Genomic DNA, 54,506 nt, shown 5'->3' with positions numbered 1-54,506 from the left:
CAGCGTCAGTCCACCGCCGACCCACAGCAGCCGCCGCGCGCCCCACGAGCGGAACATCATCATGATCAGGCCGCAGTAGGCGTAGTGCAGCAGGATGTCGCCGTACCACAGCAGGGCGCCGTGAAGCAGGCCGAACACGCCCAGCCACAGCAGCCGCCGCGTTAGCACGGGGCCGCGCGCCTCGTCATGCTTCTCGCCCCCGACGAGGAAGATCGAGACCCCGAACAGCATAGTGAACAGGGTGCGGAACTTGTCGGCGAAGAAGACGTCGGTGACCCACCGCCCGATCTGGTCGGCCCGGGACATGTCGACGGGCGGCGCGGCCTCCGAGATCAGCACCTCCGCCGGCCAGCCGAACGAGACGGCGTTGACGACGAGAATCCCCAGGATCGCCCAGCCGCGGAGCATGTCGAGGTTGTGGATCCGGTCCTTCGGCCGGACCGGGCCCAGCGCCGCGTCAGCGGGCCGGGCGGCGGGCGCGAGTTCGATGGCGGCCATGATGTCTCCCCCCGTTCTGGCGTGCGGCAGGTTGGCGGCCGAACGCGGACGGGCCAAGTGAATTCGCCGTCAGGCTCGGCTCACTCGCCGGCCGGATCGCGCATCACCCCCAGCCGGTTGCGGACTTCCGGTTGCGGCGCGAAGGCGATGAAGGCGACGCACAGGCCGGCCCACAGGGCGTAGGCGACGCCGATCAGCACCGCGAACGGCAGGCCGCCGACGCCGTAGATGAGCAGCGAGGTCTCGCTGCCGCCGAGACCCTCGCCGAGACTGGCGGCGCTGAGCCACTGCTGGACGGCGTGCACGAGGGCGAGCATCGCGCCCAGCGCCGCCGCCAGCAGGCCGCCATAGAACATGAAGCGCCACACGACGCCCAGCCGGGTGGACGGCCGTCCGTTCCGCTCGCGCTCGCGCGCCAGCAACCACAGGCCGACGGGGGTCCCCACGGCGCCGACGATCAGCACCGTCAGGCGCCAGTCCATCTCCAGTCCGGGCAGCCAGTTCTTCGGCGGCCAGATCAGCAGGGTCAGCACCATGGGCGGCCACAGGGCGCCGGCGATCGCCGCCAGCACGAGGCGCTGCGGCTCGCGCCGCCAGACCACGCGTTGCTGGCCGGGGAAGTCCTCCGGCGTCTCGAGACGGCGGATCATCGCGTCGGCGCCGGCGTGTCGCCGGAATAGTCATAGAAGCCGCGGCCAGACTTGCGGCCCAGCCAGCCGGCCTCGACGTACTTCACCAGCAGCGGACAGGGCCGGTACTTGCTGTCGGCGAGGCCCTCGTAGAGCACGTTCATGATCGCCAGCACCACGTCCAGACCCATGAAGTCGGCCAGCTCCAGCGGCCCCATCGGGTGGTTCGCGCCCAGCTTCAGCGCCTTGTCGATCGAGGCCACGTTCCCGACGCCCTCGTACAGGGTGTAGATCGCCTCGTTGATCATCGGCACCAGGATGCGGTTGACGATGAAGGCGGGGAAGTCCTCGGCGTTGGTCGTGGTCTTGCCCAGCGACTCGGCGAACGCCACCGCCGTCTCATAGGTCTGCGCCGAGGTGGCGATGCCGCGCACGATCTCGACCAGCTTCATCACCGGGGCCGGCTTCATGAAGTGCAGGCCGATGAAGCGGTCGGGCCGGTCGGTGGCCGAGGCCAGCCGGGTGATCGAGATCGAGGAGGTGTTCGACGCCAGCAGGGTGTCCGGGCCCAGCAGGGGCGTCAATTCGGTCAGGATCGATTTCTTGACCGCCTCGTCCTCGACCGCCGCCTCGATGATCAGGTCGGCCCGGGCGGCCTCGGCCAGCGACGCGGCCGGACGAATGCGGGCCAGCGCGGCGTCCGCGGTCGCCTGCGGGAGCAGGTCCCGGCTCACCTGCCGGGCCAGGCTGGCGGCGATCGCGGCCAGCGCCTGCTGGGGGCGCTCGGCGGCGGCGTCGTACAGGAGGACGTCGTAGCCGCCGGTCGCCACGGTCTGGGCGATGCCGGCGCCCATCTGGCCCGCGCCGACGATGGCGACTGTCTTGATCGTGGTCATGAAGTCCGGATGTCTGCCGGGCCCCGGGGCCCCGTCGGCGGCACCTTAGGACGGCCGCCCGAGCCGTGCAAAGCCGGGACCGCCGCTCTTGCACCGGATGCGCGGCCGCCGTGGCGCCGCGGACGCGGCTAGCCGAGAACCGAGATCAGGAAGGGCGCGCTGGTGCGCATGAAGAGGATCTTCAGGAACTGGATCACCAGGATGGCGACGATGGGGGAGATGTCGATGCCGCCCAGGGTCGGGATGACGCGCCGGAAGGGGGCCAGAATCGGTCCGGTGACCGCGTCGAGGAAGGTCGCCACCTGGCTGACGAAGCGGTTGCGGTGGTTAATGACGTCAAAGGCGAACAGCCAGCTGAGAATGGCGGCGGCGATGATCGCCCACACCATCAGGTCGAGAATGACGCCGACCAGCCAGACGAGGGCGTAACCCATGCGCAGTGCTCCGTAGTTTCGCCGCTTCTAGCGCGGCCGGCCCCGCTCTCCAAGGATTCGCCGCGCGGCGTGACATTTGCCGTGCCAGCCCGTTGACAGGACCGATCCCCCGCCCCTATGTCGCGCCCTCGCCTGAACCCGGAAACGGGGCCGTAGCTCAGTTGGTAGAGCGCGTCGTTCGCAATGACGAGGTCAGGGGTTCGACTCCCCTCGGCTCCACCATCCCGCCTCGCGCTGACGCGCCTCGCCGGATGATGGAAGGGCAGCCCTGAAGCGCTATTGCGAGGCCGGCGGGACGTGGCCTGCGGGCGGTTGTTCGACCGTGCGAAGCAGGGCCAGGTCGTAGCCCAGCGCGCGGGCGCGGTTCATGATCGTCTCGCGCACCGTCGGCGCGGGCGTGGGGGAGCGGCTGAGCAGCCAGAGGTAGCGGCCCGACGGTTCGCCGACGATCGACCACGAGTAGTCGTCGGCGCGGTCCAGCACCCAGTAGTCGCCGAGGAAGAAGGGGCCGAAGAAGGAAACCTTCAGCTTCGCGCCGTCGCCGCCCTCGATCACCCGGGCGCGGCCGTTCGCGACCTTCAGCTCGCCGCCGGGGCTGCCCTGGCGACAGGCGTTGCGCACCCCGACCAGGCCGTCGTCCCGCAAGGTGTATTCGGCGGTCACGCCCTCGCAGCCGCGCTCGAAGCCGTTCTCATAGCGGGCGATCTCGTACCACAGCCCGGCGTAGCGGTTCAGGTCGACCGGCCTGGCCGGCTGGGGCACGGCTGCGTTGCCGACCGGGCCGCGCTGCAGGGTGGCGCAGCCGGCGACCGCCAGGGCGGCTCCGGCGAGAAGAAGGGCGGGCATCAGGCGGGATGGGGACATGGCCGCGGAACGGAGGCGCAGCCGGCCGGTTCCCGCCGGCGAGGCGGCTATTGGTCCTCGTCGAAGCGCCGGTTGACAAGGTCAGCCAGCGCCTCGACCGCCGCCGGGGCGTCGGGACCCTCGGCCTCGATATGGACGTCGCAGCCGTTGCCGGCGCCGAGCATCAGCAGGCCCATGATCGACAGGGCGTTGACCGTCACGCCGTCGCGGGTCACCCGGATCTCGCTCTCGAAGGTCGAGGCCAGCTTGACGAACTTGGCCGAGGCGCGGGCGTGCAGGCCGCGCTGGTTGCAGATGCCGACCACTGCGGTCGCCTTCTCCACGGCGTCGTCGCTCATTTCTCGCCCTGCAGCACCCAGCTGGCGACGGAGATGTATTTGCGACCGGCGTCCTGGGCGTGGGCCACGCACGCCTCCAGCGGCTCGCGGCCGCGCACGCTGGCCAGCTTGATCAGCATCGGCAGGTTCAGGCCGGCGATGACCTCGGCGCGGGTCTCCTCCATCACCGAGATGGCGAGATTCGAGGGCGTCCCGCCGAACATGTCGGTGAGCAGGATGACGCCGTCCCCGTCGTCCACGGCGCGGGCGGCGTCGACGATGTCGCGGCGGCGCCGCTCCATGTCGTCCTCCGGCCCGATGCAGATCGCGGCGACGCCGCGCTGCGGGCCCACCACGTGCTCCATGGCCGAGAGGAATTCCGAGGCCAGTCCCCCGTGGGTGACGATCACCAGCCCGATCATGAAGGCTTCACCAAGACTCGCGCCCCCGCGTCCGGTCGCCCGTGAGCAGACCGCAAGCCGCGCGGAATAGCCCAAACCGTCGCCGGGTTAAAGCCGGGCCAGCGCGACCGCGACCTTTTCGACCGCCGAGGCCTCGCGCGGGTCCAGCTGGAGCAGGGGAACGGCGACGCCTTCCACGGCGCGCATGACTGGCTCGGGCATGCGTTCGACAGGGCCGTGAACCAGCTGGACCGTCAACACCACCCTGGCCAGTCCAAGGGCGGCGACCGGCGTCACGCCGAGGCCGCGGACCTCCATGCGCCCGGCGATGGTGTCGGGACACCGGGCGTAGAGCGCGCCGCCCGAGGCGAACAGATGCACATAGTCGTCGCCGACCAGCCGCCAGCCCCGGCCGATCAGGCGCAGCGCCAGGTCGCTCTTGCCGGCGCCGGGCTGTCCGGCCAGCAGGGCCGCGCGCCACCCTGCGCCGCCGGCCCGGGTGGCGACCGCCGTGGCGTGGAACGGCTGGGTCGCCGCGATCACGGCCGTCGACCCGCCGGAACCGCGGGCAGCGCGACCTCCAGCCGGGCGCCGGTCACGCGTCCGTCGGCGTCGGTGCGGTTGGCGGCCCAGACCCGTCCGCCGTGGGCCTCCACGATCTGGCGGACGATCGACAGGCCGAGCCCCGAATTGGTCCCGAAGGCGGTCCCGCGCGGCCGCGAGGTGTAGAAGCGCTCGAACACCGTCTCCAGGTTCTCGGACGGGATGCCGGGGCCGTCGTCGTCGATCCGCACCCGCACGGGGCGGGTTCCGTCGAGATCGTCCCGGGCCAGCGTCACCCGGACGACCCCGTCCGGCGGGCTGAACGAGCGGGCGTTGTCGATCAGGTTGCGGAACACCTGGCCCAGCGGTCCATCGCGACCGACCACGACCGCATGACCGCCCTCGGGCGGGTCGAACACGACCCGCGCCTCGCCCGGCTTGCGGCCAGCCTCGTAGACCCCGACGATCTCGCCCAGCAGCACCGTCAGGTCGATCGGGCGGGGGCGGTCCCGGTTCAGCTCCGCGTCCAGTCGCGAGGCGTTGGAGATGTCGGTGATCAGCCGGTCCAGCCGCCGCACGTCCTGCTGCAGCAGGGCGGTCAGTTTCTCGCGCTGGGCGTCGGTCTTGACCAGCGGCAGGGTCTCGAGCGCCGAACGGATCGAGGTCAGCGGGTTCTTGATCTCGTGCGACACGTCGGCGGCGAAGGCCTCGATGGCGTCCATGCGGTCGGACAGCGCCGCCGTCATCGTCTCCAGCGATCGCGCCAGGTCGCCGATCTCGTCCTTGCGGCTCTCCAGATCGGGCAGGGAGATGGCGCGGGCCCGCTGCAGGCGCACCTCGTCGGCCGCCGTCGACAGCCGCATCACCGGTCGGGCCACGAACATGTGCATCAGCAGCGACCCCAGCAGGTTCACGCCGAGGGCGACGAGGGCGAACGGCATCAGCGCGCGGCGCTGGGCGTCGAGGGTTTCGTTCACGTCGCCCGCCTCGAGCGTGAGCACGCCGAGCACCTGCTCGACATGGCGGACCGGTATGGACACCGAGACCACCTGGTCGCCCGTTTCGGACATGCGGATGCCCGCCTGGGGCTGGCCGCCAAGGGCGCCGTCGACCTCGGCGGCCAGTTCGGCGCGAGCCTGCTGCAGCGTCCGGGTCTGACGGCCTTCCTCGTCGGGGTCGATCGTCGGCGCGGGCGAACCGGCGGGGAGGGCCGGAGGCAGAGGTCCGCCGGGAATGGCCTCGGTCACTTCGTAGCTGTCGGCCAGCGGGATGCCGTCGACGTCGAACAGGCGCGCGCGCTGGCCTTCCGGGATGAAATTGTCGCGTAGCCAGCGGCTGGCCTCGATCGGATCCAGGGACACTGGTTCGCCGCGGGTGACGCCGATCTGCGGCTCACCCAGCACCCGCACCAGCAGCTCGCCCTGGGCCGTCAGCGTCTCCTGACGCGCCTCGATCAGGCCGCGGCTCCATTCGTTCAGCAGCAGGGCGCCGATGAACAGGATCAGCAGGCTGACGAGATTGAGGGCGAGGATCAGCCCGCCAAGGCGCGATCCGCCGAACCGCCGGGGACGGCGGGGGCGTGCGACCTCGGACGGAGCGTCCGGCTCAGCTCTCGCGGTAGCGGTAGCCGACGCCATACAGGGTCTCGATGGCGTCGAACTCGGGATCGACAACCCGGAACTTCTTGCGCATGCGCTTGACGTGGCTGTCGATGGTGCGGTCGTCGACATAGACCTGGTCGTCGTAGGCGGCGTCCATCAGGTTGTCGCGGCTCTTCACGAAGCCGGGCCGCTGGGCGAGGGCCTGGAGCAGCAGGAACTCCGTGACCGTCAGCTTCACCGGCTTGCCGTCCCAGGTGCACTCGTGCCGGGCGGGGTCCATGGTCAGCTTGCCGCGCTTGATGGCCTTGTTCGAATTCTCGCCGGACGGCTCCGCCTCGCCGCCGTCGGCGCCGGTGCGACGCAGCAGGGCCTTGACCCGTTCGATGAGCAGGCGCTGGCTGAATGGCTTGTGGATGTAGTCGTCGGCGCCGAGGTTGAAGCCGAGGATTTCGTCGATCTCCTCGTCCTTCGAGGTCAGCATGATCACCGGCAGGCTCGAGCTCTGACGCAGGCGGCGCAGCACCTCCATGCCGTCCATGCGCGGCATCTTCACGTCGAGGATGGCCAGGTCGGGCGGCGAGGCTTCGAGCGCTTCGAGCCCCGACGCGCCGTCGTGATAGGCGGTGATCTTGTGGCCATGGCTCTCCAGCGCCAGCGAGACGGAGGCGACGATGTTCTCGTCGTCGTCGACCAGGGTGATGTTGGCCAAGGGGATCTCCTTGCAGGCTCGTCGTCCGCACAGCAACGCGCGGCAAGCGTAACCGTTCTATGCGATCGCGGTGAGAATACGGCGCAAAACATGGGCCGCCGTCGCGGGATTGGCAATGAAACGCGACCTTAAAGTCCCGCCTGCAGAATGGGCGCTCCAACCAGTCTGAGCGTCCCATGGCCGGCCCCGTCCACTACGAAGTCTACGTCCGCAAGACCGCGCCGGCGCCCTGGAGCCTCCAGATGGCGACGGAGGATCGCGCGCATGCGATCCAGAGCGCGGAGGAGTTGCTGGCTGACAACCGGGCGGCGGCGGTGCGGGTCACCAAGGAGACGCTCGACCCCGAGACCATGGAGTTCAACAGCGTGACCGTGCTGACCCGCGGCGCGCCCGAGGTCGCGCGCAAGCGGGTCGTCGCGGACGACCAGTCCGGCCCACGCTGCGGAAGTCCCGAGGATCTCTACGCCGCGACCGCGCGCGAGACGATCGGCCGGGTGCTGGAGGACTGGCTGAAGCGCCAGGGGGTGACCGCCTTCGAACTGCTGCACCGGCCCGACCTTGCGGAACTGCTCGACGCGGCCGGCATCGAGCTGCAGCATGCGGTGCAGAAGGTGGCCGTGCCCGAGAGCCAGGCCGTCGGCCAGCCCGTCCACGACCTTGTCCGCCACTACCAGCGGCTGGCGGACGCCACCATTGGACGGCTGGTATCCGCGGGCCGGAAGAACCGCTTCCCCGACCTCGCCCACCATTCCCTCGCCGACCTCGCCCATCGACTGGACGGGCAGCCGGAACGGGCCTTCATCATGGGCGGGGTGATCGCCGGCGCGCTGAAGGGCGTCCGCGGCGGGCGGGCCCGGCTCGAGCGCCTGATGGATCTCGCCGAGCGGGCGCCGATGGAGGGCCCGCCCCGGGCGCTCGTGCTGGTGGCCATCGAGCAGTTGCTTTGCGAGATGCTCGCCGCCCGCACCAGCCTGGCCGAGGTGCTGGGCCCGTCGCTGGACCAGGGAGCCTCGCTGGCCGCCGTCGTGCGCATGGTCGCCCCGCGCGAGGTCGACATGCTGGTGCGCCAGGATCCCAAGATGGCCCTGCAGGTGCCGGTGGTCGACGGACCGGCCGCCCGTCTCGGGGCCCGTCTGGAGGCGGGCGAGTTCCCGCTGCTCTCGGCCGCCCTGGCCCGCATGGTTCTCCGTGAGCTGATGAGCCCCCGGCGGCTGCGCCCGAACGACGCCGCCGGGGAGATCTACATCCTGCGTGCGCTGGCCATGTCGCTGACCGCCACCGCCGGCCGGCTGCTGACGCTGGAGGAGGTGCAGTCGGCGTTCAACGAGCGTTCGAAATCCCTGGTCACCGCCGACTTCGTCGCCGCCTACGTCAAGTCCTGCACCACCGTGCTGTGCGAGGCGGAGTCCCTGACCCGCCTGTGCGAGAACGTCACCGGCCTGGCGAACAAACGGTCGGCCGCTCGCTGGCTTTCGGCCTGCGTCGGCTCACTGCGGTTCGAGACCGAGATGCGCGGCCAGGGCGCCACGCAGACGGCCGCCCAGAAGCTGGGCGTGCTGGCCGGGCTGCAGCGTTCCATCCGCGCCTGCGGCCTGACCGAGCGGGACGAGGCCGAGATCGTGACGGCGATCGGGACCGTCGGCGGCGCGGTCGAGGCCGACGCCCGGATCGTGGCGATGCTGGCCCGCTCGCCCGCCCCGCTGACGCAGAAGCTCTCCGTCCTCTTGCGTCTCGCCGCGGGAGAGACGGCCCCGCTGGGTCCTGCGGCAGACCGGGCCAAGGCGGAGGCGGTGAAGCTGTTCCGCGCGCCGGAATCCCGCGCCGCGCTTTCCGCCGCGCCGGAGGCGCTCGCCCCCCTGCGCAGCCTGATGCAGGCGGCCGGCCTGGCCGCCTGAGCGGCCTCAGTCGAAGATGTCGAAGATGTCCATCCGCTTCTTCTTCTTGTAGCGGTAGTCGTCGTCGCGCCGGCGATCGTCCCGGTAACGGTCGTCGCGATACCCCTGCTGGCCCCAAGGTTGCGGCGCCGGCTGCTGCGGCGGATACGCCTGCGGCGCGGGCTGGGCTTGCGGCGCGACCTGGGGCGCGGCGGCGCGCCCTTCGGCGGTGGCCGCCTCCATCAGCTTCTCCAGTTCGCCGCGATCCAGCCAGACCCCGCGACAGGTCGGGCACATGTCGAACTGCACCCCGCCGCGTTCGAGGGTCTGCATGGCGGCGTTGTCGTTCGGGCACATCAGCAGCGGCATCGGCGTCTCCTTCTATCGTCCGGAAACAGCTACGGGCGACGAAGGCTCCGGCCAAGCCGGCGCGGCGATCCGCCGCTGTCAGTCCTGCGCGGGCGGCGCCGGCATCAGGTCGCCGTAGGGCGCGGCGTCCTCAAGCGCCCGCATGAAGGCCGGACGCGCCATCAGCCGCGCGTGCCAGGCTCGCAATCTCGGCCGGTCTCCGAACGGAACCAGGCGTCGGGCGTAGGTGGTCAGCGGCGCGCCGGCGCAATCCGCCAGCGTGAAGGTCTCCCCGGCAGCCCAGACGCGTCCGTCCGAAAGCCGCTCCTCCAGCCAGTCCCAGGCGCGCGCCAGCACCTGTGCGTCCTGCTCCGCCCCGAACGGATCGCGGCTCCCGGCTGGCCGGAACCTCTCCTGCACGATCCGGTTCATCGGGCCGCCGACGTAGTGGTCGATCACCCGGTCCACCAGCCGCGCCTCCAGCGCCGCCTCCGGATCGGCGGGAATGAGCCGCCCGCCGCCCGCGTGGCGATCCATCCATTCGATGACCACGCTGGACTCGTAGAAGGCCCGGCCCTCCGCATCGACCAGCGCCGGCATCTTGCCGAACGGCGACACCGCCCGGAACTCGGCCATCAGCGCCTCGTCTGTATGATCCACCACCCGCAGCTCGAACGGCAGGCCCAGCTCGTAGGCCGCCGTCGCCGCCTTCTGCCCGTATCCGGAATAGGGGTGGTGCCAGAGGGTGAAGCTCATCCGATGTCCTTTCGCCCGATGGGGATGGCGCCGCCGGGCGCCCGCACCTTGCCGGTCATCGATGCGTCTCCAGTTCCCGGGCGAGATTCTCCAGCATCTCGGCGCAGCCTTCCTTGCGCAGGGGAATGTGGTCGCCGCCATCGTCGCCGTAATAGACGCCCTGTTCAGTGTAGATCAGCCGCGTGCCGTCGCCGTCGGGGAACAACTCGACGGTGGCCAGGGACGCCGACTCCCGCCGCAGATCGTCGCCCAGTTCGCGACCCATGACGTAAGCGAGGATGATCCGGCTGTTCTCGGCAAGGTCGAGGAAGACCGTCTCGTTGAACCCGACCGGCGTTTCGGGGCCGCCGAAGCGATAGCGCCCGCCGCCATGCGCGCCGATGCGCAGGTCGTGCCGCCAGTCGAGGATCGTCGCGCCGGGGGACTCGACGAACCACCGGCGGAAGGCGTCCGGATCGGACCAGGCGCGGAAGACGCGCGCGGGCGAGGCCTCGTAGCGGCGCTCGAGGGTGAACATGCCGTGGGCGAGCGGATCGGTCATTCGCGGGGCTCCGTTTCGGGTTTGGTCTGCTCGAGGAACAGGCCGAGGCGGTCGAGGCTGCGCTCGACCGACCGGCGACGGTCGTTCAGCCAGCGCTCGGCCGCGGTGAGGGCCTCCGGCTCGACCCGGCAGGTGCGCACCCGCCCGACCTTCTCGCTGACGACCAGGCCTGCGCCCTCCAGCACCTTCAGGTGCTGCATCACCGCCGACATCGACATCGGCAGCGGCCCGGCCAGCTCGCTGACCGAGGCGGGACCGCGCGCCAGCCGCTCGACCATGGCCCGCCGGGTGGGGTCCGACAGGGCCTGAAAGGCGAGATCGAGCGGCTGTTGCTGAAGCATTCACTTAAGTATCGTGGCGACGGTGTTGGCGCAACCCCTCGTTAATCGACGCGGCGCACGCTTCCGGAACTCGTGTTGGGGAGACGCGCGATGTCGACCATCCAGACCGGCGGCTTCCGGCGCCAGCGCGACCATTTCGAGCCGCAGGACGCCGATCCGCAGGAGCAGCGTCGGCTGCGCGGCCTGCTCGAACAGATCGACTACGCCGCCTTCGTCGCCAACCGCGAGGTCATCGGCCAGTTGTTGCCGAAGGTCGACGCGGCCGCCTTCCAGCGGCTGGCGGTGCTAACCGCCACCGCCCGCGGCAAATGGGTGGCCGAGAGCCTGCGCCAGTCCGAGTCGGGAGCGCCGTCCACGGTCGACCAGATCGCCCGGCTGACCGCGGCGCGGGCCGCCTACGAGGAGCTGGCCGAGGCCTACGAGGGCCTGCGCCGCATGGTCGAGCGCGGCTACCTGAGCCTGCGCTGACCTACTGCTGATCCAGCGGCTGCGGCCGGGTGGTGATCGGCGCGTCCGGGTCGACCGGCGGTTGCTCGGCGGCGGTGGGCGGCGGCCCGGCGGGAGCGGCCGGCTCGGTCGGAACGACCACGACCAGAGGCTGCGGCTCGATCGCCGGGGCCGGCGGCGGCGCGACCACGGCGGCGGCCGGCCGGTTGTTCGCGGCCGTCGACGGGGCCGACGGTTCGCTCGACCGGGGCCGCGACGGCGCCGGCTGCGGCGCGGCGCGAGCCGGCGGCGCCGCAGCCGGAGCGACCTCGGCCGAAGTCGGGGGGGCGGAAAGCGGCGTGGCGTCGATCGACGGTTCGAAAGTCTCCGGGGCAGGCGCGGGTGCGACGCCAGTCGCCGTGGCCGACGCCGCCTCCGGCTCGGCCGGAACGCCCCGGCTCAACCACCAGGCGCCCAGTCCCGCCCCCGCGATCACGGCGGCGGCGGCGCCGGCATAGAGCGGCAGACGGCCCGGCGGCCGCGAACGCCGAGGCGCGGCGGGGTCCGCGACGGCGGCGGGCCTTGGCGCGACGGCGGCTGGCTCGGGCGCGCGACGCAAGGCGGTCGCGGGCGCGACGTCGGCGGCGGGCAGCGGCCGCACGGTCAGGTCGGGCTGGCGCGCCGGCTGCGGGGTCTCCGCCGCGGTCGGGCGGACCTCAGGCGCGTCCGTCAGAGGCGCGACCGGACCGGCGGCCGGTGGGGCCTTCGGCGCGGGCGCGGCGGGGGCCGGTCGCGCGGGGGCGGCGCGCGGGATCATGGATCCGCTCAGGATCGAGGCCCCCGGCCGCGCCGGCGGGGCGGCCGGTCGGGCCGCTGGCAGCGGCGCGCGCGGGACGTTCGGGGGCGTCGGCGAGGGAGCGTCCGGCGGCTCCGGCAGCGGGGCGAGGCGCTCGCCCTTCGGCAGCGGACCGGCGCGGAACACGGTCGCGGGCGGGCGGCCCCATTCGACCGGGCGACGGAAGGGCTGCGGGGTCCCGTTGACCCGCGGTTCGCTGGTGTCGGCCATGGCTACTCCGGCGCCGGCGGGCGGCGCGACTCGAACGCAAACAGGCGGCCAGGGTGGCGACCGATCTGGCCGCTTTCGTGACGCCTCAGTTCTTCAGCCGGTAGCCCGTGCGGAAGATCCAGCCGACCACCGCCAGGCACAGCAGGAAGAAGCCGAGCGTCGCCGAGGCGCTGACCGCCAGGCTGACGTCCGAGCTTTCGTAGAAGGCCCAGCGGAAGCCGGAGATCAGATAGACCACCGGGTTGAACAGGGTCACGGTCCGCCACGGCTCGGGCAGCATGTCGATCGAATAGAAGGCGCCGCCGAGGAAGGTCAGCGGCGTCACCACCAGCATCGGCATGAACTGCAGCTGCTCGAAATTCTGCGCCCAGATGCCGATGATGAAGCCGAACAGGCTGAAGGTGGTCGAGATCAGGATCAGGAAGCCCAGCATCCAGACCGGGTGCAGGATCTGCAGCGGCACGAAGAAGGACGCCGTGGCCAGGATGATCAGGCCCAGCACCGCCGACTTGGTCGCCGCGGCCCCGACATAGGCGATGACGATCTCCAGCGGCGACACCGGCGCCGACAGAAGCTCGTAGATGGTGCCCGTGAACTTCGGGAAGTAGATCCCGAACGAGGCGTTGAAGATCGACTGGGTGAACAGGCTGAGCATGATCAGCCCGGGCACGATGAAGGCCCCGTACGCGACGCCGTCGATCTCGGTCATGCGGCTGCCGATGGCCGAGCCGAAGACCACGAAATACAGCGCCGTGGTGATCACCGGGGTGACCACTGACTGCCACAGGGTGCGCAACGCCCGCGCCATCTCGAAACGATAGATCGCCCAGACGCCGTAGCCGTTGAAGCTCATCACGCCGCCTCCGCCTGCGAGCCGTGGACCAGGCCCACGAATATGTCCTCCAGCGAGCTCTGCCGCGTGGACAGGTCCTTGAAGCCGATGCCGAGGTCGCTCAGCCGGCGCAGCAGCGAGGGCACGCCGGTCCTGTCGGCGTTGGAATCGAACACGTAGTCCAGCGCCTCTCCGCCGTCCCTGAGCTCCAGCGACCATTCACCCAGTTCCGGCGGCAAGGCCGCAAGCGGCTCCTGCAGGTGCAGGGTCAGGGTCTTCTTGCCCAGCTTCTTCATCAGCTCGGCCTTGTCCTCGACGAGGATCAACTCCCCCTTCAGGATCACCCCCACCCGGTCGGCCATCTCCTCGGCCTCCTCGATGTAATGGGTGGTCAGGATGATGGTGACGCCGCGCTCGCGCAGCCGCCGGACCATGGCCCACATGTCCTTGCGCAGCTCGACGTCGACGCCGGCGGTCGGCTCGTCGAGGAACAGGATGTCCGGCTCGTGGCTCAGCGCCTTGGCGATCAGCACCCGGCGCTTCATGCCGCCCGACAGCGTCATGATCTTCGCGTCCTTCTTGTCCCACAGGCTGAGGTCGCGCAGCACCTGCTCGACATAGGCGGCGTTCGGCGGCCGACCGAACAGGCCGCGGCTGAAGTTGACCGTGGCCCACACCGTCTCGAAGGCGTCGGTGGTCAGCTCCTGCGGCACCAGGCCGATCTTCATCCGCGCGCGGCGGTAGTCGGCCTGGATGTCGTGGCCGTCCGCGACCACCCGCCCGCTGGTGGGCGTGACGATGCCGCAGACGATGGAGATCAGCGTCGTCTTGCCGGCGCCGTTCGGTCCCAGCAGGGCGAAGATCTCGCCCTTCCGGATCGTCAGATCGACGGGTTTGAGGGCCTGCAGGCCCGATTTGTAGGTCTTGGTCAGACCTTCGATGGTGATGACCGGCTGCATCGACGCCCTCCGAGGTCCACGCCAGATATGCGTCGTCCTGCCGCACCTCAAGGGCCCGACCCGGCTAGCGGAGCCATATCCTCCCTGGCGTGTTTCGTTGGCCGTGCCCGTGAGTCTCGCCCGTCTCATCCCCCGACTCCCCGGACAAGCGGGCCGCACCCGCCGTCGTGCGGCCCGCGAAGCGCTCGAGTGGGTGGCCCGCATCGGCTACGGTGCGCGGGGGTTCGTCTACCTGTCCGCCGGAATCCTGACCCTGCTCGCGGTTCTGGACCGGATGGATGGCGCGGCCGGCGCCCGTGAGGCCCTGGCGTGGCTCTCGCAGCAGCCGTTCGGCAGGGCCTGGCTGCTCCTCGCCGGCTGCGGCCTGCTGGCCTTCGTCCTGTGGCGCGGCCTGCAGTCGATCTTCGACGCCGACCACGAAGGCAAGGACTGGCACGGAGTGAACACGCGACTGAGCCAGGCCTTCAGCGGGCTCGGCTACGCCTTCCTCGCCTTCAGCGCCTTTCGCCTGCTTCTGCATCCGCCGGCGGATCCGATGGCCGAACAGGCGATGAGCGGGCGCGAACGGGCCGAACAGCTACTTTCCCTCCCGCTCGGCAACTGGCTGCTGGTCGGCGTCGGCCTGTGCATCGCCGGGGTCGGCGTCGCCAACGTAGTCAAGGCCTGGCGGGACGATTTCACCGAATACCTCGCCTGCTCGGCCAAGCTGTGCCGGCGGGTCGCGCCCCTCGCACGCGCCGGCTACATGGCGCGGGGCTTGGCATGGCTGCCGCTGGCCGCGCTCGTGGTCCTTGCGGGCCTGCATGCCCGACCGGCCGACGTGACCAGCTTCGGCGCCGCGCTGGACGCCGTCGAACGCCAGCCGGCCGGGGCGTGGTTCCTCGTTCCCGCGGCGCTCGGCTTCATGGCCTTCGGAGCCTTCTCGTTCGTGGAGGCGCGCTTCCGCCGCATTCGCCCTCCGCCCGAGGTGCTGCCCTCCTGAACAAGAGGAGCCCCGGCGTCTCCACCGGGGCTCCGGAATCGTCAGTCGTCGAAATCTAGTCCAGCGGGGCGACGACGATGCGCGGCGGGGGCGCTTCGCTCGCGGCCGGGGCGGTATTCAGCGTCACCGTGGTTTCGCTGGCCTCGACAGCGGCCTCCGCCGGGACGGCCACGGGCTCCGCCGCCCGCTCGACCGGGGTCGGGGCCGGAGCGGCGCGTCGAACCGGCGCGGCGCGACGCACGGGCGTCGCTGCAGGCGCGACGTTGCGCGGCAGGGGCGCTGCCTCGACCGGGGCGGGGGCCGGCGCCGACTCGGCGGCGGTCAGGGCGGCCGGGGCTGCAGCGGGCATCACCGGGGCGGTCGCGGCGGGCTCGGCCAGGGCCGGCGTCTCGCGCCCGCCGTCCATCAGCATCATGGCGGCGGCTCCGCCCAGGACCAGCACGCCGACCGGCGCCAGGATCATCCAGCTGCGGACCCCGCTCTTGCGCGCCTTCCGGCTGCGTCCGCGGGCATAGACAGGGACATAGGCCTCCTCTGCGCGCGGCGCGGTCGCCTCTGTATAGGTGCGGGCGGTTTCGTCAGTATAGGTCAGGGACATTCTGCTTTCCTCCAGATATTCGGAGCAGCAGAACCGGTTGGAGCGATCACGGTTCCGCGAAGATCTGCAAAGCCCTCAAGAAACACTTTGCTGACACAGATGAGGCTCAAATCGTGCAGCTTCAGGCGTTTGGCTGTTCTTTTTCCGGCGATCTGCGGGGGACTCAAGGGCCAAAGATTACGTTGCGTCACCGCCGCATCGGCGCCACGCCTCTCGGCAAAGCGCCTCCGAAACGTCCCCGGATTCGCCGGGCGGTTGACCGGCGGGACACGCTTGTTCATCACCGGAGACGGCGGCGTTCAGACACGGAGTGACGTGGACATGGGTCTGGTGGCGAACATCCGGCGCGACCTGCGCTTCGTGAGGGGACTGCGCCGCCTGCTGAACCGCATCAAGCCGATCGATCTCGACAGTCCCGTTCTCGTCTGTGACGACTGGGAAGAGGCGGTCGACCGGTTTCCGGACCACGTCGCCATCGAGGACGACCGGCGGGCGACCAGCTATCGCGAACTTGACGCCATGGCCAACCGGTTTGGCCACTGGGCCCAGGGCCGACGCCTCAAACGGGGCGACACAGTCGCCCTGGTGATGCTGAACCGCGCCGAATACATCGCCGCCTGGATGGGACTGGCGAAGGTCGGGGTCGGCGCGGCCCTGATCAACACCAACCTGACCGGTCACGCCCTCGCCCATTGCCTGGCGATCTCCAACGCCTCCCAGGTGATCACCGACGAGGACTGCTGGCGCAAGGTCGAGGAGGCCCGATCGCTGGTCGGGCGAAACCTGATGCTCTGGGTGCTCGGTCTGGCCGACGCCGATGAGGCGGACGAGCGCCGCAGTCTCGACAAGCCGGTGCGCAGCGGCTCCTCGGTGCGGCCCGCCCGCTCGGTGCGCGCCGGGCTGACCAACCGCGACACGGCGCTGTACATCTACACTTCGGGCACCACCGGCCTGCCCAAGGCGGCCAAGGTTACCCACGCCCGGGCGCGGACCTACATGCGCGCCTTCGCCGGCGCGACCGCCGCGACCGAGAAGGACGTCACCTACAACGTCCTGCCGCTCTACCATTCCACCGGCGGGCTCGTCGGCATCGGCCCGGCCCTGCTCAACGGCGGACGGCTGATCCTGCGCAAGCGCTTCTCGGCGACCAACTTCTGGCCCGATGTGAAGACGACTGGCGCCACCCTGTTCGTCTACATCGGCGAGTTGTGCCGCTATCTGGTCAACTGTCCGGAGCACGCCGACGAGCGCGCCCACAAGCTGCGGCTGGCCTTCGGCAACGGCCTGCGACCCGACGTCTGGACCGATTTCCGGAAGCGCTTCGCCATTCCCGACATCCTCGAGTTCTACGGCTCGACCGAGGGCAACGTCTCGCTGTTCAACTTCGACGGCAAGCCGGGCGCCATCGGCCGCGCCCCAAGCTTCCTGAAGAAGCAGATCAACTTCCGGCTGGTCCGTTTCGACCTCGACACAGAGATGCCGGCACGCGGCCCGGACGGCCTGTGTCAGCCCGTGCGGCCGGGCGAGGTCGGGGAGGCGATCGGCCGGATCGGCGACGACACCCGCCACGCCTTCTCCGGCTATGCCGACAAGGCCGCGTCGGAGAAGAAGATCCTGCGCGACGTCTTCGTCCGCGGCGACCGCTGGTTCCGCACCGGCGACCTGATGCGCCAGGATTCCGAGGGCTACGTCTATTTCATCGACCGCATAGGCGACACCTTCCGCTGGAAGGGCGAGAACGTGTCCACCGCCGAGGTCGAGCAGCGCCTGGCCGACGCGCCGGGCGTGAAGGAGGTCATCGCCTACGGCGTGCCGGTGCCCGGACAGGACGGCAAGGCCGGCATGGTCGCCCTGGTCGTCGACGGCAGGTTCGGCGCGCGCGCCTTCGCCGACTGGGTCGACCAGGAGCTCCCCGCCTACGCCCGCCCGGTGTTCGTGCGGCTGATCAAGGCGGCCGAGACGACCGGGACCTTCAAGTACCGCAAGGTCGATCTCGTCGCCCAGGGCTTCGATCCGGAGCAGGTCGACGGGCCGCTGTACGTGCGCGGCGGCAAGAGCGGCTACACCAGGCTGAGCGAAGCCGCCCGGGCCGCCATACTGAGCGGCGACACGCGTCTCTGACGAGCGGCGTTCGCAACCGCCCCTTAATCATTAACGGCGATGGTCGGCGTCTCTCGCGCGCGCAGGATTCCGGCCTTTCATGTTCCAGATTATCGGCATCGTGCTGCTGTTCTCGATGGTCTTCGGCAGCTACATCCTCGCGGGCGGCAAGATGGAGGTTATCCTCCACTCCCTGCCCTACGAACTGATGGCCATTCTCGGCGCCGGGGTGGCGGCCTTCCTCATCGGCAACAGCGTCGCCACCATCAAGTCCACTCTCAGCGGTTTCGGCAAGGTCTTCGCCGGCAACAAGTGGAAGAAGGGCGACTACAAAGATCTGCTGTCGCTGCTGTTCCAGCTCACCAAGACGATGAAGTCCAAGGGCGTCATTGCGCTGGAGAGCCACATCGAGAAGCCGGCCGAGTCGCCGATCTTCCAGAAGTACCCGAAGATCCTGAAGGACCACTTCGCCACCGACTTCATCTGCGACACCCTGCGCATGATGACCATGAACCTCGAGGATCCGCACCAGATCGAGGACGCCATGGAGAAGCAGCTGGAGAAGCACCACCACGAGGGCCTCGCCGGCGCGCACGCGCTTCAGACCATGGCCGACGGCCTGCCCGCGCTCGGCATCGTCGCGGCGGTGCTGGGGGTCATCAAGACCATGGGCTCGATCACCGAGCCGCCGGAGATCCTCGGCGGCATGATCGGCGGCGCTCTCGTCGGCACCTTTCTCGGGGTGTTCCTCGCCTACGGCCTCGTCGGGCCGATGGCCGTGCGCCTGAAGGACATCGTCGATGGCGACCACGCCTTCTACAAGATCATCCAGTCGGTGCTGGTCGCCCACCTGCACGGCAACGCCGCGCAGATCTCGGTCGAGATCGGCCGCGGCGATGTGCCGACGACGGCCCAGCCCTCGTTCGCGGAGCTGGAAGAAGCCCTCTCCGGCGCCCCGACCGAGGCCTGAACTCACGGACCGCTCACGCGGCTTCAAACATGATCACGCGCGCGGGAACACCGCTGTCCGCCGCCGGTTGACCTTCCGACGGATCGAAGAAGCGGGCGGAGAGGTTCGCCCGCGCGATCGTCTGAGGACCCCTGGATGCGACTGATCACCCTCACCCTCGCCGCCGCCGGCGCTCTGGCGCTCGCCGCCTGCTCGGGCGGCGAAGACACCGCCGCCACCGACGCCGCCGACGCCGGCGCAGACACGGGAGCCATGGCTCCCGCCGACGGCGCAATGGCGCCGACGGACGGTTCGGCGCCCGCGGACGGCGCGACGCCGACGACGAGCCCCGACGGAACCATGACCTCGCCCGACGGGACGACCACGACTCCTGGCACGACGCCGCCGCCGACCCTGCCGCCCGAGGGCGACACGCCGACGACGACGCCGCCGCCGCAATAAGGCGAGCCGCCAAGATCGGACGGAAGGGGCCGCTCCGACGGCCCCTTCCTCTGGCTGCGTTACAGAGTTCACGAACCCGTGAGAATTCGCTTGCGCGGGCGGTCACGTTCCCGTTATCTCGGGCCTGCGGGGATTCATGACCTCGCGTGACCCTTCTGAAGGACAACCCAATGCGCATCACCGCTCTGATCGCCGCCTCGGCCGCCGCTCTGGCCCTGGCCGCCTGCCAGCCGGCCACCGAAGAAGCCCCGGCCGCCGACGCCGCCGCCGCCGACGCCGCTGCTGAAACCGCCACCGACGCCGCCGCGACCGCCGACGCCGCCGCCGCCGACGCCGCCGCCGCCGCTGGCGACGCCGCTGCCGCCCCGGCCGCCGACGCTTCGATGGCTCCGGCCGCCGACGCCGCTGCTCCGGCCGCGACCCCGGAAGCCGCTCACTAAGAGCGACATTCGGTTTGGCCTTCGGGCCAGCATCGAAATGAAAGGGTCGCCCTCGCGGGCGGCCCTTTTTTCTTGTCCGCGAGCGACCGGCCGCCGCTCGGCGGAACATTGGGCGAGCAGGGGTATTCCTGACAGGCGAACCAAAGCTTTGCAGAGGATCACCATGCGCATTTCCGTCCTGATCGCCGCCTCGGCCGCCGCTCTCGCCGTGGCCGCCTGCCAGAACAACGCCGAAGACGCCGGGACCATGACCGATGAGGAGGCCGCCGCGGCCGCCGACGCCGGGACCGACGCCGCGGCTACCGGCGCCGAAGGTTCGATGGCCGCCACGGCCGCCGGGAGCTCGGGCGGCTACGCCAGCGGCTCGGCGGGCTCCGGCGGATCGTCCACCACGGGCTCCAGCGGGTCCGGAGGCGAATCGATGAGCGGCGCCCCGGGCGGCGCCGTGACCGGCGGCGCGTCGGTTCCGAGCGCCAGGGCCGGCCAGACCCCGGCGGATGGTGCGCCGATGGAGCCGGCCAACATGACCGACACCGAGCGGCGGCTGAATCCGCAGCAAAATCCGGGACAGTAACCGCCGTCGGCGTTTCCCGCGGCCCGGCCAGGGCCTAAGGGAGGGCGATGACGGACGACCGCTCGCCCCGCCTGGTCTGGACCGATGACGGCGCGCCCCGCTCCGACCGGTTCGGGGACGTCTACTTCTCGCGAGAGGACGGCCTGGCCGAAAGCCGGGCCGTCTTCCTCGCCGGCTGCGGCTTGCCTGACGCGTGGGCGGGCCGGGACCGGTACACCGTCGCGGAACTCGGCTTCGGGACCGGCCTGAACATCGCCGCCCTGCTCGACCTGTGGCGTCGCCAGCGCCCGGCGGGGGCGCGGCTTCACGTCTTTTCGGTCGAAGGCTTTCCCCTCACACGTGAAGAGGCGGCGCATGCCCTCTCGGCCTGGCCCGAACTCGCCGACGTCGCTCGGGCCCTGCTGGACGTGTGGCCGCTCCCGACCCCGGGCTTCCACCGCCTCGACCTGCCGCAGTTCGGCTGCACCCTCGATCTCGCCGTCGGCGAGGTGGAATGGGCCCTGTCGCAATGGGCGGGACGAGCCGACGCCTGGTTCCTCGACGGCTTCGCGCCCTCGACCAACCTGGCCATGTGGTCCGACTCCGTGCTGGACCGGATCGCCGACCTGTCCGCTCCCGACGCGCGCGTCGCCACCTTCACCGTCGCCGGCGCCGTACGCCGCGGCCTGGCGGCGCGCGGCTTCAGCGTCGACAAACGCCCCGGTCATGGCCGCAAGCGGGAGCGGCTGGAGGCGCGCCGGACCGGCGCCGCCGCCGCCGCGCGCCGGCCCACGGCCGCCATCGTCGGCGCGGGCGTGGCCGGCGCCGCCTTGGTCCGGGCCTTCCGGGCGCTCGGCGCCGATCCGGTCGTGATCGAGGCGGAAGGACCCGGGGCCGGAGCCAGCGGCTTTCCCGCCTCCCTGGTGACGCCGCGCCTCGATGTCGGCGACGGCGCCATCGCCGCCCTCTTCGCCCAGGCGCTGCGACGGGCCGCGGATCTTTATCGCGCGATCCCGGGCGCCGTGATCGCCGAAGGCGTGCTGCAGCTCGAACAAGCGCTCCGGGACGCCACGCGCCACGCCCGCGTGGCCGCCCAGCCGATCTGGGCCCCGGGCGCCATGGCGGTGCTCGACGCCGCGGCCTGCGTCGACCGCCTCGGCGAGCCGGTGCAAGGCGGCGGACTGCTGATGCGCGAGGCCCTCGCCGTGCGCGGCGGCGCGATCCTCGAGGCCTGGCTGGAAGGGGCGAATGTGCTCCCCTTCGCGGCGGCCGCTGTCGAGACCGCCGAAGCCGGTTGGCGGATGCGTGACGGGACCGGGCGGGTGCTGATCGAGGCCGATGTGGTCGTCCTCGCCGCCGGCTGGGGGTTGGCAGGGCTCGCCCCCCAGTTGCCGCTGACGCCTGTGGCCGGCCAGGCCGATTGGGTCGAAGGCGTCGCGACGCCTCCCGTCGCCTGGGGAGGCTACGCTGTTCCAACCGGCGCCGGACTCCTCTTCGGGGCCACCCATGCAAGAGGCCAGACCGTGACTCAGCCGACAGCCGCGGCGACCGAAGCCAATCTTGAGACGCTCGCGGCGCGCCTGCCCGGGCTGGCCGCGCGGGTGCAGGCGGCCGCCTCCCGTCAGTCCCGGGCCGCCGTGCGGGCGACCACCCCCGACCGTTTGCCGCTCGCGGGGGAGATCGAGCCTGGCCTGTTCGTCCTCGGCGGACTGGGTTCCCGTGGCTTCTGCGCCGCGCCCCTGCTGGCCGAACACGTCGCGGCCCTCGCGGCGGGGGCGCCGTCCCCTCTGCCCCGGGAGCTCGCCCGACGCGTCGACCCTCTTCGCTTCAAAGGGGACTTGTGAAACCGCCAGTTCAGGAGGACGGTTGGGCTCCTGGGGCATCGATCCGGAGGTGACCAATGCGCTCTGTACTTTTCGGCGGCCTCGGCCTTCTCACCGCCCTCGGCGCCTGCGCCCCCACGGCTGAACGCGCCGATGGCGAGGTCCCGCCCCGCGCACGCCAGTGCTTCAGCATCCAGCAGGTCGACAATTTCCGACAGGGCCGGCCGGACCAGGTGTTCATCCGCGTGCGTCGCAATGACGTCTACGAGTTGACCGCCGCCGGCTGCATGGACCTCGACTTCGCCAACCGCCTCGCCCTTCTGCCGGACGGCGCCGGGCTGGCCGGAAGCCGGTTGTGCACCGACGACTGGGCCCGCATCGTGGTGCCTGGCTCGACTTCGCCCAACTCCGTTTGCCGCGTCCGGATCAGCCGCAAGCTGACCGAGGCGGAGATCGCGGACCTGCCGGCGGCGCACCGCCCCTGACCGTCAGCCCTTCTGGGCGTAGCCCAGCCGCCGGTTGAGCCGCTCGACCAGGTCGATGGCCGTGTCGGCGATCACCGAGCCGGGCGGGTACACCGCCGCGACCCCCGCATCCAGCAGGGGCTGCACGTCGGCCGGGGGGATGACCCCGCCGACGACCACGGTGATGTCCTCCCGACCCAGCTTCTTCAGCTCGGCGATCAGCTCCGGCGCGAGCGTCAGGTGGCCGGCCGCCAGCGACGAGGCGCCGACCGCGTGGACGTTCTTCTCCACCGCCTCGCGCGCCGCCTCGGACGGGGTCTGGAACAGCGAGCCGGCGGTGACGTCGAAGCCGAGGTCGCCGTAGGCGGTGGCGACCACCTTCTGGCCGCGGTCGTGGCCGTCCTGGCCCAGCTTGGCGATGAGGATCCGCGGCGGGCCGCCGTCGTTGTCGACGAAGGCGGCGACCATGTCGCGCGCGCGGCTGACCTTCGGATCGGCCCCGGCCTCCTTCGCATAGACGCCGGAGACGGTCTGCACCGTCGCCACGTGCCGGCCGAAGGCGGCCTCCAGCGCGTCCGAAATCTCGCCGACGGTGACCCTGGCGCGCGCCGCCTCGACGGACAACTGCAGCAGGTTGGCCTTGCCGCGCGCGCCGTTGGTCAGGGCCTCCAGAGCCGCGTTCGTCGCCGTTTCGTCGCGCTCGGCGCGCAGCCGCTTGAGCTTGTCGATCTGGGCGGCCAGCACGGCGGCGTTGTCGACCTTGAGCACCGGAATGTCGTCGACGTGATCGGCGAGGTATTTGTTCACGCCCACCACGGTCTGCTGGCCGGTATCGATCCGCGCCTGGGTCCGGGCCGCCGATTCCTCGATGCGCAGCTTGGGCACGCCGGCCTCGATGGCCCTGGCCATGCCGCCCAAGGCCTCGACCTCGGCCATGTGGGCGCGGGCCTTCTCGGCCAGTTCATGGGTCAGGCGTTCGACGTAGAAGCTGCCGCCCCACGGGTCGATGACCCGGGTCAGCCCTGTCTCCATCTGCAGCAGCAGCTGGGTGTTGCGGGCGATCCGGGCCGAGAAGTCGGTCGGCAGGGCCAGGGCCTCATCGAGGCTGTTGGTGTGCAGGCTCTGGGTCTGCCCGCCCGCCGCGGCCATGGCCTCGACCATGGTGCGCGAGACGTTGTTGAACACGTCCTGGGCCGCCAGCGACCAGCCCGAGGTCTGGCAGTGCGCCCGCAGGCTGAGCGAGCGCGGGTCCTTCGCCCCGAACTTCGCCACCGCCTCGGCCCACAGCAGGCGGCCGGCGCGCAGCTTGGCCACCTCCATGAAGTAGTTCATGCCGATGGCCCAGAAGAAGCTCAGGCGCGGCGCGAAGCGGTCGATGTCGAGGCCGGAGTCGACGCCGGCCTTCAGATACTCGACGCCGTCGGCGAGGGTGTAGGCCAGCTCCAGGTCGGCCGAAGCTCCGGCCTCCTGCATGTGGTAGCCGCTGATCGAGATCGAGTTGAACTTCGGCGCGTGCTCGGCGGTCCAGGCGAAGATGTCCGACACGATCCGCATGCTGGGGGCCGGCGGATAGATGTAGGTGTTGCGGACCATGAACTCCTTGAGGATGTCGTTCTGGATGGTCCCGGTCAGGGCGCTGTGCGGCACGCCCTGCTCCTCGGCCGCCACGACATAGAGGGCCAGCACCGGCAGCACGGCGCCGTTCATGGTCATCGACACCGACATCTGGTCCAGCGGTATGCCGTCGAACAGGGTGCGCATGTCGTAGATGCTGTCGATGGCCACCCCGGCCATGCCGACGTCGCCCTTCACCCGCGGGTGGTCGGAGTCGTAGCCGCGATGGGTGGCCAGGTCGAAGGCGATCGACAGCCCCTTCTGCCCGGCGGCGAGGTTGCGCCGGTAGAAGGCGTTGGACTCCTCCGCCGTCGAGAAGCCGGCGTACTGCCGGATCGTCCACGGGTTGGAGGCGTACATGGTCGGGTAGGGGCCGCGCACATAGGGCGCGATCCCGGGCAGGCCGTGGACGAAGTCCAGTCCCTCGGTCGCCCCCGGCCCGTAGGCGGGCGCGATCGGCAGCCCCTCCGGCGTGAGCCAAGGTTGGCGCGCCGGTCCGGCGCCGGTCGGCGACAGTTCGAGCGGGATCTTCGAGAAGTCGGGGAAGCTCATCGGGCCGCTCCTTCGGCTTCGAACGGGGCGGCGAGGCGGATCGGCGTCAGCGGCGCGCAGGCGTCGCCGCCCTCCGTCGCGCGAGCGTGTCCCATCGGTTCGACCGGGGCCGGACGGGGATCGGGATCGACGAACTTCGTCACCCCCACGAGGTGTTCGTTCCCCCCGCCGAGGGCGTGCTCCAGCGCCTGGCGGGCCCGCGCCACGCGCGGCTGGACCAGCCCGCCGCGCAGCGCCTCGACCAGTCCGCCCTCGGCCTCGATGATCCGGAACGCCTCCCAGCCCGCTTCGGCCAGTTCCCTCGTGCGCTGGTCGAGGAACCACGACCCCGCCGCCGGGTCGTCGACCCGGCCGAGGTGGGACTCCTCCATCAGCACCAGCTGGGTGTTGCGCGCCTGCCGCCGGGCGAAGGCCCCGGGCCGCCCGGCGGCCCGGGTGAAGCCGTCCAACACCACCGCGTCCGCCCCGCCCACGGCCCCGGCGAAGCCCGCCGCCGTCAGCCGCAGCAGGTTCGGCCACGGATCGCGCGCCGCCAGCATCCGCCGCGACGACCGCGTCTCGATGATCGCCGGCGCCTCGGTTCCGAAGGCTTTGCCGATCGAGCGCCACATCAGCCGCAGCGCCCGGAGCTTGGCGAGGCCGTCGAAATAGGTCTGGTCGACGGAGACGCCGAGCACCATCCCCCTCAGCGCCTGCTCCGCCGACATCCCGGCCGCCGTCGCCGCCTTCACCAGCGCCACGGCGTTCGCCGCCGCGAAGGCCAGCTCTTGGGCTATCGAGCCGCCGGCCTCGTGCGCGACGCGCCCCGAGGCGAGGAAGAAGGTCGCCTCCGGATAGGCCGCGGCATGCCGCGCCGCCGTATGCGCCGCCTCGGCGAGATGATCCTCCATGGCCCGGGGGGCTGCGCCCGTCTCCGCGAAGGCCGACAGCGGATCCAGGTGGAACATCAGCTTCGCCCGCGGCGCGCCCTTGGCCGTCGCCGCCAGCGCCTCCGCCGCCGCCGGGCCCTCCAGGCCCGCGTCCAGGCCCACCGCCGCCAGCTCCAGCGCCACCCCGTCCAGCGCCCGCGCCAGCCCGGCCGCGTCACGCGCCACGCCGCCGCCGAGCAGGACCGACGCCGCGCCGCCGGCGAGATCGGCCAACACGGCGGCGTTCGCCTCGCCGGCGTCGTCGGCCTCCACCAGGGTCCGAAGGTCCCACGCCCGACCGTATGCGTCCGAGCCGCGCGCGGCGAACAGCGGCTCCACACCGGTCGCCGCCGCGTACAGCGGCCTCACCGCCAGGCCGTCGGGATCGAGGTGCACCAGGCTCTCAAGCGGCCGGTCCTTCAGCGCCTTCTCGGCGAGCGCGCGCCACTCGGCGGGCGAGGGGGTCGGAAAGGTCAGCGACATGGCTGCTCCCATGCCTCCTTGCGGCGGCGGGGTCCAGAGGTGGGCGCATTCCGCCACATCCTGCGTTGCAGTTCAGGGGCGGGCCCCCACATCAGGGCTTAGTCTGAAGGAGCTTCCGATGGCCGACCTGTCCGCCTTCCCGATCACCCGCCGCTGGCCCGCGCGGAACCCGGAGGTCCTGCAGCTCTATTCGCTGAACACGCCCAACGGAGTGAAGGTCTCGATCATGCTGGAGGAGATCGGCCTGCCGTACGAGGCCCACCTCGTCGACATCATGAAGGACGAGAGCTGGACGCCCGAGTTCCTGTCGCTGAACCCCAACGGCAAGATCCCCGCCATCCTCGACCCCGACGGCCCGGGCGGGACGCCGCTGGCCCTGTTCGAATCCGGCGCCATCCTCGTCTACCTCGCCGAAAAGACCGACAAGCTCCTGCCGCCCGATCCCGCCGCCCGCTACCAGACCCTGCAGTGGGTCATGTTCCAGATGGCCGCCATCGGGCCAATGTTCGGCCAGGTCGGCTTTTTCCACCGCTTCGCCGGTCGCGACTATGAGGACAAGCGCCCGCTGCAGCGCTACGTGAGCGAGTCGAAACGCTTGCTCGGGGTGCTCGAAGACCGTCTCGCCGGCCGCGACTGGATCATGGGCGACTACACCATCGCCGACATCGCCACCCTGGGCTGGGTGCGCAATCTGATCGGCTTCTACGAAGCCCGCGACCTGGTGGCGTTCGACTCGCTGAAGCGCGTGCCCGCCTGGCTCGAGCGCGGACTGGCGCGGCCCGCGGTGCAGCGCGGCCTTGAGATTCCCTCGCGCGGCTGACCCGCCGGCGGGAACCCGCGCCCCGCCGTCAAGGTTCTCCCGGCGAAGGAGAAGATCGATGGGCATGACCGATCAGGTGATACGCGAGGTTCGCGGCGCCGGCGAGGACGCGAGCGACGCCCGGCTGCGCCGCATTCGCGAACTGCTGGCCGAAGCGCGCCATCGCGACAGCGACGAGGTGCTGGACGACATCGCGCGGGTGTTGGGCGAGCGGGTCCGCCCGGCCGGAATCTACCAGAAGCCGCTCGGCTAGAACGCGCGCCCGCGATCCCCGGATCAGCTCGGCCGGGGGCGGCAGGTTTGATTGAAAAGAATGGTGGACGCGACAGGGATTGAACCTGTGACCCCTACGATGTCAACGTAGTGCTCTCCCGCTGAGCTACGCGTCCGCCGTGACGGCCCTCGGGGGTGCCCGGGGGCGGGAAGGCGCGGTCTATAACCCGGCCTCGACGCCGACCGCAAGAGCCAAACGGCTGGTCGGCAACGCCTCCGCGCCGACGCCCCCAAGCCGCCGGCGGACCGGCCGGACCCGGTCCGCGCGGCCCGGAGCCCCGCCCAGGCGGCGAGTCTCCACGAGCCGGGCGTCGGCGCCCCTTGCAGTTAGGCCGCCACCATCCGTTCGACCTCGCCGACCAGGTCGCGCAGGTGCACCGGCTTGGAGAGAACCTTGGCCTGGGGGCTGGCCTGGGCGGCCGACAGGGCCACGGCGGCGAAGCCGGTGATGAACATGATGCGGATGCCCGGCTGGCGGGCGGCGGCGATGCGCGCCACCTCGATGCCGTCGGCCCCGGGCATGACGATGTCGGTCAGCAGCAGGTCCCACGGGCCCTGGTCCAGGGCATCGATGGCGTCGTCGCCGTTCTCGCAGTCGACCACCGAGTGCCCGGCGCGCTCGAGAGCGCGGGTCAGGAAGCCGCGAAGCGAGTGATCGTCTTCGGCCAGAAGGATGCGCGCCATTGGATTGTTCGTCCGCCCCGATCTTCAGAACCGCGAGGCTAGGCCCGGAGCGGTAAACCCGCGATGAAAAACACCGGTCCGGCGAACCGGGGCGTTCGCGCCGGCTGTGGATGAAGCGGCGAAACAGGCTATGCGTGACGGATGCATGCGGGCGAGGACGAGGCTGCGGGGGACGCCGGCGCGGACGGGGCGGCGGAAGCGGTCGAGGTGCTGCGTCCCGACGCGCCGGGCCGCTTCGTGTTCGCCTCGCCCCATTCGGGCGTCGTCTATCCGCCGGACCTCGGCGCCGATCCGGATCTGCCCGAGGCCAGCCTGCGCAGCGCCGAGGACGCCCTCGTCGACCAACTGATCGCACCCGGCCTCGCCCGCGGCGCGGTATTGGTGCTGGGACGGATCGCCCGCACCTGGGTCGACCTCAACCGCGCGCCGGGAGATCTCGATCCCGCCCTGGTGGAGGGGGTCGACGCTCCCGCCTCGCCGCGCGCCATGGCGGGCTACGGGGTGGTGCCCCGGCTGACCGGCGACGGGCGGCCGCTCTACCGTCGCAGACTGACCCGCGCCGAGGTCGAGGCCCGGCTGGCCCGGGTCCACGCCCCCTACCACGCCGCCCTCGCCGCCGAGATGGCCGCGGCCCGCGAACGGTGCGGCGAGGCGGTGCTGGTCGACTGGCACTCCATGCCGGCCCGCGCGGCGGCCGGGCGCGGCGGCGCGCGGGGGCCCGACGTGGTGCTGGGCGATCGGCACGGCGGCGCCTGCGGGGCTGAGCTGACCCGTCGGCTGCGCGCCGAGTTCGAGGCGCTCGGCTGGCGCGTGGCCCTGAACCGGCCCTACGCCGGCGGCTGGACGACCCAGCGCTGGGGCCGGCCCGACGAGGGCTTTCACGCCATCCAGGTCGAGCTGAACCGCGCCCTCTACTGGGACGAGGCGGCGCGACGCCCCGGCCCGGGCTGGAGCCGCGCCGGCAGGGGCGTGGCGCGGGTCATCGCCCGGCTGCTGGCGACGACCGCCTGAGCCAAAAAAAAGCCGCGCCCGGAGGCGCGGCATGGAAAGTCTATAGGGAGGAAACGCCCAGGAAGGGCATAACGCCTCGCGGCGTCGTCAGGAAAGCTAGTGTGCAGCGCACAAATCGTCAAGCCGCCATTTCGCACCCGCGTTCACACGATGTAACGGCACGCTTCAGCCGTCGACGGGCCTCGTAACCGCTTACAGCGGCAAAATCGACCGCGCGGCCTGCGCGACTGCGAACAGACGTGGCCGTATCTGCAGGTTCACGGCTCCAGCAGCCGACGTGCGCTGCGGATGGCCCGCGCCGCCGGCGACGCCGCCTGTCGCCAGACCAGCAGGCAGAAGACCGCGACCACGCCAAGCGCCAGCCACACCGGTCCGAACAGCCAGGCCGCCGCCGCGAGGGCGAAATAATAGCCGCGCACCCCCTGGCTGAAGGCGCTGAGCGCCGGGTTCAGCAGCGCCCCGGCCGCCTCGCCCAAGCCGCGCCGGTCGGCCTCGGTGTGCAGCTCCGGCGCCGCCCCGATCAGGGCCAGCGCGTAGTTCATCTGGCGGATCGACCAGATGAAGTCGAGCAGGCCGCGGGCGAGGCAGAGAAGCACCAGGGCCAGCTTGGCCTCGAGCAGCCGGCTCGAGACCTCGCCCGGCCCCACCTCGGCGACCCCGCGCAGGGCCTGCTCGCCGCCGAACAGGATGCCCGCCACGGCCGCGATGAGCAGCAGATTGGTGGAGGCGAAAAAGCCGCCGGAGTTGATGGTATGGCCCATCAACTGGCTGTCGACGATGCGCACCTCGCGGTGGACCATGGCGTCCATCCACGCCCGGCGCACCACCATCATGTCGTCGTTCAACGTACCGCTGCGCATCGCCAGCAGCCGCAGCAGCGGGCCGTAGCCCAGCCAGCACAGCAGAAACAGGGCGAGGGCGGCGTAGTCGAAGGCGGTCATCTGCGCTCCACGGAGGGACGGGCGATGCTGACGCGCAACCGGCCGGCGCTCAAGCGACTTTCCCCGGTGGGCGCGCCTTGCTTCCGCCGGCCCGCCCGCCTATCACCCGCGCCTCCCGTTCGCAGTTGCACAACAGACGAGCCCGACATGAACCTCGACGCCATCCCCGTCGGTCCGAACCCGCCCTGGGACGTCAATGTGGTCATCGAGATCCCGCAGGGCGGCCTGCCGGTGAAGTACGAGATGGACAAGGCTTCGGGCGCCCTGTTCGTTGACCGCTTCCTGCATACGGCCATGTACTATCCCGGCAACTACGGCTTCGTGCCGCACACTCTGTCGGACGACGGCGATCCCTGCGACGTGATCGTGCTCAATCCGACGCCGGTGGTGCCGGGCTGCATCATCCGCTCGCGTCCGATCGGGGTGCTGAAGATGGAGGACGAGGCCGGCGGCGACGAGAAGATCCTCGCCGTGCCGGTCGACAAGCTGAACCCCTACTACACCGACATCGCCAGCTACCGGCAGCTGCCGGCCATCCTGGTCGAACAGATCGAGCACTTCTTCACCCGCTACAAGGACCTGGAGAAGGGCAAGTCGGTCACGGTCAAGGGCTGGGGCGACGCCGGCGAGGCCGCCGAGCTGATCGCCGCCGGCGTGCGCGCCCATCAGGCGAAACAGGCCGCCGAGAGCAAGGCCGCCAACGCCGCCTGAGGCTTGCGCCGCCTCTCCGGCGGACCGGGTTCACCCGGCGACCGCCGCGCCTTGGCCACAACAGGACCACAGGCCGTCGGTCCCCCGATCCCCCGCCGCAGAAGGAGGGGGGCGCCGCGGGGCACGGCGGAGCGGGCCGGGCTGCGCACGAAGCGCCGGGAGGTCCGGCGGGCTCGTCCATTCGCGAAGCGCGAACGGACGGTCGTCGCCATTCGCGAAGGCGCGGCGTCTGTTCCTGAAGACGAAGTGGCGGGCCGGCGCCGGCGCCGGCAGCGTCGGGTCGTTCGGGGCCCGCGGTCGGGCCTCGCTGGAGGACCCGAGATGTTCCGATTCGCCTGCGCCGCCGCCGCGGCCCTGCTGCTGTCCGCCCCGTCCGCGCTCGCGCAGGACCGGGGGCATGCCGTGTCCCTGACCTTCGAGACCGGCGCCACGACCGGGCGAGTGATGGTCGCCCTGTACGATTCCGCGGCCGCGTACCGGGGCGGGCCGGCCGTGGCCCGCGCCGCCATCGACGCTTCCGGTCCGGCGGTGGCGGTGTTCCGCGACCTCCCGAGCGGAGACTATGCGGTGAAGGCCTTCCACGACGTCGACGGCGACGGCGAGATGGACACCAACCCGTTCGGCATTCCGGTCGAGCCCTACGCCTTCTCCAACAACGCGCGCGGGGACATGGGGCCGGCCAGCTGGGAGCGGGCGCGGTTCACGGTTTCGGGCGACGTCGCCCAGACCATCCGCATCCGCTGAGGGAGGGGCCGATGGACGCCTCCCGCCGCGCCTTTCTCACCGGCGCCGCCGCCCTGTCAGCGGCGGTGCTGAGCCCCGAGACCGTCCGCGCCAGGGCCGCCATGCAGGCCGCCGCCGACTGGTCGCTGGCCACGATCGATGTCGAGGCCGACCTCGCCCCTCGCCCGATGCAGCTGGTGCACGGCCGGGCGCCCGAGGGGCTGGAGGGGACCCTGTTCCGCAACGGCCCGGGCAAGTTCCGCCGGCCCGGGGGGAGCGTCAGCCACTGGTTCGACGGCGACGGGCTGATGCGGGCCTTCCGGGTGCGGAGCGGGCAGGCGACGCTGGAGGCCCGCTTCGCCGACACGCCGAAGCGACGGCTGGAGAGCGCCCTGGACGCCGTGGTCACGCCGGGCTTCGGCACCGTCGGCGACGGGCGCGCGCGGGTCGGCGCTCCGGACGACGTCAACGCGGCCAACACCGCGGTGATGGCCGCCGGGGATGAGATCTGGGCGCTCTGGGAGGGCGGCTCGCCGCTGGCCATGGACGCCGGCGACCTGGCGACGCGCGGCTTCGTCACCCTGCGCGACGATCTGAAGGGCATGCCCTTCCAGGCCCATCCGCGGTTCGACCCGGACGGGACCATCTGGAACATCGGCCTGTGGGGCGACCGCATGGTGGTGTGGCGGCTGAATCCCGACCGCAGCCTGCACACGGCGCAGATCATCGAGCTGCCGCGCGCCAGCTACATGCACGACTTCACCGCGACCGCGCGGAGCCTGGTCATCGTGCTCCAGCCGTGGGTGTTCGAGCGCCGCGGCATGCCTTACGCGGCGCAGTTCGCGTGGAAGCCGGAGCTGGGGACGCAGGTGCTGGTCATCGACAAGGCCGACCTGACCCGCACGCGCACCTTCGAGCTGCCGACCTTCAGCTTCTTCCATCTCGGCGACGCCTGGGAAGAGGCGGACGGCACGATCCGCTTCGACGTCGCCGCCGCCTCCGACGTCGCCTTCGCCGTCGAGGGCGCGCGGGTGCTGGTCGAAGGGCGGGGCGCCGTCCCCGGCGATCCGGCGCGGCTCGCCATGGTCACGCTCCAGCCCGACGGGCGGGCGGAGATGGTCTCCTCGGGGGTCGACGCCGAATTCCCGAAGGGCGACCCGCGCCGGGCGGGGATACGCCGGCGCTACACTTCGCACGTCGCCGGCGAGGGGCGGGGACGGCCGCTGCCCACCGGACTGGCGGTGCACGACTGGGAGAGCGGCCGCTCCGACCGGTTCGACTTCGGCGAACGGATGATCACCGAGGAGGCGGTCTGGGTTCCGAAGCCGGGAGGAACCGGAGAGGCCGAGGCCTGGCTGGTGGCGCCGTCGATCAACCTCGCGCAAGGCGTGACCGAGCTGCACGTCTTCGAGACTGGCCGGGTGGCCGCGGGGCCGGTCTGCAGCTGGCGAGCGGACATCGCCCTGCCGGCCGGCTTCCACGGGGCCTGGGTCGGCTAGTACCAGCCGGCGGCGCGCAGGGCTCGGGCGTAGCGGCGACTGACCGGCGCCTCGATCCCGCCGTCGAGCAGCAGGGTGGCGCGGCCGTCGCCGCGGCGCACGTCGCGGACCGCGTCGCGGGCCACCCACCAGCTGCGGTGGGTACGCGCCCCTTCCTGCCCCTCCAGCTCGGCGACGGCGTCAGACAGTCGCATCAGGATCAGGTCCGAACCCCGGTCGGTGTGCAGACGCAGGTAATGATCCTCGGCCTGCACCGCGCGCAGGGTCGCGCCGCGCAGCTTCGGCGGAAGCCGGTCGAGGAAGCGGGGCGGGATGGCATCGGGGGCGGCGTGGGTCTGCACGGGCGTCCGCGACAGGAAGACGTTGAGCGCCGACAGGACGGCGGTGACCAGGGCTACCGGGCCGAGGAAGTAGGGCAGTCGCTCCCACGCCAGCGCCTGTCCGTCGTCGAAGAAGCGCGTCGTCACCGCCCAGACGATCACCGACAGAGGACCCGAGATCACGACGGTGAGCAGCAGCACCGACAGCCAGGGCCGACGGTCGAAGTCGACGAAGCGCTCCACGGCGCGTGAGCAGACGTGCCCCCACGCCGAGCCGATCAGCATCACCGTGGTCCAGTAGGTCAGGCGGAAGGCGAGAGAGACCTCGTCCATGCCGAAGGCCCCGGTCAGGGCCAGCACGATGCCCCCGGCGAGGGCCATGAACACGCCCCGCGCCAATGCCCGGTCGAGCGTCAGCCGGATCGGCTCCCTGCGAAACCCGGTATCGCTCATGCCGGCGGGGCCTCCCCGGCCGCGGGACCGCACACGGCCCGGAAGCCGGCCGCGGCGAAGCGCACCATGTAGTCGCAGGCGCTCTCCAGATCGCCCGAGCGGCACAGTCCGCCCGACAGCCGGTCGAGACGGCCGGTTTCGCCCAGGGTCAGGGTCAGGGCTCCCGACAGGTTGTGGTAGGCCCAGTAGAGATCGGCCTCGCGCGCCTGCGGCATGATCTGCTTGATCAACTCGATCAGGCGGCGGATGGCCGGGTCGAAATAGCGGGCCATGGTCTCGCCGCCGAAGGCGGGATTGGCGTTGGTCTGGGCCACCAGGGCGGCGTAGTGCTTCCATCCCGGCCCGCCCTTCAGCGACCACTGGAACGGCGGGCGCAGGAAGGCCTCGAACAGACCTTCCAGGGTCATGCCGTGGGGGCCGGCGTCGCGGGCGTAGCGGTTGATGGCCTCGACCCGCTCGTTGTTCCAGACCTCGGCGCGGCGGAGGAAGACCGCGTCGAACAGGTCCCGTTTGGCCCCGAAATAGTAGTGGACCAGGGCCGTATCGACGCCCGCCTCGCGCGCCACCTCGCGGATGGTGACGCCGTAGAAGCCGTGCTTCGAGAACAGGTCCTCGGCCGCGTCGAGGATGGACTCCCGGGTGTCGGCCGCCCCGGCGCCCCGGGCTTTCGGTGGACGGCCGCGGCGGGCCGGTCGGGCGTCGGCGGCGGGGGCGGGGGCGTCGAGGCGGGTCATGCGGCGACGCTAGGCCGGTCCGCCCCGCCTGTGCAACGGCGCCACAGATCGGCCGCGCGGCGCGCCGGGACCAAGCTCCGCCGTTTGACAGCCGCCGGAAAACGATTACCGTCCGAGAAAATCATTGAACGCTGAATAAAAGCGTCTCACCGGAAACATCAGGATTGGGGCCGACATGAATCGACTCGTGAAAACCGCCTTGCTCGCCGGGGCTGCCTGGGGCGCGCTCTCGGGCGTCGCCATGGCGCAGGACGCCGCCTCTCCCGGACAGGCGACCGACCCGCAGGCCAGCGAGCTGGGCGAGATCATCGTCACCGCCCGCCGCCGCGAGGAGGCGCTGCAGGACGTCCCGGTGGCCGTCACCGCCATCTCCGGCGAAACGCTGGAAGCCCGCGGCACGGTCGACATCACCGAACTCGCCCGCTCGACGCCGAGCCTGACCCTCAACTCGGCCCGCGGCTCGAACTCGACCCTGATCTCCTTCATCCGCGGCGTTGGCCAGCAGGATCCGCTGTGGGGCTTCGATCCGGGGGTGGGCCTGTACATCGACGACGTCTACGTCGCCCGTCCGCAGGCGGCGGTCCTGGACGTGTTCGACGTCGAGCGCATCGAGGTGCTGCGTGGTCCGCAGGGCACGCTCTACGGCCGCAACACCATCGGCGGCGCGATCAAGTACGTGACGCGGCGGATCGGCGACGAGCCGGAGATCGAACTGCAGGGCGCCTATGGCAGCTACGACCAGTTCGACGCCATCGCCAGCATCTCGGGACCGATCAACGACAACTTCGGCATCTCGGCGGCCGTGGCCCGCTATCTGCGCGACGGCTTCGGCGAGAACCTGAACACCGGCACCGAGCACTACAACAAGGACGTCACGGCGGCCCGCCTCAGCTTCGAGTGGACCCCGACCGACAACCTGTTCGTCCGCCTCGCCGGCGACTGGGTCCAGGACAGCTCCAACGCCCGGCACGGGCACCGCGAGTTCGCGCCGATCCTGGACAACGAATACGACACCATGGCCGGCGCCGGCGACAAGAACGACGTCGAGACCCGCGGCGTGTCGCTGACCGGCGAGTGGACCGTCAACGACTGGCTGACCCTGAAGTCGATCACCGCCTACCGTGACGGTTCGACCCGCGGCAACATCGACTTCGACAACCTCGCCGCGCCGATCCTCGACATCCCGGCCCAGTACGACGACGACCAGTTCAGCCAGGAGTTCCAGGCGCTGTTCGAGGGCGACCGCTGGTCCGGCGTCGCCGGCGTCTATTTCCTCGACGCCACCGCCTCGGGCGCCTTCGACACCGTCGTCGGCAACTTCAACCTGACCACGCTCACCGCAGGCAGCGTCGACACGCAAAGCTGGTCGGTCTTCGGCGACTTCACCTACGACGTCACCGACGCCCTGGCCGTCTCGGTCGGCGGCCGCTTCACCCACGATGAGAAGACCGGAACCGTCTTCCGCCAGCAGTACCTCGGAATCCGCAGCCCGTTCTTCGGCAACAACGCCGCCGTCCCGCTGGGCGGCCCCCGGACGGACTACACCGACACCCGCGACTTCGAGGAGTTCACCCCGCGGGTCAGCGTCTCCTACGAGATCAGCCCGGACTTCACGACCTACGCCTCGTGGGGCCGCGGCTTCAAGTCGGGCGGCTTCGACATGCGCGGCGACGCGGTGCTCTATCCGGACACCGTCCTGGGCTACGACCCGGAAACGGTCGAAACCATCGAACTGGGCCTGAAGGGCAACCTGTTCGACCGGCTGAGCTTCGCCACGGCGATCTTCGACTCCTCGTACGAGGACCAGCAGATCACCACCCAGTATCCGGCCGGCGCCACCGTCGCCTCCGTGGTCGACAACGTCGGTTCGTCGTCGATCCGGGGCTGGGAGTTCGAAGGTTCGCTGCGCGTCAGCCAGAACCTCGTCGTCAACGGCATGCTCAGCTACATCGATGCCCAGTTCGACGAGTTCCTGGCCTACATCCCGACCGGACCGCTGAACACGACCTGCCCGACGCAGCCGGGCTGCTTCGTCGACGTCTCGGACCTGCGCGACTTCCAGAACACGCCGGAATGGACCGGCGCGGTCAGCGCCACCTGGACCCACTGGTTCGCCGACGGCAGCGAGATCGCCTTCACCCCGTCGGCCGCCTACCGCGGCGACTACCAGCAGTTCGAAACCCCGGCCCCGCTGCTCGATCAGGAAGCCTTCTGGCTCTACGACGCCAGCGTGGTCTGGACCTCGGCCAGCGACCGCTGGACCGTCGGGCTGCACGGCAAGAACCTGTCGGACGAGCGCTACAAGACCGGCGGCTACAACTTCCCCGGCGTCGCTACCGGCGACTCGATCACCGCCTTCTACGGCGCGCCGCGCACCTTCACGGCGCGGGTCGGCGTCAAGTTCTGATCTCCTGAAGCCTGATCGCTTCTGATCCGGGCGGCGGTTCTGACGAGCCGCCGCCCTTTTTCTTCTGGCGCGCGCCAGCCGCGCCGCTAGGGTTCCGACGCAAGTCGAGGGGAACGCCATGACCGACCAAGCCGCCGCCGCTCCGGCCCGCCCCGGCTACCGCTTCTACGTGCTGGCGGTGCTGATCCTCGTCTACATGCTGAACTTCCTCGACCGGCAGATCATCGGCATCCTCGGGCCGCGCCTGATCGAGGATTTCGGCCTGACCGACACCGAGTTCGGCCTGCTGGGCGGCATCGCCTTCGCCTCGGTCTACTCGACCCTGGCCATCCCGCTGGCGTGGATGGCGGACCGGTTCAGCCGGGTGTGGATCATGACCGGGGCCCTGGCGGTCTGGTCCGGATTCACCGCCCTCTGCGGCACGGCGCAGAACTTCACCCAGCTGTTCCTGTTCCGCATGGGCGTCGGGGTGGGCGAGGCCGGCGGCGTCGCCCCCGCCTATTCGCTGATCGCCGACTATTTCCCCCCGCACCAGCGGGCGCGGGCGCTCGCGGCCTTCGCCTTCGGCATCCCGCTGGGCATGGCGGCCGGGACGCTGGTCGGCGGCCTGCTGGCCGTCGCCTACGGCTGGCGCACCTCGTTCATCGTCGTCGGTCTGGCCGGAGTCGTGCTGGCCCCGCTGCTGCTGTTCACCATTCGCGATCCGAAGCGCGGCGCGACCGACACGCCGCCCGCCGCGGCGGCGCCGTCGCCCGAGGCCGCCCTCGCCGCCGGCGACGCCCGGGTCGGACGTCTGGCGGCCAATGTCATGTTCGGTCTCGCCGCGGTCGCCGCCGCGCTGGCCGCGCTCAACCAGTTCGCCGGCCTCGCCTTCGGCGATGCGCGCGTGCTCGGCTTCGGCGCCCTGCTGGCGCTGGTCATCGCCGTCTCGCTGCTGATCGCCCGGACCACCGCCTCGGCCGTGCTGCCCAAGAAGAGTTTCTGGCTGCTCGCCCTCGGCGCAGCCTCGTCCTCGGTGTGCGGCTACGGAGTCGCGGGCTGGCTGCCGACCTTCTTCATCCGCAGCTTCGACCTGACCCTGTCGCAGATCAGCTGGTACTACGCCGGCATCGTCCTGATCGGCGGGGTGGCCGGCATCTGGCTGGGCGGCGCGATCGCCGACAAGCTGGCGAAACGGGGCAAGGGCGCCTATCCGCTCACCCCGGCCATCGCCTTCCTGATCTCCGCCCCCCTGTTCATCGCCGCGATGAACTCGGACTGGCTGATCGCCCAGGTCCTGCCGGGCGGCGGCACCCATGTCCAGGCCCTGACCCTGGCCTTCCTGATCTTCCTGATCCCGACCGGCCTCAACCTCGCCTGGCTCGGGCCGGTGACGGCGGCGGTGCAGCATCTCGTGCCGGCCCCGATGCGCTCGACCGCCTCGGCCCTGTTCCTGCTGATCAACAACCTGCTCGGCATCGCCGTCGGCTTCTACTACTTCGGCTGGATGAGCGACCTGCTGGCTCCGCGCTTCGGCGACGAGAGCCTGCGCTGGGCCATCTACACCGGCATGGGCTTCTACATTCTGGCCTCGATCCTGCTGATCGGCGCCTCGCGCACGCTCAAGCGGGACTGGGTGGACTGACGGGCGGTTGCGCCTGCGAAGGCGCAGCCCCTATAAGGCCGCCCAACTCCTCCCAGCGTTCGGCGGCTTTCCATGAACATCCATGAGTACCAGGCCAAGCAGGTCCTGAAGGGCTTCGGCGCACCGGTCGCGGCCGGCGTCGCCATCACCTCGGCGGACGAGGCCGAGGCCGCGGCGAAGTCGCTGCCGGGCCCGCTCTATGTGGTGAAGTCGCAGATCCACGCCGGCGGCCGGGGCAAGGGCAAGTTCAAGGAACTGCCCGCCGACGCCAAGGGCGGCGTGCGCCTGGCGAGGTCGGTCGAGGAGGCCGTCGCCCACGCCCGCGAGATGCTGGGCAACACCCTGGTGACCGCCCAGACCGGCCCGGCCGGCAAGCAGGTCAACCGCCTGTACATCGAGGACGGCGCCGACATCGCCCGCGAGCTGTACTGCTCGCTGCTGGTCGACCGGGCCACCGGCCGCGTCTCCTTCGTGGTCTCGACCGAAGGCGGCATGGACATCGAGGCGGTCGCCCACGACACGCCCGAGAAGATCGTCACCGTCGCCATCGACCCGGAAGCCGGCGTCACCGCGGCCGACGTGGCGAAGATCAACGCCGCGCTGAAGCTGGACGGCCCGGCCGCCCAGGACGGCGAGACCCTGTTCCCGACCCTCTACCGGGCCTTCGTCGAGAAGGACATGAGCCTGCTCGAGGTCAATCCGCTGATCGTCATGGAAAACGGCCGCCTGCGCGTGCTGGACGCCAAGGTCAGCTTCGACGGCAACGCCCTGTTCCGCCACCCGGACATGCTGGCCCTGCGCGACGAGACCGAGGAGGATCCGAAGGAGATCGAGGCCTCCAAGTGGGACCTCGCCTACGTCGCCCTCGACGGCGACATCGGCTGCATGGTCAACGGCGCCGGCCTGGCCATGGCGACGATGGACATCATCAAGCTGTACGGCAAGGAGCCGGCCAACTTCTGCGACGTCGGCGGCGGCGCCTCCAAGGAGAAGGTCGCGGCGGCCTTCAAGATCATCACCGCCGACCCGGCCGTGCAGGGCATCCTGGTCAACATCTTCGGCGGCATCATGCGCTGCGACGTCATCGCCGAGGGCGTGGTCGCCGCGGTCAAGGAAGTCGGCCTGCAGGTGCCGCTGGTGGTCCGCCTCGAGGGCACCAACGTCGAGCTGGGCAAGAAGATTCTCAACGAGAGCGGCCTCGCCATCACGGCGGCGGACGACCTCGACGACGCCGCCCAGAAGATCGTCGCGGCGGTCGGCTGAACGCCCGCACCGTCTCGCTGACTGACCCCATTCAAGGCTGATCCATGTCCATCCTCGTAAACCGCGACACCAAGGTCATCGTCCAGGGCCTGACCGGCAAGACCGGGACCTTCCACACCGAGCAGGCGCTTCGCTACTACGGCACGAAGATGGTCGGCGGCGTCCACCCGAAGAAGGGCGGCGAGCTGTGGCACGGGTCGGAGGGTGAGACCCTGCCGATCTACGCCTCGGTGGCCGAGGCCAAGGACGCCACCGGGGCCGACGCCTCGGTGATCTACGTGCCGCCGGCGGGCGCCGCCGACGCCATCATCGAGGCCATCGACGCCGAGATCCCGTTCATCACCTGCATCACCGAGGGCATCCCGGTGCTGGACATGGTCCGGGTCAAGGCGCGGCTGGAGAAGTCGAAGTCGCGCCTGCTCGGGCCGAACTGCCCCGGCATCCTGACCCCGGAAGAGTGCAAGATCGGCATCATGCCGGGCTCGATCTTCAAGAAGGGCTCGGTGGGCGTGGTGTCGCGTTCGGGCACCCTGACCTATGAGGCGGTGTTCCAGACCACCAACGAGGGCCTCGGCCAGACCACCGCGGTCGGCATCGGCGGCGATCCGGTCAAGGGCACCGAGTTCATCGACGTGCTGGAGCTATTCCTCGCCGACCCCGAGACCCAGTCGATCATCATGATCGGCGAGATCGGCGGCGCGGCCGAGGAAGAGGCCGCCCAGTTCCTGATCGACGAGGCGAAGAAGGGCCGCAAGAAGCCGATGGCGGGCTTCATCGCCGGCCGCACCGCGCCGAAGGGCCGCACCATGGGCCACGCCGGAGCCGTGGTCTCCGGCGGCAAGGGCGACGCCGAGTCCAAGATCGCGGCCATGGAGGCCGCCGGCATCAAGGTCTCGCCGTCGCCGGCCCGGCTGGGCGCCACGCTGGTGGAAGTGCTCAAGGGCTGAGTCTTCAGGACGAATGAGCTCCGGACGCCCTCGGTGTGAACCGGGGGCGTTTTTCGTTCCGACCTGCTCCCGGCATGTCCCGGTAGTGGGGCATAATCGTGCGAATTTCGGCTCATTCGCCCCTATTCGGTCATGACCCCTGAAGAAACACGGCCTATATGAGCGCCGGTCGCCTTCGCGCGAACGTGCGCGTGCGGACCCAAGGGACGTGACGAGAACCATGGCGGACGATGCCGGTCGGCTGAATCAGGTCTTTGCCGAGACCAGCTTCCTCTACGGGTCGAACGCCGCCTTCATTGAGGATCTGCACGAGAAGTGGGCGAACGACCCCGCTTCCGTGTCGGCCGAATGGCGCGCCTTCTTCGACCAGCTGAGCGACAACGTCGACCAGGTGAAGGCCTCGGCCGCCGCCGGCGCCTGGGGGCGTCCGGTCTTCAGCGAGCCTACCGAGGACTCTGCGGTGTTCGACGGCCGCTGGCCGGCTCCGAAACCCGATCCGAAGAAGGCCGCCGGCAAGGCCGCGCCCGCCGCCGCTCCCGCCTCCGCCGACGAGGTCCGCGCCGCCGCCCAGGACTCGATCCGCGCCCTGATGTTGATCCGCAGCTACCGCGTGCGTGGCCACCTGCAGGCGACGCTGGATCCGCTGGGCATCGAGCAGCCGACCGAGAACCCCGAGCTGACGCCGGAATTCCACGGCTTCACCGAAGCCGACATGGACCGGCCGATCTTCCTTGACGGCGTGCTGGGGCTGCAGACCGGCACGCTGCGCGAGGTGCTGGATATCCTCAAGCGCACCTACTGCGGGCACATCGGCGTGCAGTTCATGCACATCGCCGAGCCGGAGGAGAAGTCCTGGCTGCAGCAGCGCTTCGAGGGCGCGGACAAGTTCGAGCCGAAGGCCTTCACCAGGGAAGGCAAGCTGGCGATCCTCAACAAGCTGATCGAGGCCGAGGGCTTCGAACGCTTCCTGCACAAGCGCTTCCCCGGCACCAAGCGCTTCGGCCTGGACGGCGGCGAGGCCATGGTCCCGGCGCTGGAGCAGGTCATCAAGCGCGGCGGCGCCCTGGGCGTCGACGAGATCGTGCTGGGCATGGCCCACCGCGGCCGCCTCAACGTGCTGGCCGCCGTCATGGGCAAGCCTTACCGGGCCATCTTCCACGAGTTCCAGGGCGGCTCGACCGTGCCCTCGGACATCGAGGGCTCGGGCGACGTGAAGTACCACATGGGCGCCTCGTCGGACCGCGTCTTCGACGACAACCGGGTGCACCTGTCGCTGACCGCCAACCCGTCGCACCTCGAGATCGTCAATCCGGTGGTGCTGGGCAAGGCGCGCGCCAAGCAGGCCTTCGACATCCGCGAGGCCAACGCCGGCCAGCCGGAAGAGAAGTGGGCGCTGGACCGCTCCAAGGTCGTGCCGCTGCTGATCCACGGCGACGCCGCCTTCGCCGGCCAGGGCGTCGTGGCCGAATGCTTCGCCCTGATGGGGCTGAAGGGCTACCGCACCGGCGGCACGCTGCACTTCGTGATCAACAACCAGATCGGCTTCACCACCTCGCCGCGGAACAGCCGCTCCTCGCCCTATCCGTCGGACGTGGCCCTGATGGTCCAGGCGCCGATCTTCCACGTCAACGGCGACGACCCCGAGGCCGTGGTCTTCGCCGCCAAGGTGGCCACCGAGTTCCGGCAGAAGTTCCACAAGGACGTGGTGGTGGACATGTTCTGCTACCGTCGCTTCGGCCACAACGAGGGCGACGACCCGACCTTCACCCAGCCGCTGATGTACTCGAAGATCCGCGCCCAGCCGTCGACGCGCGAGATCTACGCCGAGCGCCTGATCAAGGAAGGCGTCATCACCCAGGCCGAGGTCGACGCCGAAGTCGCCCGCTTCGAGGCCTTCCTCGACGCCGAGTTCGAGGCCGGCAAGAGCTTCGAGGCCAAGAAGGCCGACTGGCTGGACGGCCAGTGGACCGGCATCGGCCTGCCGGAAGGGGAGGAGCGGCGCGGGGACACGGCGGTCCCGGCGGCGACCCTGACCGACCTCGGCCACCGCCTGACCACCATTCCGAACAGCGTGGACATCCACAAGACGCTGAAGCGGGTCATCGACGGCCGTCGCGAGATGATCACGAGCGGCCAGAACATCGACTGGGCCACAGCCGAAAGCCTGGCCTTCGCCAGCCTGCTCGAGGAGGGCTTCCCGGTTCGTCTGTCCGGCCAGGACTCGGTGCGCGGCACCTTCAGCCAGCGCCACTCGGGCGTGGTCGACCAGACCACCGAGCGCCGCTACGTGCCGCTCAACAACCTGTCCGAACGGCAGGCCCAGTTCGAGGTCATCGACTCGGCCCTGTCCGAGGAGGCGGTGCTCGGCTTCGAGTACGGCTACGCCCTGTCCGACCCCAACACCCTGGTGATGTGGGAGGCCCAGTTCGGCGACTTCGTGAACGGCGCCCAGGTGGTGATCGACCAGTTCATCTCCTCGGGCGAACGCAAGTGGCTGCGCATGTGCGGCCTCGTCATGCTGCTGCCGCACGGCTACGAGGGGCAGGGGCCCGAGCACTCCTCGGCCCGCCTCGAGCGCTTCCTGCAGGCCTGCGCCGAGGACAACCTGCAGGTCGCCAACTGCACCACCCCGGCCAACTACTTCCACATCCTGCGTCGCCAGATGCACCGGCCGTTCCGCAAGCCCCTGATCATCATGACGCCGAAGTCGCTGCTGCGGCACAAGAAGGCGGTCTCGACCCTGGCCGACATGGCCGAGGGCAGCTCCTTCCACCGCGTCCTGCACGACGACGCCCAGACCCGGCCCGAGGTCGCCGGCGTTTCCATCAAGGCGGACAAGGACATCCGCCGCGTCATCCTGTGCTCGGGCAAGGTCTATTACGACCTGCTGGAGCGCCGGGAACGGGACGGCGTCGACGACGTCTACCTGATGCGGCTGGAGCAGTTCTATCCGTGGCCGATGAAGTCGCTGATGACCGAACTGGCGCGCTTCCCGAACGCCGAGCTGGTGTGGTGCCAGGAGGAGCCCAAGAACATGGGCGGCTGGACCTTCGTCGACCCGTGGCTGGAGCTGACGCTGGAGAAGCTGGACGTGAAGGCGAAGCGCGCGCGCTACGTCGGTCGCCCGGCCTCGGCCTCGACCGCCGCCGGCCTGATGAGCCGCCACCTGAAGGAACTGGACGCCTTCCTCATCGAAGCCTTCGCCCGCTAACCCGCTGACCGAGCTGAACGAGACCTGGACCGCACCATGGCCGACATCCTGACCCCCGCCCTCGGCGAATCCGTCGCCGAGGCCACCATCGGCAAGTGGACGAAGAAGGCCGGCGACCCTGTGAAGAAGGACGAGGTCCTCGTCGAGCTGGAGACCGACAAGGTGTCGCTCGAGGTCGTCGCCCCGGCCGACGGCGTGCTGTCCGAGATCCGCGCCGCCGACGGCGAGACCGTGACCCCGGGCACCGTTCTCGGCGTGGTCAGCGAGGGCGCCGCCGCCGCAGCCGCCCCGAAGGCGGAGGCGCCGAAGGCCGCCGAAGCTCCGAAGGCCGCCGCCGCACCGGCCGCTGCGCCCTCGGGCGAAGCCGTGGCGATCAACGTCCCGACCATGGGCGAGAGCGTCGCCGAAGGCTCCATGGGGACCTGGCTGAAGAAGTCCGGCGACACGGTGGCCAAGGACGAACTGCTGGTCGAGATCGAGACCGACAAGGTCGCCGTCGAGGTCTCCGCCCCCGCCGCCGGCGTGCTGACCATCGAGGCCGAGGCGGGCGCCACCGTCACGCCGGGCCAGCGAATCGGCTCCATCGCCGCCTCGGACGCCGGCGCCGGCGCCGCCCCGGCCGCGCCCGCCGCCGCCGCTCCGGCCGCGACGCCGGCGAAGGGCGACGCCCCGCACCTGTCGCCGGCCGTGCAGCGCGTGGTCGCCGAGAACAACCTCGACCCGAAGGCCATCGCCGCCACCGGGCCCAAGGGCAACATCACCAAGGCGGACGCCCTGGCCGCCATCGGCTCGGCCGCGCCCAAGGCCGCTCCGGCTCCCGCCGCCGCCCCGGCCGCGCCGCGCGCCGACCAGCCGCGCGAGGAACGGGTGAAGATGACGCGCCTGCGTCAGACCATCGCCCGCCGCCTGAAGGAATCCCAGAACACCGCCGCCCAGCTGACCACCTTCAACGAGGTGGACATGACCGAGGTCATGGCCCTGCGCAGCCAGTACAAGGAGGCGTTCGAGAAGCGCCACGGGGTGAAGCTGGGCTTCATGAGCTTCTTCACCCGCGCGGTGGTGCAGGCCCTGCACGAGATCCCGGCGGTCAACGCCGAGATCGACGGCACGGACATCATCTACAAGAACCACTACGACATCGGCATCGCCGTCGGCACCGAGAAGGGCCTCGTCGTGCCGGTGCTGCGCGACGCCGACCAGCTGTCGCTGGCGGGCATCGAGAAGGGCATCGCCGCGCTCGGCAAGGTGGCCCGCGACGGCGAACTGACCTTGGACCAGCTGCAGGGCGGCACCTTCACCATCACCAACGGCGGCACCTACGGGTCGCTGATGTCGACGCCGATCCTCAACTCGCCGCAGTCGGGCATCCTCGGCATGCACAACATCGTGCAGCGCCCGATGGCGGTGAACGGCGAGGTCAAGATCCGCCCGATGATGTACCTGGCCCTCAGCTACGATCACCGCATCGTCGACGGCAAGGAGGCGGTGACCTTCCTCGTCCGCATCAAGGAACTGCTGGAGGATCCGGCGCGGGCGCTGCTGGATCTTTAGGGCGGATCGGAAGGGGATCGTGGCCCAGGTCGAGATCGCCCGCTTCGACGACGTCTACGAGGCCGAACTGGCGGTCGCTTTTCTGGCGGCCCACGGAGTCTCCGCTCAGGTGGCCGACCGCGGACTGGCGACCATCGACCCGCTGCTGCAGCGCGCCGTCGGCGGGCTGCGGGTGATGGCAGAGGCGCGGGACGGGCCACGCGCCCGGGATCTGCTGGCGCGGGCGAAGGCCGGCGAGTTCGCCGAGGAGGACGCGGACGCCATTCCGGAGCAGGAGACGGCCGGCAGCACCGGCGTGGCGGTGCTGAGCGCGCTCGCCGGCGGCTTCTCGGGGACGCGCCGCCTGCGCCGGCTGCGGCCGGTGCACTGGATCGGACTGGGGCTGGTGATCCTGCTGTTCGTGGTTCCGTGGCTGTTCCACTGGCTGACGCGACTGGGCTTCATCCCGGCCGGGTGAGCCCGCCCAGCACCTCGTCCGTGTCCGCCCCCAGCGTCGGCGGCGCGCGGTCATAGGCGACCGGCGTCCGCGACATGCGGATCGGCGAGGCGACGGTGCGGACCGGCGCGGCCAAATCCGACCGCGTCTGTTCGACCTCCAGTCCGCGGTGTTTCGCCTGCGGCTCGTCGAACACCTGGTCGATGGTGTTGACCGGCCCGCACGGGACACCGGCCGCCTCCAGAGCGGACATCAGGGCACGCATGCTGTGCCCCGCCGTGAGCGCCGACAGCTCGGCGGTCAGCACGGCGCGGTGCTCGATGCGCAGCGCATTGGTCAGGAAGCGCGGATCCTCGCCCAGACCCGGCGCGCCCAGCGCCCCAGCCAGCGCGCGGAACTGGCCGTCGTTGCCGACGGCGATGACCACCATGCCGTCCGTGCACGGAAAGGGCTGGTAGGGGGCGAGGTTGGGGTGGGCGTTGCCCATCCGGGTCGGGGCCCTGCCGGAGACGAAGAAGTTGGTCGCCTGGTTGGCCAGCATGGCCGCCTGGACGTCGAACAGGGCGATGTCGATGTGCTGGCCCTCGCCGGTCGCCCGCGCGTGCAGCAGGGCGGCGAGGATGGCGTTGGCGGCGTAGAGGCCGGTGAACAGGTCGACCACGGCCACGCCGACCTTCATCGGCTCGGCCCCCGGGGCGCCGTCCGGCTGGCCGGTCACCGACATCAGCCCGCCCATGGCCTGGATCATGTAGTCGTAGCCGGCCCGGTGCGCGTCCGGCCCGTCCTGGCCGAAGCCGGTGATCGAACAGCAGACCAGCCGCGGGTTCACGGCCAGGAGCGAGGCGTGGTCGAGGCCGTACTTCTTCAGTCCGCCGGTCTTGAAGTTCTCCACCACCACGTCGCACGACTTCGCCAGCTCGCGGACGGCGGCGGCCCCTTCGGGCGAGGCGATGTCCAGCTCGACCGACTTCTTGCCCCGGTTGGCGCACAGGAAGTACGCGGCGTCGCCTCTCGAGCCGTCGGCCTTCGTCGTGAACGGCGGTCCCCAATGCCGCGTGTCGTCGCCGACGCCCGGCCGCTCGATCTTGATCACCTCGGCCCCGAGATCGGCCAGTGTCTGCGTCGCCCACGGCCCGGCCAGCACGCGGCTGAGGTCGAGAACACGGACGCCGGAGAGGGGACCGGGTCGGGTGGCTGGTGATGGGTGACTGGTGGCTGGGGCGGCTGAGGCTGCGTCGGCGGTCATGCGGCAAGCTCTACCGTTCGCTCCCGGCGCGATCCACCAGTCACCGGCCGCCAGTCACCCGCCACCCCTAGAGCCCCACGTCCCACACGCCCGCGTCGCGCATCCGGCACTCGCGCGCCTCCCGCGCCCGGCCGCCCAGTTCGTCGGCCATGCAGCAGATCGAGCGCGACACCGTCGCCTTGTGCACCCCGGGCACCACCGCGTGCGCAAAGGCGCAGCCGGCCAGCTTCAGCAGCCGCAGGCCGAATCGCGACGAGGCGGCCATGTGCTCGAGATAGGTTTCCTCGACCTCCCGCGGATGGTCGACGAACAGGCGGTTGAAGGTCTGGATCATGGTCGGGTCCGGCAGGCCGCGGGCGCTCCCTCTACCCGCGGCGGCCATTCTGGCCTAAACCGCGCCGCAGAACAGGGGGCGCCCGTCACCGTAATGTGACGAGGGCGCAGGCGCCCCGAAAATCGCTCAGGAAGACAATCCGATGGCCGACGGCTCCGCTTCTCCCGCAAAGACCTTCCGCTGGGACGATCCGCTGGATCTCGACGGCCGGTTGACCGACGACGAGCGGATGATTCGCGACGCGGCCCGGGCCTACGCCCGCGATCAGCTGCTGCCGCGCATCGTCCCGGCCTTCCGCGACGAGACCTTCGACCGCGCGATCATGACCGAGATGGGCGAGATGGGCTTCCTCGGCGCCATGCTGCCGGAGCAGTACGGCGGCTCCTCGGCCAGCCACGTCGCCTACGGCCTGATCGCGCGCGAGATCGAGGCGGTCGACAGCGGCTACCGCTCGGCCATGTCGGTGCAGTCGTCGCTGGCCATGTACCCGATCTACGCCTTCGGCTCCGAAGAGCAGAAGATGCGCTTCCTGCCGAGGATGGCGGCGGGCGAGCTGATCGGCTGCTTCGGCCTGACCGAGGCGGACGGCGGCTCCGACCCCGCCTCGATGAAGACGAAGGCGGAGAAGGTCGAGGGCGGCTACCGCCTGAACGGGGCCAAGTACTGGATCACCAACTCGCCGATCTCCGACCTGGCGGTGGTCTGGGCCAAGCTGGACGACGTGATCCGCGGCTTCATCATCGAGCGCGGCATGGACGGCTTCACCACCGACAAGATCGGCGACAAGCTGTCGCTGCGCGCCTCGATCACCGGCGACATCGGCCTGAATGACGTCTTCGTGCCGGAAGAGAACCTGCTGCCGGGCGTGAAGGGCCTGCGCGGGCCGTTCTCCTGCCTCAACAAGGCGCGCTACGGCATCGCCTGGGGGGCCATGGGCGCGGCCGAGTTCTGCTTCCACGCCACCCGCGACTACGTCGCGCAACGCATGCTGTTCGGCCGTCCGCTGTCGTCGCGCCAGCTGGTGCAGAAGAAGCTGGCCGACATGCAGACCGAGATCTTCCTGGGTCTCGAGGGCGCGCTGGCGCTGGGCCGGCTGCTCGACACCGGCGCCTGGGTGCCGGAGGCCATCTCGATGATGAAGCGCAACAACTGCGGCAAGGCGCTGGCCATCGCGCGGGAGGCGCGGGACATGCACGGCGGGGCGGGCATCACCGGCGAGATGCACGTCATGCGCCACGCCATGAACCTCGAGACCGTGAACACCTACGAGGGCGCCCACGACGTCCACGCCCTGATCCTCGGCCGGGCGATCACCGGCGAGAGCGCCTTCTGATCTACTCCGCCGGAGCCTCCGCTTCCCGCGCGCCGGTGTTGACCTCGGGGACATAGAGGCCGGTGACCAGCCGGGTCACGAAGCCGGCGGGCTGGGTGCGGGGACCAAAGCGGGCGCAGGGGTCCGGGTCGGGGATCGGCCGCACGGCCCGGTCGGGCGGGGCGAAGGCGTCGCCCACCGCGTCGCCGAACGGTTCGGCCAGCTGCAGGGCGTCGCCGACCCGCGACAGCGACGGCGTGTCCGTGCCGACGACGGTGGCGTTCCTCGCCCAGGCGAGGGCGGCGATCTGCTCCCCGCCGGCGACCAGCTCGGCTTCCGCCGCAAGACCCCCGGTCGTCCCCGGCACGCGTAGCGTCCCCGGCCCCGGGATCAGGGCGTTGGCCACCGCCGCCACGCCGGAGCCCGCGGCGCCGGTGGGGCGGACCTCGACCACGCCGGTGCGAACCCGCGCCGCGCCCTCCGGCGTCGTCGCGAGGGTGAAGCGCTCGCTGATCTCGTAGCAGACCTGCCGGTCTACCTCGCGCAGCACCATCGCGCGCTCGGACTCGGTCAGAGCGGATCCGGCGTTCCCGACCATCACCGCCGGCTCCAGCCAGACCCGTTCGACGCCCGTGGCGCGGGCCTCGTCCCGGCGCTCGCGGATCGACGCCCGGACGGTGTCCTCGCGCGTCTGCAGGCGGTCGTAGGCGCTGAGGAAGCCGCTGTCGGCAGCGGGGGCGGTCTGGCAGGCGGTCACCGCCGCCAGGCCGGCCAGCGGGAGAAGTCTTCGGATGATCATGGGGCGCTCCTTGCCACCCCTACGTGCGAGGCCCGCGTCCGGATGCATCAGAAAGCGTCAGACGCGCGGCGTTGCCATTCCCCGCGCCCCGTCTATCGTCCTCCCGGAGGAGGAGACACCCGTGGACAGCGTCACCCCGGCCGACGCCTCGCCTGCCGGCGAGGGCGATCCGTTCGCCCAGCTGCGCGGCGCCTTCGCCGGGCGAACGGCGCTGCTGCTGGAGGACGATCCGGCGCTGGCCGCCCACGTCGCCGAGCGGCTGGCCGAGACGGGGTTCGAGCGGGTCGACCGGTTCGATGCGGGTGAGGCGGCGCTGGAGGCGGCGACGTCCACGCCCTACGACGTCCTGATCCTCGATCGCCACACCCGCGGCCTCGACGGCCTCGAGACGTTGCGCCGCCTGCGCGCCGGGGCGGGCGCGTCTTCGGATGCGCCGGCCCTGATGCTGACCGCCCTCGGAGCCGAGCGGCAGAAGGTCGAGGGTCTGCTCGGCGGGGCCGACGACTATCTCGCCAAGCCGGTGGGAGACGAGGAGCTGCTGGCGCGCATCGCCGCGCAGTTGCGCCGCTCCGCCCGACGCGCCCGGCCGGCGGGCGCGGAGGTTGTGAACGGCCCCTTCCGCCTGTCGCCGGGCCCGCGGACCCTCAAGCTGGAGCTCGACGGACAGTCGCGGCTGATCGACCTCTCGCCGCTGGAGTTCGCCATCGTCTGCGAACTGATGACCGCCCGCGGCCAGCCGGTGACCAAGACCATGCTGTGGGACCGCTGCTGGGTCGAGTGGAAATTCCTGCCCGACAACTTCGTCAACATCATCGACGCCCGCATCAGCGCCCTCCGCCGCCGGCTGAAGGAGCAGGCGCCGGAGCTGGGCGAGGACCTGCACCCCCTGATCGTCTCGGCCCGCAGCCAGAGCCTGGTCTTCCGCGACCTTTCGGCCTGGACAGGCTGAGCCGCGCATGGGCGGAGCGTTCAGCGTCGTCCGTACCTGGCTGGCTCGCCGCACCACGACCCAGCTGGCCGCCGGCGTGGCGGTGCTGTCCGCCCTCGCCCTGACCGGCTCGCTGCTGGTCACGGGCGCCGCGGTGCGGCAGGAGCAGCGCCAGACGGCGGCGCTGGCGGCGCTCGACGATTACAGCGCCATGGTCGCCAAGCTGAATGTCGAAAGCGGCATGACCCGCGAGACGATCACCGCCGCCGACGCCACCTATCTGTCGAACTGGCTGACCGCCTTCCAGAGCGGCCCGGCGCGTCGGGGCGAGGCCCAGTCGCTGGAGGAGACCTGTCGCACGGGGCGCGGCGGCGCCGGCGTCCGCTTCATCCGCGCTCCGGTCGGCAAGCCGGCGGGTCTCGCCGCGCTGGAGACCATCCGCGGCGTGCGCGCGCCACAGCTGGGGGCGGACGTCTGGCTGGTCCGGCTTGAAGCCGGCGTGCTGTGCCCGTCGCGGTCTGTGGAGGTCGTGGTGGTGCGCCGCTCGGTCGGGGCCCTCGACATCGCCGTCGGTCGGGTGGTCGACCGCTCGGGCGCGGCCTGGGCGCGGGCGGTGGCGGTGGTCGTCGGCATCGGCGTGCTGTTGCTGGCGGCGGGCCTGGCGATCGCGACCTTCGCCCGCCGGCGTCTGACGACCGCCGTGGCCGAGGTGAGCCGGGCGCTGGACCGGGCCGCCGTGGGCGACTTCTCGGTCCGTGCTCCGGCCACCGAGGTGGCGCCGGAACTCACCGAACTGTCGGCGCACGTCAACCAGACGCTCGACCGCCTCGAGGAACTGCTCGCCTGGCTGCGGGATTCCGCCGATCAGCTGGCGCATGACTTCCGGACGCCGCTGGCCCGGGCTTCCGCCCGGCTGGACCGCCTCGCGGCGACAGCGGATGCGCCCGGGACCCGGCGCCTGGCGGCGGAGGCGCGCAGCGACCTCGACGCCCTCATCCGGGCGATGAACGAAGCCATGGCCCTGCGCGACGGGGAAGCGTGGTCGTTCGAGACGGTCCGGCTCGACACCCTCGCCGCCCAGTGCGCCGAACTCTACGGACCGTTGGCGGAGGAGCGCGGCGTCTCCATTCGCCTCGAGGCCGCGGAGACGTCGGTGCTGGGCGTCCGGTCGCTGCTGCAGAGAGCGGTGGCCAACCTCGTCGACAACGCGGTGAAGTACTCGCCCGATGGCGGCGTGGTGAAGGTGGCGGTCGGCAGCGACGGCGGGCGGCCCTGGCTCTCTGTCGCCGATCAAGGGCCGGGCTTCCCGGACGCCTCCGGGGCGCCGCCTGCGAACGCCGACCCGGAGCGCGAGAGTCACGGCATGGGGCTGGCCTTCGTGCGCGCCATCCTGCGCCGTCACGGCGCCTCCATGATGATTGATGACGCCCGGCCGGGGGCTGTCGTCACGGCGCGCTTCTCGCGCTAGGCTCCGCTGGATGACAGGGGAATCCAGCATGCGGCGCAAGATCCATCGGGCCCGGCGGGCGTTCGCGCCGGCGCTCGCGGCGGCGGTTTCGATTCTCGCCGCCGGCGCGGCGACCGCCCAGTCCGGCCCCCTGTCGCCCATGCCCTACGACGCCGAGCGGGGGGTCTTCAGCTTCGCCGGCGGCCTCGAGCGCGCCTTGCCGGCGGTGGTACAGGTGACCACTCTCGGTCGCTCCGGCGGGCCCACCTCGGGCGACAACGAGCCGCGGCCGATCTCCGCCGGGTCCGGCGCCATTATCGACGCGCGCGAGGGCGTGGTGGTCACCAACAACCACGTGGTTGAGGGCGGGCGGAAGTTCACGGTCGATCTCACCGACGGACGGATCTTCGACGCCGTGCTGGTGGGGGCCGACAAGGCCACCGACCTGGCGGTTCTGCGCATCGAGGCCGAAGGCGCGGCTCTCGGGCTGGCGCAGATCGAGGTCGCCAACTCGGACGCGCTGCGCACCGGCGACCTCTCGTTCGCGGTCGGCTACCCCCTGGGCCTGGACCAGACCCTGACCATGGGCGTGATTTCCGGCCTCGGGCGCTCGGGCATGGGCGACCGCATCGAGGACTACATCCAGACCGACGCGGCCGTGAACTCGGGCAATTCGGGCGGCCCGCTGCTGGACAGCCGCGGCCGGCTGATTGGCGTCAACACCTCGATCCTGTCGGGTGGGGGCGGCGGCAACGACGGCATCGCCTTCGCGGTGCCCAGCCGCATCATGATGTATGTGGTCGACCAGTTGCGCACGACCGGCGAGGTGCGCCGCGGCCAGACCGGCGCCATCCTCGGTTCGCTGAATCCCGAACGCTCGCGCGACTTCGGCCTCGGCTTCGTGCGGGGGGCGGTGGTCGAGGACGTGGCCCCCGGATCCTCGGCCGAGGCGGCCGGCCTGCGGCGCGGCGACATCATCACCCGGATCCAGAACCGGCTGGTGTCGAACGCCGGCACTGTCGCCGCCACCATCGGCATCGCGGCGCCCGGCTCCACCCTCGAGGTGGTCTACCTGCGGGACGGCCGCGAGGGCCGGGCGGCCCTGCGCGTCGACCCGGACTCGGAGCGCGCTGTCGCCGTCGGCGCGGAAGCCGCAGTGGCGCGGGGGATCACGGTCCGTCTGACCGCTGACGGACTGCAGGTGGCGGCGGTGGAAGGCGGGTCGCCCGCGGCCGCGGCGGGGCTGCTGGCCGGAGACGTCCTCGAGCGCATCGACGGCGCGCCGGCCACAGTCCTGGCCGATCTGAACGCCCTGGAGGCGGACGGCGAACACCGCCTGTCGGTGCGGCGCAACGGAGAGGTGGTGGAGGTCGTCCTGCCCTGACGTCGCCGGACCGCAGCGCCGGTCCCGGACGGCAAAACGCCCGCCGGACCGGGAGGGGGAGGGGGCCAGGCGGGCGTCTCGCTTTGGAGGAAGCATCGGCCCGCCGAAGCCCTTGATGGAACGATCCAGGGGGCTGGGGGGGCTGTTCAGGATCCGGAACCGCTCCGAACTCCGACGAGCCGATGTGTCCCGTGTCGCCCCCCAAGGGGGCGGGCGATGGGCCGAACGGAGGCGTTTTCGTGTTCGCGTCGATTTCCTCGCATTGCGGCGTTCGCGACACGGCGTTGCCGCAAGCGGGGGCTGGCCGCGTAGGCACCGCCGGCCCTAGAGTGCAGGGATGAGCGATGCAGCCGATGCGCAGCCGCAGGCCGGGCCGGTCTTCTTCGACCGGCGCGAGCTGGACCAGATCCTGCGCGTCTACGGCCGCATGGTCGCCTCGGGCGAATGGCGCGACTACGCCATCGTCGGCCACCGCGACGTGGCCGAGTTCGCCGTCTTCCGCCGCTCGGGCGACGCCCCGGCCTACCGCATCGAGAAGCGTCCGGCGCTGCGGCTGCGTCAGGGGCAGTGGGCGGTGATCGGCGAGGGCGGCGTCGTTCTGCGCCGGGGCCGCGAGCTGGCCCAGGTGTTGCGGGTGTTCGACAGCCGCCGCTTCACCGTCGTCGAATAGAAAAAGGGCCCGGATCGCTCCAGGCCCTTCGTCACGTCTCGATGTTCGAGCCGCCTATTCGCGGTTGCCGCCCATGAACATGAGCAGAAACTGGAACAGGTTCACGAAGTTGATGAACAGGCTCAGCGCGCCGAAGCCGGTGGCCACGCCCATCGCCGCCTCGTTCCCGCCCAGGGCGTAGTAGGTCATCTTCAGCCGCTGGGTGTCGTAGGCGATCAGGCCCGAGAAGATCAGCACGCCCGCCGCGCTGATGATCAGCATCAGCGTGCCGCTGCCGAGGAACATGTTCACGATCGAGGCGATGATCAGGCCGATCACCCCCATGATCAGGAAGGTGCCGAGGCCCGACAGGTCCTTCTTCGTCGCATAGCCGAACAGGCTCAGCGCGCCGAACGCCGCGGCGGTCACGAAGAAGGTCGAGGCCACCGAGGCGCCGGTGTAGCGCAGGAAAACGAAGCCGAGCGAGGCCCCGATCGAGGCCACCACCGCCCAGTAGAGCAGGTTCACCCCGCCCGCGGTCGGGTTCTTCATGAAGAACATCGAGCCGAACAGCAGCACCAGCGGCAGGAACTGCACGACCATGCCCAGCATGGTGATGCCGTAGCCGGTCGGGGTCTGCACCCACAGCAGGCTGGTCACCGCCGGCACGTTGCCGGTCACGAAGGCGAGCGCGCCGGCCACGACCAGCCCGATGGCCAGCTTGTTGTAGACGCCCAGCATGAAGCTGCGCAGGCCCGCATCGACCGACATGTCGGCGGTCTGCGGAATGGAATAGCCGTTTCTGAAATCGCTCATCGCGGTTTCGAATCCTCCTT

56 protein-coding genes and 2 tRNA genes (1 of these 58 cut by a window edge) are annotated in these 54,506 nt (G+C 70.9%); 29 read left to right on the top strand and 29 right to left on the bottom strand.

All coding sequences use genetic code 11. The features are described from left to right. From BM333_RS01335 to BM333_RS01320, 4 genes are all read right to left on the bottom strand, one after another. Positions 1-498: the 5' end (the start) of a DUF418 domain-containing protein gene (locus BM333_RS01335; RefSeq protein WP_092306507.1), read on the bottom strand. It extends 762 nt beyond the left edge of the window; only the first 498 of its 1,260 coding nucleotides appear in the window; it begins with the start codon at positions 496-498; its stop codon lies off the left edge, out of view. 80 nt (positions 499-578) lie between these two features. Continuing rightward, positions 579-1,148 (bottom strand): phthalate transporter, encoded by a 570-nt coding sequence (locus BM333_RS01330; RefSeq protein ID WP_092306505.1) that lies wholly within the window; start codon positions 1,146-1,148, stop codon positions 579-581. Continuing rightward, positions 1,145-2,023, bottom strand: coding sequence for a 3-hydroxybutyryl-CoA dehydrogenase (locus BM333_RS01325; RefSeq protein WP_092306503.1), 879 nt, complete (start codon positions 2,021-2,023; stop codon positions 1,145-1,147). The genes BM333_RS01330 and BM333_RS01325 overlap by 4 nt, the downstream gene beginning before the upstream one ends. A 128-nt stretch (positions 2,024-2,151) precedes the next feature. After that, positions 2,152-2,457: a YggT family protein gene (locus BM333_RS01320; protein ID WP_092306501.1), complete on the bottom strand. Its 306-nt coding sequence runs from the start codon at positions 2,455-2,457 to the stop codon at positions 2,152-2,154. A 146-nt stretch (positions 2,458-2,603) separates the two neighbouring features. Between BM333_RS01320 and BM333_RS01315 the strand changes: the two genes are divergently transcribed. Next, positions 2,604-2,679, top strand: a tRNA-Ala gene (locus tag BM333_RS01315). A 54-nt stretch (positions 2,680-2,733) separates the two neighbouring features. Here BM333_RS01315 and BM333_RS01310 read toward each other — a convergent pair. From BM333_RS01310 to BM333_RS01285, 6 genes are all read right to left on the bottom strand, one after another. Further along, the gene (locus BM333_RS01310; RefSeq protein WP_092306499.1) at positions 2,734-3,321 is read right to left on the bottom strand and encodes a lipocalin family protein; all 588 of its coding nucleotides are present in this window, start codon (positions 3,319-3,321) and stop codon (positions 2,734-2,736) included. Between the two features lie 47 nt (positions 3,322-3,368). Continuing rightward, complete coding sequence (locus tag BM333_RS01305; RefSeq protein WP_092306497.1) at positions 3,369-3,659, bottom strand: HPr family phosphocarrier protein; 291 nt, start codon at positions 3,657-3,659, stop codon at positions 3,369-3,371. Beyond that, positions 3,656-4,060, bottom strand: coding sequence for a PTS sugar transporter subunit IIA (locus tag BM333_RS01300; RefSeq protein ID WP_092306495.1), 405 nt, complete (start codon positions 4,058-4,060; stop codon positions 3,656-3,658). Before BM333_RS01300 ends, BM333_RS01305 begins: the two co-directional genes overlap by 4 nt. A gap of 87 nt (positions 4,061-4,147) precedes the next feature. Next, positions 4,148-4,582 (bottom strand): HPr kinase/phosphorylase, encoded by a 435-nt coding sequence (locus BM333_RS01295; protein ID WP_092306493.1) that lies wholly within the window; start codon positions 4,580-4,582, stop codon positions 4,148-4,150. Further along, complete coding sequence (locus BM333_RS01290) at positions 4,579-6,219, bottom strand: sensor histidine kinase (protein WP_092306491.1); 1,641 nt, start codon at positions 6,217-6,219, stop codon at positions 4,579-4,581. Before BM333_RS01290 ends, BM333_RS01295 begins: the two co-directional genes overlap by 4 nt. Continuing rightward, on the bottom strand, positions 6,188-6,892 hold the full coding sequence (locus tag BM333_RS01285; protein ID WP_092306489.1) for a two-component response regulator ChvI: 705 nt from the start codon (positions 6,890-6,892) through the stop codon (positions 6,188-6,190). The genes BM333_RS01290 and BM333_RS01285 overlap by 32 nt, the downstream gene beginning before the upstream one ends. Before the next feature lie 176 nt (positions 6,893-7,068). Here BM333_RS01285 and BM333_RS01280 point away from each other — a divergent pair, with 176 nt between their 5' ends. Beyond that, positions 7,069-8,787 (top strand): hypothetical protein, encoded by a 1,719-nt coding sequence (locus tag BM333_RS01280; RefSeq protein WP_092306487.1) that lies wholly within the window; start codon positions 7,069-7,071, stop codon positions 8,785-8,787. A gap of 6 nt (positions 8,788-8,793) precedes the next feature. Here the strand turns inward: BM333_RS01280 and BM333_RS01275 are convergent, their stop codons facing one another. The 4 genes from BM333_RS01275 to BM333_RS01260 all read right to left on the bottom strand — a co-directional run bounded on the left by BM333_RS01275 (position 8,794) and on the right by BM333_RS01260 (position 10,752). Beyond that, a complete protein-coding gene (locus BM333_RS01275) occupies positions 8,794-9,135 on the bottom strand; it encodes a TFIIB-type zinc ribbon-containing protein (RefSeq protein ID WP_092306485.1) in 342 nt (113 codons plus the stop codon). Between the two features lie 78 nt (positions 9,136-9,213). Further along, complete coding sequence (locus BM333_RS01270; RefSeq protein ID WP_092306484.1) at positions 9,214-9,870, bottom strand: glutathione S-transferase family protein; 657 nt, start codon at positions 9,868-9,870, stop codon at positions 9,214-9,216. A 55-nt stretch (positions 9,871-9,925) separates the two neighbouring features. Continuing rightward, the gene (locus tag BM333_RS01265; protein WP_092306482.1) at positions 9,926-10,411 is read right to left on the bottom strand and encodes an SRPBCC family protein; all 486 of its coding nucleotides are present in this window, start codon (positions 10,409-10,411) and stop codon (positions 9,926-9,928) included. After that, a complete protein-coding gene (locus tag BM333_RS01260) occupies positions 10,408-10,752 on the bottom strand; it encodes an ArsR/SmtB family transcription factor (RefSeq protein ID WP_092306480.1) in 345 nt (114 codons plus the stop codon). The genes BM333_RS01265 and BM333_RS01260 overlap by 4 nt, the downstream gene beginning before the upstream one ends. 90 nt (positions 10,753-10,842) lie before the next feature. On the opposite strand from BM333_RS01260, the gene BM333_RS01255 reads away from it, so the two are divergent. After that, positions 10,843-11,220, top strand: coding sequence for a hypothetical protein (locus BM333_RS01255; protein ID WP_092306477.1), 378 nt, complete (start codon positions 10,843-10,845; stop codon positions 11,218-11,220). Position 11,221: 1 nt separating this feature from the next. On the opposite strand, the gene BM333_RS01250 is transcribed toward BM333_RS01255, so the two are convergent. From BM333_RS01250 to BM333_RS01240, 3 genes are all read right to left on the bottom strand, one after another. Continuing rightward, complete coding sequence (locus BM333_RS01250; protein WP_092306475.1) at positions 11,222-12,244, bottom strand: hypothetical protein; 1,023 nt, start codon at positions 12,242-12,244, stop codon at positions 11,222-11,224. A gap of 85 nt (positions 12,245-12,329) precedes the next feature. Then, positions 12,330-13,097 carry an ABC transporter permease gene (locus BM333_RS01245; RefSeq protein WP_092306472.1) on the bottom strand — a complete coding sequence of 256 codons (768 nt, stop codon included), beginning with the start codon at positions 13,095-13,097 and terminating at the stop codon, positions 12,330-12,332. Beyond that, entirely contained in the window at positions 13,097-14,035 is a 939-nt protein-coding gene (locus tag BM333_RS01240) for an ABC transporter ATP-binding protein (protein WP_092306470.1), read from the bottom strand. Before BM333_RS01240 ends, BM333_RS01245 begins: the two co-directional genes overlap by 1 nt. 109 nt (positions 14,036-14,144) lie before the next feature. Between BM333_RS01240 and BM333_RS01235 the strand changes: the two genes are divergently transcribed. Further along, the gene (locus BM333_RS01235) at positions 14,145-15,017 is read left to right on the top strand and encodes a DUF1206 domain-containing protein (RefSeq protein WP_245777099.1); all 873 of its coding nucleotides are present in this window, start codon (positions 14,145-14,147) and stop codon (positions 15,015-15,017) included. A gap of 55 nt (positions 15,018-15,072) precedes the next feature. On the opposite strand, the gene BM333_RS15845 is transcribed toward BM333_RS01235, so the two are convergent. Then, on the bottom strand, positions 15,073-15,615 hold the full coding sequence (locus tag BM333_RS15845) for a hypothetical protein (RefSeq protein WP_092306466.1): 543 nt from the start codon (positions 15,613-15,615) through the stop codon (positions 15,073-15,075). A 321-nt stretch (positions 15,616-15,936) separates the two neighbouring features. On the opposite strand from BM333_RS15845, the gene BM333_RS01225 reads away from it, so the two are divergent. The 7 genes from BM333_RS01225 to BM333_RS01195 all read left to right on the top strand — a co-directional run bounded on the left by BM333_RS01225 (position 15,937) and on the right by BM333_RS01195 (position 22,427). Next, positions 15,937-17,736, top strand: coding sequence for a long-chain-acyl-CoA synthetase (locus BM333_RS01225; protein ID WP_092306464.1), 1,800 nt, complete (start codon positions 15,937-15,939; stop codon positions 17,734-17,736). Positions 17,737-17,815: 79 nt separating this feature from the next. Further along, complete coding sequence (gene motA, locus BM333_RS01220; protein ID WP_092306462.1) at positions 17,816-18,685, top strand: flagellar motor stator protein MotA; 870 nt, start codon at positions 17,816-17,818, stop codon at positions 18,683-18,685. Between the two features lie 135 nt (positions 18,686-18,820). Then, on the top strand, positions 18,821-19,126 hold the full coding sequence (locus tag BM333_RS01215; protein WP_092306460.1) for a hypothetical protein: 306 nt from the start codon (positions 18,821-18,823) through the stop codon (positions 19,124-19,126). A 170-nt stretch (positions 19,127-19,296) separates the two neighbouring features. Then, positions 19,297-19,566 (top strand): hypothetical protein, encoded by a 270-nt coding sequence (locus BM333_RS15840; protein ID WP_092306458.1) that lies wholly within the window; start codon positions 19,297-19,299, stop codon positions 19,564-19,566. 163 nt (positions 19,567-19,729) lie between these two features. Next, positions 19,730-20,140: a hypothetical protein gene (locus BM333_RS16050; RefSeq protein WP_092306456.1), complete on the top strand. Its 411-nt coding sequence runs from the start codon at positions 19,730-19,732 to the stop codon at positions 20,138-20,140. A 47-nt stretch (positions 20,141-20,187) separates the two neighbouring features. Next, entirely contained in the window at positions 20,188-21,963 is a 1,776-nt protein-coding gene (mnmC2, locus tag BM333_RS01200) for a tRNA (5-methylaminomethyl-2-thiouridine)(34)-methyltransferase MnmC2 (protein WP_092306454.1), read from the top strand. A gap of 56 nt (positions 21,964-22,019) precedes the next feature. Then, positions 22,020-22,427: a DUF6491 family protein gene (locus tag BM333_RS01195; RefSeq protein WP_092306452.1), complete on the top strand. Its 408-nt coding sequence runs from the start codon at positions 22,020-22,022 to the stop codon at positions 22,425-22,427. 3 nt (positions 22,428-22,430) lie between these two features. Here BM333_RS01195 and scpA read toward each other — a convergent pair whose 3' ends face one another. Beyond that, positions 22,431-24,572 (bottom strand): methylmalonyl-CoA mutase, encoded by a 2,142-nt coding sequence (gene scpA, locus BM333_RS01190; protein ID WP_092306450.1) that lies wholly within the window; start codon positions 24,570-24,572, stop codon positions 22,431-22,433. After that, a complete protein-coding gene (locus tag BM333_RS01185; protein WP_092306448.1) occupies positions 24,569-25,963 on the bottom strand; it encodes a methylmalonyl-CoA mutase family protein in 1,395 nt (464 codons plus the stop codon). The genes scpA and BM333_RS01185 overlap by 4 nt, the downstream gene beginning before the upstream one ends. A gap of 118 nt (positions 25,964-26,081) precedes the next feature. Between BM333_RS01185 and BM333_RS01180 the strand changes: the two genes are divergently transcribed. Both BM333_RS01180 and BM333_RS01175 read left to right on the top strand, forming a co-directional pair. Next, on the top strand, positions 26,082-26,783 hold the full coding sequence (locus tag BM333_RS01180; protein ID WP_092306446.1) for a glutathione S-transferase N-terminal domain-containing protein: 702 nt from the start codon (positions 26,082-26,084) through the stop codon (positions 26,781-26,783). Between the two features lie 58 nt (positions 26,784-26,841). Continuing rightward, positions 26,842-27,036: a hypothetical protein gene (locus BM333_RS01175; protein WP_092306444.1), complete on the top strand. Its 195-nt coding sequence runs from the start codon at positions 26,842-26,844 to the stop codon at positions 27,034-27,036. Between the two features lie 61 nt (positions 27,037-27,097). Here BM333_RS01175 and BM333_RS01170 read toward each other — a convergent pair. Both BM333_RS01170 and cpdR read right to left on the bottom strand, forming a co-directional pair. Then, positions 27,098-27,172, bottom strand: a tRNA-Val gene (locus BM333_RS01170). A gap of 211 nt (positions 27,173-27,383) precedes the next feature. Beyond that, entirely contained in the window at positions 27,384-27,740 is a 357-nt protein-coding gene (gene cpdR / locus BM333_RS01165; protein WP_092306442.1) for a cell cycle two-component system response regulator CpdR, read from the bottom strand. A gap of 141 nt (positions 27,741-27,881) precedes the next feature. On the opposite strand from cpdR, the gene BM333_RS01160 reads away from it, so the two are divergent. Beyond that, positions 27,882-28,751 (top strand): N-formylglutamate amidohydrolase, encoded by an 870-nt coding sequence (locus BM333_RS01160; RefSeq protein WP_092306440.1) that lies wholly within the window; start codon positions 27,882-27,884, stop codon positions 28,749-28,751. A gap of 257 nt (positions 28,752-29,008) precedes the next feature. Here BM333_RS01160 and BM333_RS01155 read toward each other — a convergent pair whose 3' ends face one another. Then, a complete protein-coding gene (locus BM333_RS01155) occupies positions 29,009-29,692 on the bottom strand; it encodes a DUF599 domain-containing protein (protein WP_092306438.1) in 684 nt (227 codons plus the stop codon). A 147-nt stretch (positions 29,693-29,839) separates the two neighbouring features. On the opposite strand from BM333_RS01155, the gene ppa reads away from it, so the two are divergent. From ppa to BM333_RS01140, 3 genes are all read left to right on the top strand, one after another. Then, positions 29,840-30,403, top strand: a complete 564-nt coding sequence (gene ppa, locus BM333_RS01150; protein ID WP_092306436.1) for an inorganic diphosphatase — start codon at positions 29,840-29,842, stop codon at positions 30,401-30,403. A 321-nt stretch (positions 30,404-30,724) separates the two neighbouring features. Continuing rightward, complete coding sequence (locus BM333_RS01145) at positions 30,725-31,147, top strand: DUF2141 domain-containing protein (RefSeq protein ID WP_092306434.1); 423 nt, start codon at positions 30,725-30,727, stop codon at positions 31,145-31,147. 11 nt (positions 31,148-31,158) lie between these two features. Then, positions 31,159-32,625 (top strand): carotenoid oxygenase family protein, encoded by a 1,467-nt coding sequence (locus BM333_RS01140; RefSeq protein ID WP_092306432.1) that lies wholly within the window; start codon positions 31,159-31,161, stop codon positions 32,623-32,625. Here the strand turns inward: BM333_RS01140 and BM333_RS01135 are convergent. Then, positions 32,622-33,398 (bottom strand): LytTR family DNA-binding domain-containing protein, encoded by a 777-nt coding sequence (locus BM333_RS01135; RefSeq protein ID WP_092306430.1) that lies wholly within the window; start codon positions 33,396-33,398, stop codon positions 32,622-32,624. The two genes, BM333_RS01140 and BM333_RS01135, sit on opposite strands and share 4 nt — an antisense overlap. Beyond that, positions 33,395-34,132: a TetR/AcrR family transcriptional regulator gene (locus tag BM333_RS01130; RefSeq protein WP_092306428.1), complete on the bottom strand. Its 738-nt coding sequence runs from the start codon at positions 34,130-34,132 to the stop codon at positions 33,395-33,397. The genes BM333_RS01135 and BM333_RS01130 overlap by 4 nt, the downstream gene beginning before the upstream one ends. Before the next feature lie 175 nt (positions 34,133-34,307). Between BM333_RS01130 and BM333_RS01125 the strand changes: the two genes are divergently transcribed. From BM333_RS01125 to BM333_RS01095, 7 genes are all read left to right on the top strand, one after another. After that, positions 34,308-36,539 (top strand): TonB-dependent receptor, encoded by a 2,232-nt coding sequence (locus BM333_RS01125; RefSeq protein ID WP_092306426.1) that lies wholly within the window; start codon positions 34,308-34,310, stop codon positions 36,537-36,539. 118 nt (positions 36,540-36,657) lie between these two features. Next, positions 36,658-38,163, top strand: a complete 1,506-nt coding sequence (locus BM333_RS01120; RefSeq protein WP_092306424.1) for a spinster family MFS transporter — start codon at positions 36,658-36,660, stop codon at positions 38,161-38,163. A 72-nt stretch (positions 38,164-38,235) separates the two neighbouring features. Then, the gene (gene sucC / locus BM333_RS01115) at positions 38,236-39,426 is read left to right on the top strand and encodes an ADP-forming succinate--CoA ligase subunit beta (RefSeq protein ID WP_092306421.1); all 1,191 of its coding nucleotides are present in this window, start codon (positions 38,236-38,238) and stop codon (positions 39,424-39,426) included. Positions 39,427-39,470: 44 nt separating this feature from the next. After that, on the top strand, positions 39,471-40,373 hold the full coding sequence (sucD, locus tag BM333_RS01110) for a succinate--CoA ligase subunit alpha (RefSeq protein WP_092306419.1): 903 nt from the start codon (positions 39,471-39,473) through the stop codon (positions 40,371-40,373). Between the two features lie 220 nt (positions 40,374-40,593). Beyond that, the gene (locus BM333_RS01105) at positions 40,594-43,584 is read left to right on the top strand and encodes a 2-oxoglutarate dehydrogenase E1 component (RefSeq protein WP_092306417.1); all 2,991 of its coding nucleotides are present in this window, start codon (positions 40,594-40,596) and stop codon (positions 43,582-43,584) included. 36 nt (positions 43,585-43,620) lie between these two features. After that, the gene (gene odhB, locus BM333_RS01100) at positions 43,621-45,135 is read left to right on the top strand and encodes a 2-oxoglutarate dehydrogenase complex dihydrolipoyllysine-residue succinyltransferase (RefSeq protein ID WP_092306415.1); all 1,515 of its coding nucleotides are present in this window, start codon (positions 43,621-43,623) and stop codon (positions 45,133-45,135) included. Positions 45,136-45,154: 19 nt separating this feature from the next. Next, a complete protein-coding gene (locus BM333_RS01095; protein ID WP_092306413.1) occupies positions 45,155-45,592 on the top strand; it encodes a putative signal transducing protein in 438 nt (145 codons plus the stop codon). Here the strand turns inward: BM333_RS01095 and BM333_RS01090 are convergent. Both BM333_RS01090 and BM333_RS01085 read right to left on the bottom strand, forming a co-directional pair. Next, positions 45,576-46,817 carry a CaiB/BaiF CoA transferase family protein gene (locus BM333_RS01090; RefSeq protein ID WP_092306411.1) on the bottom strand — a complete coding sequence of 414 codons (1,242 nt, stop codon included), beginning with the start codon at positions 46,815-46,817 and terminating at the stop codon, positions 45,576-45,578. The two genes, BM333_RS01095 and BM333_RS01090, sit on opposite strands and share 17 nt — an antisense overlap. A 67-nt stretch (positions 46,818-46,884) precedes the next feature. After that, positions 46,885-47,151, bottom strand: coding sequence for a DUF6356 family protein (locus BM333_RS01085; protein WP_092306408.1), 267 nt, complete (start codon positions 47,149-47,151; stop codon positions 46,885-46,887). Between the two features lie 142 nt (positions 47,152-47,293). Here BM333_RS01085 and BM333_RS01080 point away from each other — a divergent pair, with 142 nt between their 5' ends. Further along, positions 47,294-48,484 carry an acyl-CoA dehydrogenase gene (locus BM333_RS01080; protein ID WP_092306406.1) on the top strand — a complete coding sequence of 397 codons (1,191 nt, stop codon included), beginning with the start codon at positions 47,294-47,296 and terminating at the stop codon, positions 48,482-48,484. 1 nt (position 48,485) lies between these two features. On the opposite strand, the gene BM333_RS01075 is transcribed toward BM333_RS01080, so the two are convergent. After that, positions 48,486-49,262 (bottom strand): DUF3313 family protein, encoded by a 777-nt coding sequence (locus BM333_RS01075; RefSeq protein WP_177221772.1) that lies wholly within the window; start codon positions 49,260-49,262, stop codon positions 48,486-48,488. Between the two features lie 121 nt (positions 49,263-49,383). Here BM333_RS01075 and BM333_RS01070 point away from each other — a divergent pair, with 121 nt between their 5' ends. The 4 genes from BM333_RS01070 (at position 49,384) to BM333_RS01055 (ending at position 53,691) form a co-directional block, all read left to right on the top strand. Beyond that, positions 49,384-50,211 (top strand): response regulator transcription factor, encoded by an 828-nt coding sequence (locus BM333_RS01070; RefSeq protein ID WP_177221771.1) that lies wholly within the window; start codon positions 49,384-49,386, stop codon positions 50,209-50,211. 7 nt (positions 50,212-50,218) lie between these two features. Then, complete coding sequence (locus BM333_RS01065; protein WP_092306403.1) at positions 50,219-51,658, top strand: sensor histidine kinase; 1,440 nt, start codon at positions 50,219-50,221, stop codon at positions 51,656-51,658. Between the two features lie 28 nt (positions 51,659-51,686). After that, positions 51,687-53,021 (top strand): trypsin-like peptidase domain-containing protein, encoded by a 1,335-nt coding sequence (locus BM333_RS01060; protein WP_092306401.1) that lies wholly within the window; start codon positions 51,687-51,689, stop codon positions 53,019-53,021. A 337-nt stretch (positions 53,022-53,358) separates the two neighbouring features. Beyond that, positions 53,359-53,691, top strand: coding sequence for a DUF2794 domain-containing protein (locus BM333_RS01055; protein WP_092306398.1), 333 nt, complete (start codon positions 53,359-53,361; stop codon positions 53,689-53,691). Between the two features lie 54 nt (positions 53,692-53,745). Here the strand turns inward: BM333_RS01055 and BM333_RS01050 are convergent, their stop codons facing one another. Beyond that, positions 53,746-54,486: a Bax inhibitor-1/YccA family protein gene (locus tag BM333_RS01050; protein WP_092306396.1), complete on the bottom strand. Its 741-nt coding sequence runs from the start codon at positions 54,484-54,486 to the stop codon at positions 53,746-53,748. Positions 54,487-54,506 lie beyond the last annotated feature (20 nt).

This window comes from Brevundimonas viscosa (assembly GCF_900116065.1).
Classification (GTDB): domain Bacteria; phylum Pseudomonadota; class Alphaproteobacteria; order Caulobacterales; family Caulobacteraceae; genus Brevundimonas; species Brevundimonas viscosa.
Note: the sequence above shows the minus strand (reverse complement) of the source record. Positions and strands in the feature narration are given on the sequence as shown.

Excerpts from the sequence above, each read along its gene's own strand:
- BM333_RS01330 (WP_092306505.1), bottom strand. The coding sequence starts at position 1,148 with ATGATCCGCCGTCTCGAGACGCCGGAGGACTTCCCCGGCCAGCAACGC.
- BM333_RS01325 (WP_092306503.1), bottom strand. The coding sequence starts at position 2,023 with ATGACCACGATCAAGACAGTCGCCATCGTCGGCGCGGGCCAGATGGGC.
- BM333_RS01320 (WP_092306501.1), bottom strand. The coding sequence starts at position 2,457 with ATGGGTTACGCCCTCGTCTGGCTGGTCGGCGTCATTCTCGACCTGATG.
- BM333_RS01310 (WP_092306499.1), bottom strand. The coding sequence starts at position 3,321 with ATGTCCCCATCCCGCCTGATGCCCGCCCTTCTTCTCGCCGGAGCCGCC.
- BM333_RS01305 (WP_092306497.1), bottom strand. The coding sequence starts at position 3,659 with ATGAGCGACGACGCCGTGGAGAAGGCGACCGCAGTGGTCGGCATCTGC.
- BM333_RS01300 (WP_092306495.1), bottom strand. The coding sequence starts at position 4,060 with ATGATCGGGCTGGTGATCGTCACCCACGGGGGACTGGCCTCGGAATTC.
- BM333_RS01290 (WP_092306491.1), bottom strand. The coding sequence starts at position 6,219 with ATGGCGTCGGCTACCGCTACCGCGAGAGCTGAGCCGGACGCTCCGTCC.
- BM333_RS01280 (WP_092306487.1), top strand. The coding sequence starts at position 7,069 with ATGGCCGGCCCCGTCCACTACGAAGTCTACGTCCGCAAGACCGCGCCG.
- BM333_RS01275 (WP_092306485.1), bottom strand. The coding sequence starts at position 9,135 with ATGCCGCTGCTGATGTGCCCGAACGACAACGCCGCCATGCAGACCCTC.
- BM333_RS01270 (WP_092306484.1), bottom strand. The coding sequence starts at position 9,870 with ATGAGCTTCACCCTCTGGCACCACCCCTATTCCGGATACGGGCAGAAG.
- BM333_RS01265 (WP_092306482.1), bottom strand. The coding sequence starts at position 10,411 with ATGACCGATCCGCTCGCCCACGGCATGTTCACCCTCGAGCGCCGCTAC.
- BM333_RS01260 (WP_092306480.1), bottom strand. The coding sequence starts at position 10,752 with ATGCTTCAGCAACAGCCGCTCGATCTCGCCTTTCAGGCCCTGTCGGAC.
- BM333_RS01255 (WP_092306477.1), top strand. The coding sequence starts at position 10,843 with ATGTCGACCATCCAGACCGGCGGCTTCCGGCGCCAGCGCGACCATTTC.
- BM333_RS01250 (WP_092306475.1), bottom strand. The coding sequence starts at position 12,244 with ATGGCCGACACCAGCGAACCGCGGGTCAACGGGACCCCGCAGCCCTTC.
- BM333_RS01245 (WP_092306472.1), bottom strand. The coding sequence starts at position 13,097 with ATGAGCTTCAACGGCTACGGCGTCTGGGCGATCTATCGTTTCGAGATG.
- BM333_RS01240 (WP_092306470.1), bottom strand. The coding sequence starts at position 14,035 with ATGCAGCCGGTCATCACCATCGAAGGTCTGACCAAGACCTACAAATCG.
- BM333_RS15845 (WP_092306466.1), bottom strand. The coding sequence starts at position 15,615 with ATGTCCCTGACCTATACTGACGAAACCGCCCGCACCTATACAGAGGCG.
- BM333_RS01225 (WP_092306464.1), top strand. The coding sequence starts at position 15,937 with ATGGGTCTGGTGGCGAACATCCGGCGCGACCTGCGCTTCGTGAGGGGA.
- motA (WP_092306462.1), top strand. The coding sequence starts at position 17,816 with ATGTTCCAGATTATCGGCATCGTGCTGCTGTTCTCGATGGTCTTCGGC.
- BM333_RS01215 (WP_092306460.1), top strand. The coding sequence starts at position 18,821 with ATGCGACTGATCACCCTCACCCTCGCCGCCGCCGGCGCTCTGGCGCTC.
- BM333_RS15840 (WP_092306458.1), top strand. The coding sequence starts at position 19,297 with ATGCGCATCACCGCTCTGATCGCCGCCTCGGCCGCCGCTCTGGCCCTG.
- BM333_RS16050 (WP_092306456.1), top strand. The coding sequence starts at position 19,730 with ATGCGCATTTCCGTCCTGATCGCCGCCTCGGCCGCCGCTCTCGCCGTG.
- mnmC2 (WP_092306454.1), top strand. The coding sequence starts at position 20,188 with ATGACGGACGACCGCTCGCCCCGCCTGGTCTGGACCGATGACGGCGCG.
- BM333_RS01195 (WP_092306452.1), top strand. The coding sequence starts at position 22,020 with ATGCGCTCTGTACTTTTCGGCGGCCTCGGCCTTCTCACCGCCCTCGGC.
- scpA (WP_092306450.1), bottom strand. The coding sequence starts at position 24,572 with ATGAGCTTCCCCGACTTCTCGAAGATCCCGCTCGAACTGTCGCCGACC.
- BM333_RS01185 (WP_092306448.1), bottom strand. The coding sequence starts at position 25,963 with ATGTCGCTGACCTTTCCGACCCCCTCGCCCGCCGAGTGGCGCGCGCTC.
- BM333_RS01180 (WP_092306446.1), top strand. The coding sequence starts at position 26,082 with ATGGCCGACCTGTCCGCCTTCCCGATCACCCGCCGCTGGCCCGCGCGG.
- BM333_RS01175 (WP_092306444.1), top strand. The coding sequence starts at position 26,842 with ATGGGCATGACCGATCAGGTGATACGCGAGGTTCGCGGCGCCGGCGAG.
- cpdR (WP_092306442.1), bottom strand. The coding sequence starts at position 27,740 with ATGGCGCGCATCCTTCTGGCCGAAGACGATCACTCGCTTCGCGGCTTC.
- BM333_RS01160 (WP_092306440.1), top strand. The coding sequence starts at position 27,882 with ATGCATGCGGGCGAGGACGAGGCTGCGGGGGACGCCGGCGCGGACGGG.
- BM333_RS01155 (WP_092306438.1), bottom strand. The coding sequence starts at position 29,692 with ATGACCGCCTTCGACTACGCCGCCCTCGCCCTGTTTCTGCTGTGCTGG.
- ppa (WP_092306436.1), top strand. The coding sequence starts at position 29,840 with ATGAACCTCGACGCCATCCCCGTCGGTCCGAACCCGCCCTGGGACGTC.
- BM333_RS01145 (WP_092306434.1), top strand. The coding sequence starts at position 30,725 with ATGTTCCGATTCGCCTGCGCCGCCGCCGCGGCCCTGCTGCTGTCCGCC.
- BM333_RS01140 (WP_092306432.1), top strand. The coding sequence starts at position 31,159 with ATGGACGCCTCCCGCCGCGCCTTTCTCACCGGCGCCGCCGCCCTGTCA.
- BM333_RS01135 (WP_092306430.1), bottom strand. The coding sequence starts at position 33,398 with ATGAGCGATACCGGGTTTCGCAGGGAGCCGATCCGGCTGACGCTCGAC.
- BM333_RS01130 (WP_092306428.1), bottom strand. The coding sequence starts at position 34,132 with ATGACCCGCCTCGACGCCCCCGCCCCCGCCGCCGACGCCCGACCGGCC.
- BM333_RS01125 (WP_092306426.1), top strand. The coding sequence starts at position 34,308 with ATGAATCGACTCGTGAAAACCGCCTTGCTCGCCGGGGCTGCCTGGGGC.
- BM333_RS01120 (WP_092306424.1), top strand. The coding sequence starts at position 36,658 with ATGACCGACCAAGCCGCCGCCGCTCCGGCCCGCCCCGGCTACCGCTTC.
- sucC (WP_092306421.1), top strand. The coding sequence starts at position 38,236 with ATGAACATCCATGAGTACCAGGCCAAGCAGGTCCTGAAGGGCTTCGGC.
- sucD (WP_092306419.1), top strand. The coding sequence starts at position 39,471 with ATGTCCATCCTCGTAAACCGCGACACCAAGGTCATCGTCCAGGGCCTG.
- BM333_RS01105 (WP_092306417.1), top strand. The coding sequence starts at position 40,594 with ATGGCGGACGATGCCGGTCGGCTGAATCAGGTCTTTGCCGAGACCAGC.
- odhB (WP_092306415.1), top strand. The coding sequence starts at position 43,621 with ATGGCCGACATCCTGACCCCCGCCCTCGGCGAATCCGTCGCCGAGGCC.
- BM333_RS01090 (WP_092306411.1), bottom strand. The coding sequence starts at position 46,817 with ATGACCGCCGACGCAGCCTCAGCCGCCCCAGCCACCAGTCACCCATCA.
- BM333_RS01085 (WP_092306408.1), bottom strand. The coding sequence starts at position 47,151 with ATGATCCAGACCTTCAACCGCCTGTTCGTCGACCATCCGCGGGAGGTC.
- BM333_RS01080 (WP_092306406.1), top strand. The coding sequence starts at position 47,294 with ATGGCCGACGGCTCCGCTTCTCCCGCAAAGACCTTCCGCTGGGACGAT.
- BM333_RS01075 (WP_177221772.1), bottom strand. The coding sequence starts at position 49,262 with ATGATCATCCGAAGACTTCTCCCGCTGGCCGGCCTGGCGGCGGTGACC.
- BM333_RS01065 (WP_092306403.1), top strand. The coding sequence starts at position 50,219 with ATGGGCGGAGCGTTCAGCGTCGTCCGTACCTGGCTGGCTCGCCGCACC.
- BM333_RS01060 (WP_092306401.1), top strand. The coding sequence starts at position 51,687 with ATGCGGCGCAAGATCCATCGGGCCCGGCGGGCGTTCGCGCCGGCGCTC.
- BM333_RS01055 (WP_092306398.1), top strand. The coding sequence starts at position 53,359 with ATGAGCGATGCAGCCGATGCGCAGCCGCAGGCCGGGCCGGTCTTCTTC.
- BM333_RS01050 (WP_092306396.1), bottom strand. The coding sequence starts at position 54,486 with ATGAGCGATTTCAGAAACGGCTATTCCATTCCGCAGACCGCCGACATG.